63 protein-coding genes and 1 riboswitch (2 of these 64 only partly in view) are annotated in these 55614 nt (G+C 65.0%); of the genes, 37 read left to right on the plus strand and 26 right to left on the minus strand.

Going from position 1 to position 55614, the window contains the following annotated elements; genetic code table 11:
* A protein-coding gene (locus tag DFR67_RS06685; protein WP_110468608.1) for a hypothetical protein crosses the window boundary here: on the plus strand, positions 1 to 816 show its 3' portion. 216 nt of this gene lie to the left of the window's left edge; only the last 816 of its 1032 coding nucleotides appear in the window; its start codon lies off the left edge, out of view; its stop codon occupies positions 814 to 816.
* Here the strand turns inward: DFR67_RS06685 and DFR67_RS06690 are convergent.
* Complete coding sequence (locus DFR67_RS06690) at positions 807 to 1238, minus strand: CoA-binding protein (RefSeq protein WP_110468609.1); 432 nt, start codon at positions 1236 to 1238, stop codon at positions 807 to 809. The two genes, DFR67_RS06685 and DFR67_RS06690, sit on opposite strands and share 10 nt — an antisense overlap.
* A gap of 43 nt (positions 1239 to 1281) precedes the next feature.
* Here DFR67_RS06690 and DFR67_RS30425 point away from each other — a divergent pair, with 43 nt between their 5' ends.
* Genes DFR67_RS30425 through DFR67_RS06700 form a run of 3 tightly spaced genes read left to right on the plus strand, consistent with a single transcriptional unit; the run spans position 1282 to position 2267 of the window.
* Positions 1282 to 1419: a hypothetical protein gene (locus DFR67_RS30425; protein WP_158539913.1), complete on the plus strand. Its 138-nt coding sequence runs from the start codon at positions 1282 to 1284 to the stop codon at positions 1417 to 1419.
* Between the two features lie 55 nt (positions 1420 to 1474).
* Positions 1475 to 2002 (plus strand): DUF1697 domain-containing protein, encoded by a 528-nt coding sequence (locus tag DFR67_RS06695; RefSeq protein WP_110468610.1) that lies wholly within the window; start codon positions 1475 to 1477, stop codon positions 2000 to 2002.
* Positions 2003 to 2060: 58 nt separating this feature from the next.
* Complete coding sequence (locus DFR67_RS06700; protein ID WP_110468611.1) at positions 2061 to 2267, plus strand: DUF2510 domain-containing protein; 207 nt, start codon at positions 2061 to 2063, stop codon at positions 2265 to 2267.
* Positions 2268 to 2319: 52 nt separating this feature from the next.
* Here the strand turns inward: DFR67_RS06700 and DFR67_RS06705 are convergent, their stop codons facing one another.
* Positions 2320 to 3012 (minus strand): GntR family transcriptional regulator, encoded by a 693-nt coding sequence (locus DFR67_RS06705; RefSeq protein ID WP_211324956.1) that lies wholly within the window; start codon positions 3010 to 3012, stop codon positions 2320 to 2322.
* 138 nt (positions 3013 to 3150) lie between these two features.
* On the opposite strand from DFR67_RS06705, the gene DFR67_RS06710 reads away from it, so the two are divergent.
* The 10 genes from DFR67_RS06710 to DFR67_RS06755 all read left to right on the plus strand — a co-directional run bounded on the left by DFR67_RS06710 (position 3151) and on the right by DFR67_RS06755 (position 11309).
* Positions 3151 to 4359 carry an NRAMP family divalent metal transporter gene (locus DFR67_RS06710; protein ID WP_110468613.1) on the plus strand — a complete coding sequence of 403 codons (1209 nt, stop codon included), beginning with the start codon at positions 3151 to 3153 and terminating at the stop codon, positions 4357 to 4359.
* Complete coding sequence (locus tag DFR67_RS06715; protein WP_245937772.1) at positions 4356 to 5114, plus strand: LamB/YcsF family protein; 759 nt, start codon at positions 4356 to 4358, stop codon at positions 5112 to 5114. The genes DFR67_RS06710 and DFR67_RS06715 overlap by 4 nt, the downstream gene beginning before the upstream one ends.
* A complete protein-coding gene (locus DFR67_RS06720; RefSeq protein ID WP_110468614.1) occupies positions 5111 to 5725 on the plus strand; it encodes a 5-oxoprolinase subunit B family protein in 615 nt (204 codons plus the stop codon). The genes DFR67_RS06715 and DFR67_RS06720 overlap by 4 nt, the downstream gene beginning before the upstream one ends.
* Positions 5722 to 6600 (plus strand): 5-oxoprolinase subunit C family protein, encoded by an 879-nt coding sequence (locus DFR67_RS06725; protein ID WP_110468615.1) that lies wholly within the window; start codon positions 5722 to 5724, stop codon positions 6598 to 6600. Before DFR67_RS06720 ends, DFR67_RS06725 begins: the two co-directional genes overlap by 4 nt.
* On the plus strand, positions 6597 to 7385 hold the full coding sequence (locus DFR67_RS06730; RefSeq protein ID WP_110468616.1) for a putative hydro-lyase: 789 nt from the start codon (positions 6597 to 6599) through the stop codon (positions 7383 to 7385). Before DFR67_RS06725 ends, DFR67_RS06730 begins: the two co-directional genes overlap by 4 nt.
* 141 nt (positions 7386 to 7526) lie before the next feature.
* The gene (locus DFR67_RS06735) at positions 7527 to 8696 is read left to right on the plus strand and encodes an LLM class flavin-dependent oxidoreductase (RefSeq protein ID WP_110468617.1); all 1170 of its coding nucleotides are present in this window, start codon (positions 7527 to 7529) and stop codon (positions 8694 to 8696) included.
* Positions 8697 to 8700: 4 nt separating this feature from the next.
* Positions 8701 to 9114, plus strand: coding sequence for an SRPBCC family protein (locus tag DFR67_RS06740; RefSeq protein WP_110468618.1), 414 nt, complete (start codon positions 8701 to 8703; stop codon positions 9112 to 9114).
* Positions 9115 to 9189: 75 nt separating this feature from the next.
* On the plus strand, positions 9190 to 9726 hold the full coding sequence (locus DFR67_RS06745) for a flavin reductase family protein (RefSeq protein ID WP_245937773.1): 537 nt from the start codon (positions 9190 to 9192) through the stop codon (positions 9724 to 9726).
* Entirely contained in the window at positions 9723 to 10937 is a 1215-nt protein-coding gene (gene ribB / locus DFR67_RS06750; RefSeq protein ID WP_110468620.1) for a 3,4-dihydroxy-2-butanone-4-phosphate synthase, read from the plus strand. Before DFR67_RS06745 ends, ribB begins: the two co-directional genes overlap by 4 nt.
* Positions 10938 to 11309, plus strand: a complete 372-nt coding sequence (locus DFR67_RS06755; protein WP_245937774.1) for a hypothetical protein — start codon at positions 10938 to 10940, stop codon at positions 11307 to 11309. It abuts the gene before it with no gap.
* A gap of 22 nt (positions 11310 to 11331) precedes the next feature.
* Here DFR67_RS06755 and DFR67_RS06760 read toward each other — a convergent pair whose 3' ends face one another.
* Positions 11332 to 12159: a helix-turn-helix transcriptional regulator gene (locus tag DFR67_RS06760; protein WP_245937775.1), complete on the minus strand. Its 828-nt coding sequence runs from the start codon at positions 12157 to 12159 to the stop codon at positions 11332 to 11334.
* Positions 12160 to 12267: 108 nt separating this feature from the next.
* On the opposite strand from DFR67_RS06760, the gene DFR67_RS06765 reads away from it, so the two are divergent.
* Positions 12268 to 13881, plus strand: a complete 1614-nt coding sequence (locus DFR67_RS06765; protein WP_110468621.1) for a fatty acyl-CoA synthetase — start codon at positions 12268 to 12270, stop codon at positions 13879 to 13881.
* A gap of 43 nt (positions 13882 to 13924) precedes the next feature.
* On the opposite strand, the gene DFR67_RS06770 is transcribed toward DFR67_RS06765, so the two are convergent.
* Positions 13925 to 14719, minus strand: coding sequence for an SDR family NAD(P)-dependent oxidoreductase (locus DFR67_RS06770; protein WP_110468622.1), 795 nt, complete (start codon positions 14717 to 14719; stop codon positions 13925 to 13927).
* Between the two features lie 95 nt (positions 14720 to 14814).
* Between DFR67_RS06770 and DFR67_RS06775 the strand changes: the two genes are divergently transcribed.
* Complete coding sequence (locus DFR67_RS06775; RefSeq protein ID WP_110468623.1) at positions 14815 to 15393, plus strand: TerD family protein; 579 nt, start codon at positions 14815 to 14817, stop codon at positions 15391 to 15393.
* Here the strand turns inward: DFR67_RS06775 and DFR67_RS06780 are convergent, their stop codons facing one another.
* The 3 genes from DFR67_RS06780 to DFR67_RS06790 all read right to left on the minus strand — a co-directional run bounded on the left by DFR67_RS06780 (position 15394) and on the right by DFR67_RS06790 (position 17516).
* Positions 15394 to 16128, minus strand: coding sequence for a hypothetical protein (locus DFR67_RS06780; RefSeq protein WP_110468624.1), 735 nt, complete (start codon positions 16126 to 16128; stop codon positions 15394 to 15396).
* A gap of 16 nt (positions 16129 to 16144) precedes the next feature.
* A complete protein-coding gene (locus DFR67_RS06785) occupies positions 16145 to 16945 on the minus strand; it encodes an IclR family transcriptional regulator domain-containing protein (protein WP_110468625.1) in 801 nt (266 codons plus the stop codon).
* Positions 16946 to 17039: 94 nt separating this feature from the next.
* Entirely contained in the window at positions 17040 to 17516 is a 477-nt protein-coding gene (locus DFR67_RS06790; protein WP_110468778.1) for a MarR family winged helix-turn-helix transcriptional regulator, read from the minus strand.
* A gap of 103 nt (positions 17517 to 17619) precedes the next feature.
* Between DFR67_RS06790 and DFR67_RS06795 the strand changes: the two genes are divergently transcribed.
* The 3 genes from DFR67_RS06795 (at position 17620) to DFR67_RS06805 (ending at position 20076) form a co-directional block, all read left to right on the plus strand.
* A complete protein-coding gene (locus tag DFR67_RS06795) occupies positions 17620 to 18129 on the plus strand; it encodes a VOC family protein (RefSeq protein ID WP_110468626.1) in 510 nt (169 codons plus the stop codon).
* Positions 18130 to 18160: 31 nt separating this feature from the next.
* Positions 18161 to 18949, plus strand: a complete 789-nt coding sequence (locus tag DFR67_RS06800; RefSeq protein ID WP_110468627.1) for a pirin family protein — start codon at positions 18161 to 18163, stop codon at positions 18947 to 18949.
* Positions 18950 to 19017: 68 nt separating this feature from the next.
* On the plus strand, positions 19018 to 20076 hold the full coding sequence (locus tag DFR67_RS06805; RefSeq protein ID WP_110468628.1) for a maleylacetate reductase: 1059 nt from the start codon (positions 19018 to 19020) through the stop codon (positions 20074 to 20076).
* A 5-nt stretch (positions 20077 to 20081) separates the two neighbouring features.
* Here DFR67_RS06805 and DFR67_RS06810 read toward each other — a convergent pair whose 3' ends face one another.
* The 3 genes from DFR67_RS06810 to pcaD are packed head-to-tail and all read right to left on the minus strand — an operon-like array spanning position 20082 to position 22855.
* Complete coding sequence (locus DFR67_RS06810) at positions 20082 to 21293, minus strand: acetyl-CoA C-acetyltransferase (protein WP_110468629.1); 1212 nt, start codon at positions 21291 to 21293, stop codon at positions 20082 to 20084.
* A gap of 21 nt (positions 21294 to 21314) precedes the next feature.
* Positions 21315 to 22088: an IclR family transcriptional regulator domain-containing protein gene (locus tag DFR67_RS06815; protein ID WP_110468630.1), complete on the minus strand. Its 774-nt coding sequence runs from the start codon at positions 22086 to 22088 to the stop codon at positions 21315 to 21317.
* The gene (gene pcaD / locus DFR67_RS06820; protein ID WP_110468631.1) at positions 22085 to 22855 is read right to left on the minus strand and encodes a 3-oxoadipate enol-lactonase; all 771 of its coding nucleotides are present in this window, start codon (positions 22853 to 22855) and stop codon (positions 22085 to 22087) included. Before pcaD ends, DFR67_RS06815 begins: the two co-directional genes overlap by 4 nt.
* A 74-nt stretch (positions 22856 to 22929) precedes the next feature.
* On the opposite strand from pcaD, the gene DFR67_RS06825 reads away from it, so the two are divergent.
* From DFR67_RS06825 to DFR67_RS06835, 3 genes are all read left to right on the plus strand, one after another.
* Positions 22930 to 23679: a CoA transferase subunit A gene (locus tag DFR67_RS06825; RefSeq protein ID WP_110468632.1), complete on the plus strand. Its 750-nt coding sequence runs from the start codon at positions 22930 to 22932 to the stop codon at positions 23677 to 23679.
* On the plus strand, positions 23676 to 24317 hold the full coding sequence (locus tag DFR67_RS06830) for a CoA transferase subunit B (protein WP_110468633.1): 642 nt from the start codon (positions 23676 to 23678) through the stop codon (positions 24315 to 24317). Before DFR67_RS06825 ends, DFR67_RS06830 begins: the two co-directional genes overlap by 4 nt.
* Positions 24318 to 24498: 181 nt before the next feature.
* On the plus strand, positions 24499 to 25431 hold the full coding sequence (locus tag DFR67_RS06835) for a type IV toxin-antitoxin system AbiEi family antitoxin domain-containing protein (RefSeq protein ID WP_110468634.1): 933 nt from the start codon (positions 24499 to 24501) through the stop codon (positions 25429 to 25431).
* Between the two features lie 91 nt (positions 25432 to 25522).
* On the opposite strand, the gene catC is transcribed toward DFR67_RS06835, so the two are convergent.
* The 4 genes from catC to DFR67_RS06855 all read right to left on the minus strand — a co-directional run bounded on the left by catC (position 25523) and on the right by DFR67_RS06855 (position 28960).
* Entirely contained in the window at positions 25523 to 25804 is a 282-nt protein-coding gene (gene catC, locus DFR67_RS06840; RefSeq protein ID WP_110468635.1) for a muconolactone Delta-isomerase, read from the minus strand.
* 29 nt (positions 25805 to 25833) lie between these two features.
* A complete protein-coding gene (locus DFR67_RS06845; RefSeq protein WP_110468636.1) occupies positions 25834 to 26955 on the minus strand; it encodes a muconate/chloromuconate family cycloisomerase in 1122 nt (373 codons plus the stop codon).
* 6 nt (positions 26956 to 26961) lie between these two features.
* On the minus strand, positions 26962 to 27816 hold the full coding sequence (catA, locus tag DFR67_RS06850; protein WP_110468779.1) for a catechol 1,2-dioxygenase: 855 nt from the start codon (positions 27814 to 27816) through the stop codon (positions 26962 to 26964).
* Between the two features lie 202 nt (positions 27817 to 28018).
* Positions 28019 to 28960 (minus strand): AraC family transcriptional regulator, encoded by a 942-nt coding sequence (locus DFR67_RS06855; protein ID WP_110468637.1) that lies wholly within the window; start codon positions 28958 to 28960, stop codon positions 28019 to 28021.
* Positions 28961 to 29111: 151 nt separating this feature from the next.
* Here DFR67_RS06855 and DFR67_RS06860 point away from each other — a divergent pair, with 151 nt between their 5' ends.
* From DFR67_RS06860 to sigJ, 3 genes are all read left to right on the plus strand, one after another.
* Positions 29112 to 29690, plus strand: a complete 579-nt coding sequence (locus DFR67_RS06860; protein ID WP_110468638.1) for a flavin reductase family protein — start codon at positions 29112 to 29114, stop codon at positions 29688 to 29690.
* 10 nt (positions 29691 to 29700) lie between these two features.
* The gene (locus DFR67_RS06865; RefSeq protein ID WP_110468639.1) at positions 29701 to 31323 is read left to right on the plus strand and encodes a 4-hydroxyphenylacetate 3-hydroxylase family protein; all 1623 of its coding nucleotides are present in this window, start codon (positions 29701 to 29703) and stop codon (positions 31321 to 31323) included.
* Positions 31324 to 31394: 71 nt separating this feature from the next.
* Positions 31395 to 32348 carry an RNA polymerase sigma factor SigJ gene (gene sigJ, locus DFR67_RS06870; protein WP_110468640.1) on the plus strand — a complete coding sequence of 318 codons (954 nt, stop codon included), beginning with the start codon at positions 31395 to 31397 and terminating at the stop codon, positions 32346 to 32348.
* Here the strand turns inward: sigJ and DFR67_RS06875 are convergent.
* From DFR67_RS06875 to DFR67_RS06920, 10 genes are all read right to left on the minus strand, one after another.
* Positions 32294 to 32869, minus strand: coding sequence for a carboxymuconolactone decarboxylase family protein (locus DFR67_RS06875; protein ID WP_110468641.1), 576 nt, complete (start codon positions 32867 to 32869; stop codon positions 32294 to 32296). The genes sigJ and DFR67_RS06875 overlap by 55 nt on opposite strands.
* Before the next feature lie 84 nt (positions 32870 to 32953).
* On the minus strand, positions 32954 to 34450 hold the full coding sequence (locus tag DFR67_RS06880; protein WP_245937776.1) for a flavin-containing monooxygenase: 1497 nt from the start codon (positions 34448 to 34450) through the stop codon (positions 32954 to 32956).
* Positions 34447 to 35565 (minus strand): FO synthase, encoded by a 1119-nt coding sequence (locus DFR67_RS06885; RefSeq protein ID WP_110468642.1) that lies wholly within the window; start codon positions 35563 to 35565, stop codon positions 34447 to 34449. The genes DFR67_RS06880 and DFR67_RS06885 overlap by 4 nt, the downstream gene beginning before the upstream one ends.
* A gap of 67 nt (positions 35566 to 35632) precedes the next feature.
* Complete coding sequence (locus tag DFR67_RS06890; RefSeq protein ID WP_245937777.1) at positions 35633 to 36469, minus strand: NmrA/HSCARG family protein; 837 nt, start codon at positions 36467 to 36469, stop codon at positions 35633 to 35635.
* A gap of 54 nt (positions 36470 to 36523) precedes the next feature.
* Positions 36524 to 37216, minus strand: coding sequence for a (2Fe-2S) ferredoxin domain-containing protein (locus DFR67_RS06895; protein ID WP_110468644.1), 693 nt, complete (start codon positions 37214 to 37216; stop codon positions 36524 to 36526).
* Complete coding sequence (locus DFR67_RS06900) at positions 37213 to 38277, minus strand: ABC transporter substrate-binding protein (protein ID WP_245937778.1); 1065 nt, start codon at positions 38275 to 38277, stop codon at positions 37213 to 37215. Before DFR67_RS06900 ends, DFR67_RS06895 begins: the two co-directional genes overlap by 4 nt.
* A complete protein-coding gene (locus DFR67_RS06905) occupies positions 38274 to 39110 on the minus strand; it encodes an ABC transporter ATP-binding protein (protein ID WP_245937779.1) in 837 nt (278 codons plus the stop codon). The genes DFR67_RS06900 and DFR67_RS06905 overlap by 4 nt, the downstream gene beginning before the upstream one ends.
* A complete protein-coding gene (locus DFR67_RS06910) occupies positions 39107 to 40105 on the minus strand; it encodes a FecCD family ABC transporter permease (protein WP_425451252.1) in 999 nt (332 codons plus the stop codon). The genes DFR67_RS06905 and DFR67_RS06910 overlap by 4 nt, the downstream gene beginning before the upstream one ends.
* 124 nt (positions 40106 to 40229) lie before the next feature.
* Positions 40230 to 40353, minus strand: a riboswitch (cobalamin riboswitch).
* Positions 40354 to 40395: 42 nt separating this feature from the next.
* Positions 40396 to 40956, minus strand: a complete 561-nt coding sequence (locus DFR67_RS06915) for a GNAT family N-acetyltransferase (RefSeq protein ID WP_245937780.1) — start codon at positions 40954 to 40956, stop codon at positions 40396 to 40398.
* A gap of 109 nt (positions 40957 to 41065) precedes the next feature.
* Positions 41066 to 41737 carry a hypothetical protein gene (locus DFR67_RS06920; RefSeq protein ID WP_146240388.1) on the minus strand — a complete coding sequence of 224 codons (672 nt, stop codon included), beginning with the start codon at positions 41735 to 41737 and terminating at the stop codon, positions 41066 to 41068.
* A gap of 220 nt (positions 41738 to 41957) precedes the next feature.
* Here DFR67_RS06920 and DFR67_RS06925 point away from each other — a divergent pair, with 220 nt between their 5' ends.
* Positions 41958 to 43241: a ClC family H(+)/Cl(-) exchange transporter gene (locus DFR67_RS06925; RefSeq protein ID WP_110468783.1), complete on the plus strand. Its 1284-nt coding sequence runs from the start codon at positions 41958 to 41960 to the stop codon at positions 43239 to 43241.
* 94 nt (positions 43242 to 43335) lie between these two features.
* On the opposite strand, the gene DFR67_RS06930 is transcribed toward DFR67_RS06925, so the two are convergent.
* Positions 43336 to 43605 (minus strand): DUF3253 domain-containing protein, encoded by a 270-nt coding sequence (locus DFR67_RS06930; RefSeq protein WP_110468784.1) that lies wholly within the window; start codon positions 43603 to 43605, stop codon positions 43336 to 43338.
* Between the two features lie 134 nt (positions 43606 to 43739).
* Here DFR67_RS06930 and DFR67_RS06935 point away from each other — a divergent pair, with 134 nt between their 5' ends.
* The 5 genes from DFR67_RS06935 (at position 43740) to DFR67_RS06955 (ending at position 48924) form a co-directional block, all read left to right on the plus strand.
* A complete protein-coding gene (locus DFR67_RS06935) occupies positions 43740 to 44477 on the plus strand; it encodes an SDR family NAD(P)-dependent oxidoreductase (protein WP_110468785.1) in 738 nt (245 codons plus the stop codon).
* 60 nt (positions 44478 to 44537) lie between these two features.
* Positions 44538 to 45116: a DUF998 domain-containing protein gene (locus DFR67_RS06940; RefSeq protein ID WP_110468648.1), complete on the plus strand. Its 579-nt coding sequence runs from the start codon at positions 44538 to 44540 to the stop codon at positions 45114 to 45116.
* Between the two features lie 145 nt (positions 45117 to 45261).
* Positions 45262 to 46095, plus strand: coding sequence for a mycofactocin-coupled SDR family oxidoreductase (locus DFR67_RS06945; RefSeq protein WP_110468649.1), 834 nt, complete (start codon positions 45262 to 45264; stop codon positions 46093 to 46095).
* A gap of 14 nt (positions 46096 to 46109) precedes the next feature.
* A complete protein-coding gene (locus DFR67_RS06950) occupies positions 46110 to 46961 on the plus strand; it encodes an amidohydrolase family protein (RefSeq protein WP_158539914.1) in 852 nt (283 codons plus the stop codon).
* A 478-nt stretch (positions 46962 to 47439) separates the two neighbouring features.
* Positions 47440 to 48924: a glycosyltransferase family 39 protein gene (locus tag DFR67_RS06955; RefSeq protein WP_146240389.1), complete on the plus strand. Its 1485-nt coding sequence runs from the start codon at positions 47440 to 47442 to the stop codon at positions 48922 to 48924.
* Here DFR67_RS06955 and DFR67_RS06960 read toward each other — a convergent pair.
* On the minus strand, positions 48913 to 50211 hold the full coding sequence (locus DFR67_RS06960) for a uracil-xanthine permease family protein (protein WP_110468786.1): 1299 nt from the start codon (positions 50209 to 50211) through the stop codon (positions 48913 to 48915). The two genes, DFR67_RS06955 and DFR67_RS06960, sit on opposite strands and share 12 nt — an antisense overlap.
* A 140-nt stretch (positions 50212 to 50351) precedes the next feature.
* Between DFR67_RS06960 and DFR67_RS06965 the strand changes: the two genes are divergently transcribed.
* From DFR67_RS06965 to DFR67_RS06990, 6 genes are all read left to right on the plus strand, one after another.
* Positions 50352 to 50558, plus strand: coding sequence for a DUF2191 domain-containing protein (locus DFR67_RS06965; protein ID WP_110468652.1), 207 nt, complete (start codon positions 50352 to 50354; stop codon positions 50556 to 50558).
* Complete coding sequence (locus tag DFR67_RS06970) at positions 50549 to 50965, plus strand: PIN domain-containing protein (RefSeq protein WP_110468653.1); 417 nt, start codon at positions 50549 to 50551, stop codon at positions 50963 to 50965. The genes DFR67_RS06965 and DFR67_RS06970 overlap by 10 nt, the downstream gene beginning before the upstream one ends.
* A 49-nt stretch (positions 50966 to 51014) precedes the next feature.
* On the plus strand, positions 51015 to 52370 hold the full coding sequence (locus DFR67_RS06975; protein WP_110468654.1) for a DUF2786 domain-containing protein: 1356 nt from the start codon (positions 51015 to 51017) through the stop codon (positions 52368 to 52370).
* Positions 52371 to 52501: 131 nt separating this feature from the next.
* Positions 52502 to 53533, plus strand: a complete 1032-nt coding sequence (locus DFR67_RS06980) for an LLM class flavin-dependent oxidoreductase (protein ID WP_110468655.1) — start codon at positions 52502 to 52504, stop codon at positions 53531 to 53533.
* The gene (locus DFR67_RS06985) at positions 53530 to 55185 is read left to right on the plus strand and encodes a long-chain-fatty-acid--CoA ligase (protein WP_245937781.1); all 1656 of its coding nucleotides are present in this window, start codon (positions 53530 to 53532) and stop codon (positions 55183 to 55185) included. Before DFR67_RS06980 ends, DFR67_RS06985 begins: the two co-directional genes overlap by 4 nt.
* A gap of 60 nt (positions 55186 to 55245) precedes the next feature.
* Positions 55246 to 55614, plus strand: partial view of an LLM class flavin-dependent oxidoreductase gene (locus tag DFR67_RS06990; RefSeq protein WP_110468656.1) — the start only. Its footprint extends 834 nt past the window's final position; 369 of the gene's 1203 nt are visible here — the first part of the coding sequence; the start codon lies at positions 55246 to 55248; the stop codon falls past the right edge of the window.

Raw genomic sequence — 55614 nt, forward strand, 5'->3', positions numbered from 1 at the left:
GGACTGTCCGACCTGGCGAAGACGACCAACACCCCGTACTGGATCAACCTTCAAGGCGGACCGCGTCCAGCCGGTGCCATCGCGATCCGGTTCGCCTTCATCGCCGTCGACATCTGGCGCGGCGACGCACCGCGAATCCCTGTCGACGATCTCCTGGACCGAGAGTCGGGCAAGCCGGACGACTGGTTCATCCGGAGCGATGAGGACCACTACCCGCGGCTGCTCCGGCGCCAGCTGCGACAGTCGCACCTGTCCAAAGACGACCAGGCCACGATCGACGAGATGCGGTCGCATCCGATCGGCAAACTGGCCTACCTGGCGTGCTCGACTGCCACGGCCATCGAGCTGAGTACCTCGTGGCGGCACGACATCTTCGACGAGAAGATGATCCGCGTCGACCTCGACGCCGAAGTCGCCGAGATCAGCACCAGCTGCGCGCGACTGCGCACGGCGGTCGACAAACTGGGACCCCATCCCCCCGACGACCTCGGCGACGACCCCGACGTCCTCGCGATCCACGCCGGCCGCACCGAGATCTACGACGAACGCCTGGGGGTGCTCATCCAGCGACTGCGTGCGTTCACGCGGTACCGCGCCGGCATCGAACAAGTCGACAAACAACTCGCGAAACTCGAGTGGGTGATGAAGGTCGGTACGGAGGATGACACCGACGAGTTCATCGCAGCAGCCGCAGACGAACTCGGTTCGGAGCGACTCAACCGCGCGGCCGAAGAGTTCGACTCGGTCTCCGGAGCCATCATCGAGAGCATGCTCACCGACGCCAAGAAGCTGTCCAGGATCGTGCGCTACTCCTGACCGGTCGTCGGCGCGCGTAACCCCAACCGACGCTGTTCGATGATCAGGCAGCGGTCTTCGACATACAGCAGCCCGGCGCTCTCGGCGATCTCGCGGGCCTCCGCCGAGGCGATACCGAGCTGCAGCCACAACGCACCGGCCCCCGCGGCAACCGCTTGCCGCGCAATGTCGGGGGTCGCTGCGGAGGGCCGGAAGACGTCGACCAGACCCACCTGCTCGGGGATGTCGCCGACGGTGCGATAGACCTTCTCGCCGAACAACTCGTCGGCCTTCGGGTTGACCGGGATGATGCGCCAGCCGTGATCACGCATATAGCGGGGCACGTCGTGGGCGGCCTTGGCCGGATCCGCACTGGCTCCGACCACCGTGATGGTGTCGTAGGTGGTCAGAATCTGCTCGACGATCTCATCGGTCCGGGACATGGCTCGATCATTCCAGACGCCGCGGGAGGGGCACGCTGGACGCATGACCGACGAACCCATCACCGCCGGCTCTACCGAGACCGGGCGCCGCGGCGGCCAGACTGCCACCACATTCGGCCCCATGTCAGGTGTCCGAGGGCAGATGTCCCTCGATCACCGTGTACGGGACCGAATGTGGTGAGTAGGCAGTCGCGTTTGTTCAAGTCGTCCGCTCCCGTTGGTGCCAGAATCGGTCCATGGCAACGCGGATCGTCCTCATTCGAGCAGTGAACGTCGGCGGCGCCAAGCTGCCGATGGCCGAGTTGCGTGAGGTCGCCACCGGTCTCGGCGCCTCCGAGGTCTCCACCTACATCGCGTCGGGGAACCTGCTGTGCACCCCGCCCGGTGACCCCGCCGAGTTCGACCGAGCCCTCGAGAAAGCCATCCAAGAGCGTTACGGCTTCTTCCGTGAGGTCATCAGCAGATCGGACACCGATCTCGAAGCAGCCCTTGCGGCACACCCTTTCGACATCGTCGAGCCTAAGTACTCCTACGTGTACGCCCTCACCGGCACACCGGCCACCACCGCTGTCAACGAGTTCGCGACAAAGGATTTCGGCGCTGACGTCTTCGAGGTCATCGACGACAACCTGCACATCCGCTACGACGCCGGTGCCGGCACCTCGAAGTTGACGGCGCCGGTCATCGCGAAAGGGCTCGGCGTGCAGGGCACCGGCCGAAACCTTCGGACCGTCCAGAAACTCATCGAACTCGCCCGAGCCTGACACGCCGACTTCGTCATCCGCCACCGCCAGGCCTGGTCTGCGCGAGATACTGGTCGACATGGATACCTGGCAGATCGTCATAGCCATCGCGGCCATCGCGCTTGTCATCGGAGTGATAGCAGCCCTGGTCCAGGCGAAGCGGGCGAAACGTCCGCCTATTCCGGCCGACTGGTATCCGGACCAGCGTGACCCTTCACTCGAGCGGTATCACGACGGCAACGGTTGGACCGATCAGACAAGGCCCAACAAGGAAGACGACTACTGACTCGCTCCGGGTGGGGGCACAGTAGGTAGGGGCATAGTCGGTAGGGCCGCAGTCAGTCGAACTGCGTCAGCAGATGCTGTTCGGCGTCATGCAGATACGTGTCCATCGCGTCGGCCGCGGACTCGATCTCTCCCCCGGTCAGCAACTCCACGATCTCCCCGTTGCGCTCGACATATCGTGAGTGGAACTCACGCGCCGAACCGGTCCTGAAGAACACCAGCCGCATCTCGGCCAGCAGCAGGTCCATCTCGACATCGAGGCGGCTGCTGCGGGCCTGCGCGACGATCGCCCGATGAAAATGCTGATTGGCGCTGGCCACAGCGTCGCCGTCGGCATTCGCCAGACCGTCGCGGCCCTCGCTGACCGCCGCACGCATCGCCGCCAAGAACTCCTCGGCCCCCTGACCGACGCGGATCGCACCGGTTTCGATCACCCGCCGTGCGCGGTACACATCCCGCACATCATCGGCGGTGGGCGTCCGAATGAGAACACCCCGATTGGGTACCCGCACCACTATGCGTTCGGAAACGAGCTGGCTGAGCGCCTCGCGCAGCGTATTGCGGGAGATTCCGAGCGCTCGCGCGATGGCTTCCTCCGGTAGCCGAGCACCCGAACGGAGTCGTCCCTCATCGACCTGCGCGCGCAGGACCGCCGCTGCGCGTTCGGCCGAGGACGTGCGCACCACATCGGGCCGGGCGGCCTCGAGTGCCCCGAGGACTTCGACGAGGTCAGATCCGTTTTCCACCAAAACAGTGTACGAGTCCGGGGATTGTGGGATTGTTGAACAATCCTTATCGCCAAGGAAAAGTCCCGGAAACATCGGGGATCAACGCTAGGAGCACGAGAGAAACGCCGCCGGGCCGTCACCCCAAGGAGCAATCCCATGGCAGAAGCCATCCCCGTCGAAACCACCAACAAGGGCGGCAGAGCAGCCCTGCTCGGCGCCATGTTCCTCATGGCCACCAGCGCCATCGGTCCGGGCTTCATCACCCAGACCACCGAGTTCACCGTGCAGCTCGGCGCGGCCTTCGCCTTCGCCATCCTCGTCTCGATCCTGGTCGACATCGCGGTCCAGCTCAACGTCTGGCGCGTCATCGGCGTCGCCGGCCGCCGGGCACATGAACTCGCCAACGAAGTCCTGCCCGGCGCCGGTTTCGTCCTCGCCGGACTCGTCGTCCTCGGTGGGTTGGTGTTCAACATCGGCAACGTCGGTGGCACCGGGCTGGGCACCGACGCCATGTTCGGACTCGAACCCCGCCTCGGCGGCGCGATCTCCGCCGCCATCGCCATCACCATCTTCTTGAGCAAGCGAGCCGGGGTCGCCCTCGACCGTATCGTGGTGGTCCTCGGTGCCGGAATGATCCTGATGACCGGCTACGTGGCGATCGTGTCCGGACCTCCGGCCGGAGAAGCACTACGTAACACAGTGATTCCAGAGGAGATCGACTTCCTCGTCATCACCACCATCATCGGCGGAACCGTCGGCGGATACATCACCTACGCCGGCGCACACCGCCTGCTCGACACCGGCATGACCGGCCCCGAGCACATCACCCAGATCAGTCGCAGCTCGATCCTCGGCGTCATCGTCACAGGCGTGATGCGGGTGTTGCTGTTCCTGGCCATCCTCGGCGTCACCGCCGGTGGAGTGCAACTGGCAGAAGACAACCCCACCGCATCAGCGTTCGAGTCGGCACTCGGTGCCGCGGGGATGCACCTGTTCGGCATCATCTTGTGGGCGGCCAGTATCACCTCCGTGATCGGCGCGGCATACACGTCGGTGTCATTTCTGACCTCGACCGAGACGTCTGCGCGCCGCCGCAATCTGCTGACCGTCGGTTTCATCGCGATCACGACCATCATCTATCTCCTGATCGAGACGACGCCGGTCAAGCTCCTGATCTTCGCCGGTGCGTTCAACGGCATCATCCTGCCGCTCGGATTCACCATCGTGCTGTGGGTCGCCTGGCGCAGACGGGATCTGCTCGGCGGATACCGTTATCCCGCATGGTTGTTGAGTATCGGTGTGATCGCGTGGTTGGTCACGCTGTACCTCGGCTACGAGTCACTGACCACCCTGGGAGACCTGTGAGCACCATCGACCTCAACAGCGACATCGGCGAGTCGTTCGGCCGCTGGGAACTCGGCGACGACAAGGCGATGCTCGACCTGGTGACCAGTGCCAACATCGCGTGCGGATTCCACGCGGGCGATCCGAGCACCATCGCCCGGACGGCACGCTGGTCGGTCGAACGCCGAGTGCGGATCGGTGCCCAGGTGGCCTACCGCGACCTCGCCGGGTTCGGCCGCCGTTTCATCGACGCCTCGCGAACGGAGTTGACCGACGACATCGTCTATCAGATCGGTGGATTGCAAGCGTTGGCCGGAGCCACCGGTGGACGTGTCACCTACGTCAAACCCCACGGCGCCCTGTACAACACAGCGGTGCATCACGAGGAGCATGCGCAAGCCGTGGTCGACGCCATCGTCTCCGTGGACCCAGACCTGGCGTTGCTGGGTCTACCGGGGTCCCGGTTGCTGGCGCTCGGTGAACAACGCGGCCTGCGGGTGGTGCGGGAGGCGTTTGCCGACCGCGGGTACACCCCGGAGGCGACCCTGGTGTCGCGCAAGGAATCCGGTGCCGTACTCCATGATGCGGCCGCGGTCGCAAGGCGCGTTCTGCAGATGGTCACCGGCGGCACCGTCGAGGCGGTCGACGGGTCGGTTGTCACCGTCGATGTCGATTCGGTCTGCGTTCACGGCGATTCGCCCTCAGCTGTCGAGATGGCGCGAACGGTGCGCGATCTACTGACATCGGAGGGTGTCGATCTGGAGGCGTTCACGTGAACCTGTTGCCGTATGGCGACCGCGCCCTACTACTCGAGGTCGCGGACACCGATGAGGTGATCGGCTGGGTGACAGCCATCCGCGACGCCGACCTACCCGGGGTGCTCGACCTGATCCCGGGGGCCCGGACGGTGTTGGTGGTCGGCGACGACCCGCGGGCAATCCCCCGACTGCATAAAGAACTCAAGGCGATGTCGCCCAGTGGGACAACAACACTCGACGACGGACCGGTGATCGAGGTACCGGTCGTCTACGACGGCCCGGACCTCGAGGACATCGCCCGACTGACAGGCCTGGACGTCGACGAAGTGGTCGCCGCGCATACGGGCACTCCGTGGAAGGTTGCGTTCGGCGGCTTCGCTCCGGGCTTCGCCTACCTCGTCGGCGGAGACAATCGTTTGCAGGTGCCGCGCCGCGACACCTCGCGTACCAAGGTCCCAGCGGGGGCGGTGGGACTGGCAGGTGAGTTCAGCGGCATCTATCCCCGGTCGTCGCCTGGCGGCTGGCAGCTGTTGGGACATACGGACTTACCGATGTGGGACGTCGATCGCGATCCCCCGGCGCTGCTGCAGCCAGGAGTCCGAGTCCAGTTCAGAAGGGCCGAATCATGAGCTCCCTCACCGTTCTCGCGACCGGTCCGCTGACCACCGTGCAGGACGTCGGCCGACCGGGCCTGGCAGCACTGGGCGTCGGGCCATCGGGCGCCGCCGACCGCCGGTCGTACGGCCTGGCCAACCGGCTTCTCGCCAACCCGGATGCAGCGGCCGCGCTCGAGGTGACACTCGGCGGACTATCTCTGCGCGTCGATGCCGAGACCTGGTTCGCCGTGACCGGCGCCGACCTGGACGTGTTGGTGGACAGCGGATCCGGGGCCGCCGCCGTCGGCCGCAATGCCTCGTTCGTCGTACCGTCCGGAGGCACTCTCACGCTCGGGATGGCTCGGTCGGGACTGCGTGCTTACGTCGCCGTCCGCGGCGGTGTGGACATCGGGCACACCCTCGGCTCTCGGAGCACGGATACCCTGTCCGGGCTGGGTCCCGAGCCGCTCTCCGACGGCGACGTCCTCGCCGTCGGTCCGCGACCCGGCGACCTCCCGGACCTCGATGTCGCCGCCGTCGCAACACCGGAGGCCGGCGAGGTGGAGCTGGGTGTGTTGCGTGGGCCGCGGGACGACTGGGTCGTCGATGTCGACGACCTCGTACGCACCGTCTGGCAGACGTCGGACCACAGTGACCGCGTGGGAATGCGCTTGAGCGGCAAGGCACCGGGCCTGCGGCACCGCGACGAAAATGGCCAGTTGCCCAGCGAGGGGCTGGTGCGCGGTTCCATCCAGGTGCCGCCCGGTGGCGAGCCGGTGCTCTTCCTTGCCGACCATCCGATGACCGGCGGCTACCCCGTGGTCGCGGTCCTGGTCGCCAACGACACCGACACTGCGGCCCAGATACGTCCGGGCCAATCGATACGCCTGCATTGGAGTCGGCGATGACACCGACCACTCCAGCTGCCACCGATCCGGCAACCGCGCGAGCCCTCTTTCGCGACGGCCTGGTGACACCGACCGCGGGATGGTCACCCGGATGGACGCAGGCGAATCTTCTTGCCCTGCCCCGCGAGGATGCGTACGACTTTCTCCTGTTCGCACAACGCAATCCGAAGCCCTGCCCGGTCCTCGATGTGATCGACGCCGGGGACGTGTCGGGCCCGCTACTGCGCGGCGACATCCGCACCGACGTCCCGCTGTATCGGGTCTACGAGCACGGCACCATGGTCGCCGAGACACCCGATGTCACATCGTGGTGGCGACCCGATCTGGTGACGTTTCTCATCGGATGTAGTTTCACCTTCGAGGCTGCGCTTCTCGACGCCGGCGTACCCGTCAGGCACATCGAGCAGAACCGCAACGTACCGATGTTCCGGACCTCCACCCGATGTCGGCCGGCGGGCAGACTGACCGGCCCGCAGGTGGTGTCGATGCGTCCGATACCCGCTGAGCTGGTCGCCACCGCGGTCCGTGTCACCTCCCGATACCCGGCGGTCCACGGCGCTCCGGTCCACATCGGGGACCCCGGCGCGATCGGCATCAACGATCTCGACACCCCCGATTTCGGCGACGCCGTCGACACCCGGCCCGGAGAGATCCCCGTGTTCTGGGCCTGCGGTGTCACACCCCAGGCAGCCGTCATGGAATCGCGGCCTCCGCTGGCGATCGGTCACGCGCCCGGCCACATGGTGATCACCGATGCCCGCGACACCGACTACCTGGTGCCCTGACGCCCGTCCCCGACCGGCGGTCGGGTGGGCAGGGGTGACGGCGGGCACAGTGTCTACTTTTGCGGACTTCCGCCCGGTGTGACCGCGCCATAGCGTCGGTCGTGTTGTTGCCTACGTCACACAGTCACAAGGGAGTGCCACATGAGCAGGTTGAAGTTCGGAACCTTTCTCGCACCGATTCACACACCGGGACAGAACCCGACGCTACTGCTGCAACGTGACCTGGAGTTCGTTCAGTATCTCGAGACCCTCGGCTACGACGAGGCCTGGTTCGGTGAGCACCACTCGGCGGGCGCCGAGATCTACGCCTCGCCCGAGATCATGATCGCCGCCGCGGGTGAGCGCACCAGCCGCATCAAGTTGGGCACCGGTGTCACGTCCGTGTCGTACCACAACCCGCTGTGGGCGGCCGAGCGCATGGTGATGCTCGATCACCTCACGCAGGGTCGCGCACTGTTCGGTCTCGGACCGGGGTCGCTGCCCACTGACGCCGCGATGCTCGGCCTGTCACAGATCGACACCCGCGAGCTGTTGGCCGAGAACACCGACATCATCATGCGGCTGCTCCGGGGCGAGACCGTGTCGGCGAAAACCCGCACCCACGAGCTGTTCGACGCCAAGATCCAGATGGCGCCGTACTCCGATCCGTTGTTCGACGTCGTGGTCGCCGCCATCGCGTCCCCCACCGGTGCCCGCTTGGCAGGCAAGTACGGCATCGGGTTGCTGTCGATCGCCGCCACCCTCACCGCCGACGGTTTCAGTGCGCTGCAGCATCACTGGGGCATGCTCGAGGAGTTCGCCGCGCAGTCCGGGCGCAGCGGTGAGGTCGATCGCTCGACCTGGCGTCTCGTCGGTCCGTTCCACATCGCCGAGACCAAGGAGCAGGCTTACAAGGACGTCGCGCACGGCATCGAGTACTGGTTCAACTACCTCCAGCACGTCGCCGCCTTCCCGCAGATGGACGTCCGTGGCACCAACTGCGAGGAGATGATCGAGTTCATCAACACCTCCGGCATCGGCGTGATCGGCACCGCAGAAGAGGCCCGCGCCCAGGTGCAGCGACTTGTCGATCAGTCAGGCGGCTTCGGCACCCTGCTCATCCAGGGGCACGACTGGGCCAACCCGCAGGCGACCCGCCGCTCGTACGAGCTCTTCGCGCAGGACGTGATGCCGCACTTCCAGGGGCAGGCGCAGCCGATGCTCGACGCCGCCGAGCGGGCACAGGCGGTTCGCGAAGGCCAGGCCGCCGAGCACGTCAAGGCTGTCGAGCACATGACCAAGAAGTACGAAGCCGAGCTGGGACGGGCGTAGCACCATGGCCAATGTCACTGTTGAACAAGAGTTTCCAGTATCCGCCGACACCGTCTGGGGCTGGGTCGGCAACACCGGAGATGTCGCATCGTGGATCCCGGCCATCGGTTCGTCGCGGATGGAGGACGACGTCCGCCATGTCGTTTTCACCGACGGGGAACCGGCTCGCGAACGGATCATCGAGCACATCGATGCGGAGCGGACCTACACCTACCAATACCTCGACGGACCGCTCCCGTTGCAGCACTATCAGTCGACGATCCTGGTGCTCGAGGCCGCTGACGACACGTGTCTGGTGCGCTGGTCCGCAGAGTTCGGAGCCGAGTCTGCCGAGGTCGAGGCGGGGCTCGCCACCGCAATCGACGGCATCTATTCCGATGCGTTGCAAGAACTGAAGGCCAAAGTAGTCCCTGTGTGACCTGAGATGTCGGGCCGGCGCGGGTGCACACTCCCCGCGCCGGCCCACCACCAATCGCAGCCGAAGAGGTACACCTTGAACACGCACTGCAGCACCGACGACATCCACGCGATCAGCGCCACCGACCCCGCGGGTGTCGGCACCGCTTTCCGGGAAGCGCTGGCGCATTTCTGCTCCGGAGTCGTGATCGTCACGGCCACCGACGCCACCGGAGCGCCGGTCGGGATGACGGTCGGTTCGTTCACCTCGATCTCGATGGATCCGCCGCTCGTCGGATTCTTCGCGGGCCAAAACTCGACCACCCTGCCGCACGTCATCGCCGACGGCAGGTTCTGCGTCAACGTCTTGTCCGAGGACCAACATCTGCTGGCCCGCACGTTCGCGCGCAGCGGCGCCGACAAGTTCGCGGGCACCGACTGGACACCTGCCACCAACGGTTCACCGCGCCTGGCCGGAGCGCACGCCTGGATCGATTGCACCCTCGATCAGCAGCAGAGCATCGGCGACCACGACCTCGTCGTCGGTCGGGTGGACGCACTGGTCGTCCCACAACCGAACGAGCCGCTCGTGTTTCACCGCTCGGTGTTCCATGGTCTGCGAGCCCACGCATGAGCGACCTCACCACCGTGGCCGAGTGCCTCCAACAGCTACGACTGGGACGTCCGGTGATCGTCGTCGACGACGAATCACGCGAGAACGAGGCCGATCTGGTGATGGCCGCCGAGTTCGCAACAGTCGACAACATCGCGTTCTTCCTCGACCACACCTCCGGCTTCCTCTGCGTCGCCATGCCGCAATCGCGCACCATCGAACTCGGCTTGCCGCAGATGGTCACCGACCCGACCGATCCCCTCGGCACCGCCTTCACCGTCAGCGTCGACGCGGTGGCCGGCGTCACCACCGGGATCAGCGCGGGAGACCGGGCCCAGACGATCCGCGTGCTGGCAGCACCCGAAGCGGTCCCCGCCGACTTCACCCGCCCCGGTCACGTCATGCCGCTGCGCGCTCGCGACGGAGGGGTTCTCGAACGCCGCGGACACACCGAGGCCGCCGTCGACCTCTGCGCTGAAGCCGGGCTCGAACCGGTCGGCGTGATCTGCGAGATTATCAGCGCCGACCGTCGGGAGATGCTGTCCCGCGGCGACGTCGGCGCATTCGCGCAGCGCCACGGTCTCGCCATGATCACCATCGAGCAGCTCGTCGCGCACCGACGAGCCGGTGCGATCTCCCGCGGCGCTCAGTGCCGACTACCCACCGATCGCGGCCTCTTCGAGACGATCGCCTACCAATCTGCAACCGGCTCCGAACATCTCGCGCTCGTCAACGGTGACCTCCGTACCGGCACCCCGCTCGTCCGGGTGCACAGCGAATGCCTCACCGGCGACACACTGGGCTCCCGACGTTGCGACTGCGGTGACCAATTGCGCACCGCGATGTCCGAGATCGCCGCCGCGGATTCAGGTGTCCTCATATATCTCGGCGGACACGAAGGACGCGGCATCGGCCTGTCCGCCAAGATCGCGGCCTACCGGCTACAAGACCTCGACGGTCTCGACACCGTCGATGCGAACCTGCGCCTGGGCATGCCCGTCGACGGCCGCGACTACCGTGATGCCGCCGCCATCCTGCACGACCTCGGAGCCGGCCGAATCCGGTTGCTCACCAACAATCCGGCCAAGTCCGCAGCACTGCGCGAACTCGGTATCGACGTCGCCGAGGTCGTCGGACTGGAGATCGAGGCCACGGCCGACAATCTCGGCTACCTGGCCACCAAACGAGACCGGCTCGGCCATCACCTCCTCCCAGAGAAAGCAGTGATCTGAGTGACCGATACAACGGAATCCGAGCGGAGCGGAGCTCACCCCTCGAGCTTCGGCGACCTCTTCGACCGCGTGACCGTGATGCACTCGAGCGCGGCGTGGTCGGACACCTTCTCGGAGCTGTCCGCCGTCCTCGGCGCCCCCACGTTCTCCGACGGAAACAGCTGGTCTGCGTGGAAAGAACTCAGTCTCTCGGATGAGGCGAGCGGTCTGCCCTGGGCCCTGCTGGCGCGCGCATCCGACCTCGACGCCGTCGCCGCGCGGGCGACCGAACTCGGTTGGCGCGTGGGACAACCCGCCAAGGGCGGGCATGAGATCCGGCTGACCCTGACCTCACCGAGCGGGCTGACCGTGATCGCTTACACCCCGTCTTGAAGACGTGGCGCGCGTGATCGGGCTACGCCTGCGGCCTGCGACCGCGACGGAGCACCGCAGTGGCGAGTTCGGCGCGGTTGCGATGACCGGTCACGTCAAAGATTCGGCTGATGTACTTCTTGATCGACAGCTCCGACAGGATGAGCTCCCGCGCGATCTCGGAGTTGCTCAGGCCGTCGCTGACGAGTTCGGCAACCTCGAGCTGGCGCGGCGTGAGGTTTTCGAGCGGATCGACGGTGACGGTTTCGGCCGCCGCGGAAATCATCGCCGTGCGGGCTCGCAGCTGCCGGGCCAGCATGCGCACGGCCAGCAGATCGGACTCATCCCACGTCCGAATCTGATCGAACATCCCGATCAAGGCCTCACCATCGGCGAAGGGCAGGTGCATCGCGGACGCGGTCGCCATGTCGTTCGGATTCAGATAGTCGACGACATACGAGCGTTGCGGCACCGGCAGCCGGGACAGCTCGTCGAGCGTGGTGAAGCCGGCTGCGGTGAGGACCCGGCGCGCCTGCGGCATGGCAAAGACGTCTTTGTCCTGCCACCGATCCTGGTAGACCGTCAGCAACGGCTCCGCAGCTCCGGTGAGCAGCGGGGACGGATCGTCGAAGATCTCAGGAAACGTGGGACCGTGGAAGAACGTGACGTCGCGGACGCCGAAGTAGGTGGAGATGGCCTCGACCAGGGACTGCTTGAACTCAGGCCCGCCGCCCGCATCTTCGCAGATCTCCAGCACCGACAGGATGCCCATCATCTGTTTCTTCGACAGCGCGTCGTGCCATGTCGGACCGGGGGTCACAAAATCTCCGCCCAGGTCCGGACGGGCGCCGATTCGCACTGTCTGCCGCACATACCCACCGAGAGTACTCCCGGCGGTCCCCCAGTACTGATCCGTTGTTCAGATAGCCCTGCCCGCTCTCACTGACCGGTAGATCGCCCACAGGAAAGGTTCTTGACCATGACCGACCCATCCACAGATCCGATGGGCATCGCCGGTAGTCAGGCGATCGGCGACATCCCTCGCCGTTCTGCCGCGCGCTACCCGGACAAGGTCGCGCTGGTCCACCGCGACGTGCGTCTGACGTACGCCGAACTCGACGGCGCCATCGACCGGTTCGCTGCGGCGATGTACCGCGACGGCCTGCGCAAGGGCGACCGGTTGGCGCTGCTGTCGCACAATTGCTGGCAGTACCCGGTGGTGGTGTTCGCCGCGGCCCGGATCGGGGTCGTCGTCGTGCCCATCAACTTCATGTTGACGGCTCCCGAGGTCGCCTACATCCTCGCCGATTGCCGAGCCGACGCGCTGGTGGCCGAAGACGCCCTGGTTCCGACGGCGACACTGGCCGAGGCGACAGCCGACGTCACCGTCCGCCTGCACCTGTCGATTCCCTTGAGTGCCCCGACCCAGCCGGCCGAGGACTCGGCCTGGACGTCCATCAGCGAGTGGTCAGCGGCGCCGAGCGACCCCGCACCCGAGACCGTCGTCGCCGACGACGATCTGATCCGGATCATGTACACCTCCGGAACGGAGTCCCGCCCCAAGGGCGCGATGCACACGAGCCGATCCCTCATGTGGCAGTACATGAGCTGCATCATCACCGGCGGCATGACCGCTGACGACGTCGAGGTACACTCGCTGCCGCTCTACCACTGTGCCCAGCTCGACAACTTCCTCAGCACCGACATCTTCCTCGGCGCCACGAGCATCATCGTCGACCGGCCCGATCCGGCAATCCTGTTGCGCACCATCGCCGCCGAGCAGGCGACTAAACTATTCTGTCCCCCGACGGTGTGGATCTCGTTGCTGCGTTCGCCCGATTTCACCCCCAACGCCATGGCATCGCTGCGTAAGGGCTACTACGGCGCTTCCGCCTTGCCCGCCGAGGTGCTGCGGGAGATGACAACCGTGCTGCCGGGACTGCAGTTGTGGAACTTTTACGGACAGACCGAGATGGCCTCCTTGGCAACAGCTCTCGGCCCGGAAGACCAGACAACACGCGGCGGTTCGGCAGGACGTCCCGCCCTGAACGTGCAAACCCGGATCGTCGATGAGAACAACGAACCCGTGGCGGCCGGCACGGTCGGCGAGATCGTTCACCGCAGTCCGCAGGCGACCGTCGGCTACCTGAACCTGCCGGACAAGACCGCCGAGGCCTTCCGCTGCGGCTGGTTCCATTCCGGTGACCTCGGCTATCTCGACGACGACGGATATCTCTGGGTGGTGGACCGCCAGAAAGACATGATCAAGACCGGCGGGGAGAACGTCGCGAGCCGCGAGGTCGAAGAAGTGCTCTTCGGCATCACGGGGGTACGGGAGGCGGCCGTCTTCGCCGTGCCCCACCCTCGCTGGATCGAAGCCATCGCGGCCGTCATCGTGCCGACTCCGGAAGCCGGACTCGACGAGAACACGGTCGTAGCAGAATGCCGGAAGCTCCTGGCGGGGTATAAGGTTCCCAAGTTCGTGATCTTCGCTGACGACCTACCGAAGAACCCGAGCGGTAAGATCCTCAAACGTGACCTGCGTGATCGATACAGCGCGATTGCCAACGCCGGCCACCCCACTCGACCGTAATTTCGGCACGGTCAGCGGTTGGATCGGCACGGTGGACGGACCCTCAGGGCACGATGGAATCGATGTATCCACCGTCGACGCGCAATGCTGCACCGGTTGTCGCTGACGCGTGCGTCGACGCCAAGTAGACACACATGTTCGCGATCTCCTCCGGCTCGATCAAGCGCTGTAACAGCGACTGTGGGCGGTGCAGCCGCATGAACTCGCGCTGCGCCTCGTCCCATGACAGATTTCCGTCGACGAGTTGGTAGACGAAATCTTCGACGCCTCCGGTATGTGTTGGACCGGCGATCACCGAGTTCACCGTGACGCCCGTTCCGGCCGCTTCCTTCGCGAAACCCCGACTGACAGCGAGCAGAGCCGTCTTCGACATCCCGTAGTGGATCATCTCTTCGGGAATCACGATGGCGGAATCGCTGGCGATGTTTTGGACACGACCCCAACCACTTTCGGTCATACCCGGCAGGTAGGCGCGGATCAGACGCACGGCGGCGAGGACGTTGACCTCGAAGTAACGGCGCCACTCGTCATCGGAGATCTCCAGAGCCGGTTCGGCGCCGAAGACACCAAGGTTGTTGATCAGGATGTCGACGCCCGGGAGTTCACCGAGCAATCCGTCCACCCCGTCGGACGTCGTGACGTCGAAGGCCGCCGAGACGAGATCGGCGTCCGGCACGTGGGTCCGTATGTCGCGCACCGCAGCATCGACCTTCGCCGGATTCCTGCCGTTGATCGCGACTTTCGCTCCGGCCTCGGCGAGGCCTTTCGCGATGGCCCATCCGATGCCTTGGCTCGAGCCGGTCACCAATGCTGTTTTGCCGCTGAGGTCGATGCGCATGCTTTCGACTGTAATCCGTCGAGTCCACGCCATCGGTAGGCTTGAGTGACTGATCACCGAGCACAGTCCATATCGATCGACGGAGGACGATAAAGATGTCAGTCAGTTTGGCCAAAGGCGGAAACGTATCACTGAGCAAAGAGGCACCGAACCTGACGGCGGTGAGTGTCGGTCTCGGGTGGGATGTGCGCTCGACCACCGGCGCCGACTACGACCTCGATGCCAGCGCACTGGGCATCAACTCCGGCAAGCGGGTGGTCAACGACAATTTCTTCGTGTTCTACAACAACCTTCGCTCGCCCGATGGCGCTATCGAGCACACCGGCGACAACCGGACCGGTGAGGGCGAGGGAGACGACGAGTCGATCACAGTCGACCTCAAGGCACTCTCCCCGGAGGTCGAGTCGATCATATTCCCGGTGACCATCCACGAGGCGGACTCACTCGGACAGAGCTTCGGGCAGGTGCACGGCGCCTTCATCCGCGTCGTCGATCAGGCCGACGGTCGGGAACTGGCCCGCTACGACCTGAGCGAGGACGCGTCGACGGAGACCGCCATGGTGTTCGGCGAGATCTACCGCCGCGGCGGGGAGTGGAAGTTCCGGGCCATCGGCCAGGGCTACGCGTCCGGTCTGGCCGGTATCGCTCGCGACTACGGCGTCAACATCGGATAGTCACGTCGCCGACTTCTCCGCCGCCGTCGGTTTGCCCGCCACCAGGTCCTCGATGTCGAGCCCCCACTGCCCGAACCGCTCGTCGAAGCGGTCGGCGCGGTGGCGGGCGGACTCCTGTTTTGTTGCCGTATAACGCTTGCGAGCCCACCGAGAGCTGGGACGCGCAAGTCGAGCCGCCCCCACCCACGCGACCGGTGGGATGAACGCCCCGATCGCTGCCGTCGAGTACTTGCCCTTCTCCACGCACACGAGCAGGACGACGATATGGACCGGCAAGTACGCCAGGACTGCGGCATGTCCTCCCGTGAACCCCGTGGTCTCGGCGACCGGGTTCACGCCGAGCAGGACCAGGCCGAGAAGTGCGATGGTCAGCGACACCAATTGCACCGACAGCTGTCCCTGCGATGACCAGTAGACGTCGCTCAGATGCAGGATCAGCGCAAACTCGTCGAGCACCAGCGACGAGCCGATCCCGATCATCACCGCGCTCACCTCGGCCCACGGCGAATGCCCGTCCACACCGACCGATGTGAAGGCACCGACGATGGTCAGGATGATGCCTGGGATCGAGTGGTGGATGTGCACGCCGCCCGAGACGTTGTCTTTGAACGGGCCCTTGCCTGCGCGGATCATTCGGGTGATGGTCCGGGTCACGATGAAGGTCACCAGGAACGACAGGAACAGCAAGAACATTGGGAACTTCCCGCCGCTGGTGAGGCTGTCGATGACATGCATGCTTGAAAGCTACAGCTCAGTGACGCGCGCCGAGATCGGCGCTGAAGTCCGCAGCGACATCCACGAGAAAATGAGCCACCTCCGATTCGAAGGCATCCGGCGTCGCGCGGGCCGACGAGGTCGAACAGGCCAGCGCCCCGACCACCACACCGTTCGCGTCCCGGACAGGTGCGGCCACCGAGATCAGGCCTACCTCGAGTTCCTGTGCGGTGAGTGCGTAACCCTGGCGCCGAACCACATCCAACTCGCGTTCGAGTTCGGCGCCCGACGACACCGTGGTCGGGGTGAGGTGGCTGTCGAAATCGGACTGGGCCACCACCGACCGGACGACGTCCGGTCCCGCCCAGGCCAGCAGAACCCGCCCCATGGAGGTCGCGTAGGCCGGAATGCGGGTTCCCACAGACACGTTGATGCTCATGATCCGGCGGACCGGTACGCGCGCCGCGTAGACGACGTCGGCGCCGTCAAGAACGCCCAGTGACGCGGATTCGTGGACGGTCTCGACGATGTGCAGCAGGTGGGGCATAGCTGTGTCCGCAAGAGAATGCGACGCCGTGTAGTGCTGTCCGATACTGAGGACCCGTGGAGTCAGGGACCACCGGCCGCCGGCGCCGGTGACGTACCCGAGTCGTTGCAGCGTCAGCAGGATCCGCCGAACCGCAGGCCGAGACAGCTCCGTCACGGCGGCGAGTTCGGCGAGGGTGGGATTGGGACGGGACGCATCGAACGCCAGGAGCACGGCGAATCCACGCTCGATGCTCTGGATGTAGTCACGGTCGCGGTCGCCCCCCGCGGCCGACTCAGCGCTGTCGGTCACCGCCAGTCCCCTTACTCTCTGCGGTTACACCGTACGCACTGCGGACAGCTTCGTCGGGCATCCTCCGCCCTGGTGTCGCGACCTCGCCCCGACCTCAGCGGGTGGCTTGGCCGTCGCCGCCGATGAATTGCTTGCGCATGTCGCCGAAGGCCCGCCCGAGCACCGCCACATCGCCATCGGAGAGCAGATCGAACATGCTGCGACGCACCTGGTCCACATGTCCGGGACTGGCAGCAGCGAGCTTGTCGACACCCGCCTCGGTCAGCTCGGCCATCATGCCCCGCTTGTCGTCCTCGCACTCCACACGCTGGACCCACCCGGCGTCGACCAGACGTCCGATTGCACGGGTGGCACCGCCTCGCGTGGTGGTCATCGCATCGGCCAACTCGCGCATCCGAAGCCTGCGCTGGGGCGCTTCCGACAGGATCACCAGCAGCTCGAAGTCGGTGAACGAAATCGCTGAATCCCTGGTGAGCTGCTGATCGAGCGTCCGCAGCAACAGCCGGGTGGCATCAAGATAGGCGCGCCAGGCCTCGTGCTCGTCGTCGCTGAGCCAGCGGGTTTCATTCACGAGCACCAGCATATCGAAAGTAGTTGACAAAGCAACCAGATGGAGTAGTGTCGAGGTCGTTGACAAAGCAACTAGTTTTCGACCGGAGAGACAGAGGCGAGCCATGACCACCGCAGCCGAAGAACAGCGTGAGCAAGAGTTCGCCGCCCAGCGCGACCGGATCCGCGACCAGTACCTCAAAGACCCGTCGACGCGCCCGGCGTCATCGGCTCGCGGGCTGCACCACACCGCCCTGGTGAGCAGCGACGTCGAGCAGACCGTGCGGTTCTACCAAGACCTGCTGGAGTTCCCCCTCACAGAACTCATCGAGAACCGTGACTACCCGGGGTCGTCGCACTTCTTCTTCGACATCGGTAACAACAACCTGCTGGCCTTCTTCGACTTCCCCGGCCTCGACGTCGGCCCGTACCAGGAAGTCCTCGGCGGGCTGCATCACGTGGCCATAAGCGTCGAGCCCACCCGGTGGGAAGCGCTGCGCACCAAGCTGATCGACGCCGGAGTGGAACTGATCGAGCACAGCGAGGTCTCGCTGTACTTCCGCGACCCCGACGGCGCACGCCTCGAACTCATCGCCGACCCCCTCGGCGAAATGTACGGCAATCACGTCCTCTGACTCTTCGTTCCTGTACGAAAGGCCCTCTGACATGACCGCTCCGACCACCTCCGCACACTTCGACGTCCGCCGCGCCGACGACAGATTCAAGACGAACGCCGGCTGGCTCGATTCCAAGCACTCCTTCTCCTTCGGCCACCATTACGACCAGAAGAACACCCACCATGGCCTGCTGGTGGTGAACAACGACGACATCGTCGTCCCCGGGCAGGGATTCGACACCCACCCCCACCGCGACATGGAGATCGTCACCTGGGTTCTGCAGGGATCGCTGGTTCACCAGGACTCGATCGGACACACCGGGGTCATCTATCCCGGACTCGCTCAGCGGATGAGCGCGGGCACCGGGATCATGCACTCGGAGAAGAACGACTCCTGGCGCCTGGACACCATGTCGGGAACGGCTGCCGACAAGCATGACGAGCCGGTGCACTTCATCCAGATGTGGGTGATCCCGGATGAATCGGGAATCACGCCCGGCTATGAGCAACTCGAGATCGACGGAGAACTGTTGTCCGGCGGTCTGATCCCCGTCGCGACGGGCATGCCCGAATACGTCGACCATTCGGCGATCCGGATCAAGAACAAGTACGCGGCCATGCACGTCGCCCGAATGCAGGCCGGTCAGACCCCCGTGGCCCTGCCCGACGCGCCGCTGCTGCACGTGTTCGTCGCACGAGGAGAAGCATCGATGGAAGGCGTCGGACCGCTGGGCGAAGGCGATGCCGTGCGCGTCCGGGGCGGCGGCGGTCAGCTCGTGACGACCGACAGCGCCGCCGAGATCATCGTGTGGGAGATGCACGCGTCGATCGCGTCCTGACACCTCGTTCGTCTGCCCGCTACCTCTCTGCCTGCTACTTCTAATTGGGGCGTCTCGAAGGGAAACCGATGAAGGCCTTCACGCACAACTCTGCGCCGTCGCGGGTGGTGTTCGGCAGCGGGACCGTCGACACCATCGCAGACGAGGTGCGGCGCCTCGGACGCAGCCGGGTGCTGTTGCTCGCCGGACCGCGATGGAACGTGCTCGCTGCGACGATCGCAGATCAGTTGGGTCCCCTCGCTGTCGCGAGATTCGACGACGCCGTGATGCATACCCCGACCGAGGTCACCGAGCACGCCCTCGACATCGCTCGACTCCATGATGTCGACTGCGTGATCGCGATCGGCGGCGGATCAACGACCGGCCTGGCGAAGGCACTCGCGGTGCGAGCCGGATACGACCAGATCATCGTGCCGACAACGTACGCCGGTTCTGAGATGACACCGGTGCTCGGAGAGACCACGGACGGACTCAAGACCACGCGATCGTCCGTGGACATCCTTCCCGAAACCGTCGTCTACGACGTCGATCTGACGCTAGGTCTACCACCGGACATCACGCTGACAAGTGCGATCAATGCCATGGCTCATGCGGTCGAAGCGCTGTACTCGTACGACGCCAACCCCGTCGTGGACCTGATGGCGCTCGACGCGATCGGTTCCATCACCCGGGCTCTTCCCGTGGTGATGGCCGACGGCAACGACCTCGACGGCCGAGCCGCGCTCCTGCAGGCCGCCTGGCTCGCGGGCAGTTGTCTCGGTGCTGTCGGAATGGGGTTGCATCACAAGCTGTGTCATACGCTCGGCGGCAGCTTCGGCTTGCCCCACGCGCCGACGCACACTGTGATCCTTCCGCATGCACTCGCCTACAACGCCGCCGCGGTTCCCGCGGTGATGGACCGCATCGCCGGCGCGATGGGCGTCACCGAGGCACCTGACGCGATGTTCGACCTCGTCGCGTCACTGGATGGCCCGACCTCACTGGCGGAACTGGGTTTCCTGGACGACGACGTCGAGCGCGCCACCGAATTGGCCACCGCGAAGCCATATCCGAACCCCCGCCCGGTGACACCAGCAGGCATCACCGGGCTGCTGACCAACGCTGTGCACGGGCGAAAGCCTGTGTGATCAGGTCAGACGATACGTTCGAACACTGCGGCCAGACCTTGTCCGCCGCCGATGCACATCGTTTCCAGGCCCCAACGGCCCTCACGCCGCTCCAGTTCGCGCAGCATGGTCGCCAGGATGCGTGCGCCGGTCGCCCCGACGGGGTGCCCCAACGAGATTCCCGACCCATTGGGGTTGAGCCGCTGATCATCGGCCTCGATCTTCAGGCTCTGCAGTACTGCGAGGGCCTGCGCCGCGAACGCCTCGTTGAGTTCGATGACGTCCATGTCGTCGAGGGTGAGGCCGAGTCGGCCCAGGGTCTTGTGCACCGCGGGTACCGGACCGATGCCCATCCGGGAGGGTTCGACGCCGCTGACGGCCCAGGATGCCAGCCGTGCCAGCGGGCGGAGCCCCAGCTCGGCAGCCTTCTCAGGCGTGGTCACGATGCATGCGGCGGCGCCGTCGTTCTGTCCGCTTGCGTTGCCTGCGGTGACGGTGGAGTCGGGGTCGATCTTCAGCCTGATCGGCCGGAGCTGTGCCAGCGACTCCACGGTGGTGTCTGCCCGCGGATGCTCATCGACGGTCACCACCTGTGGATCACCTTTACGCTGCGGCACTTCGATTCCCACGATCTCGTCGGCGAACGTCCCGTTGTTCTGTGCCGCGACGGCCCGTTGGTGGGATTGCACCGCCAGCGCATCCTGATCGGCTCGACTGATCCCGAACTCCGCGCGTAGATTCTCGGCGGTCTCGATCATGCCGCCGGGCACCGGGTAGTTCTCACCGCCCGCGGTCACCCGCCCCCGCGCCAGGCGGTCGACCAGTTCGACCCCAGCTCCCTTGACGCCCCACCTGATCGAATCGGTATAGAACTCCGCTTGACTCATCGACTCGGCACCACCGGCGATGATGAGGTCACTGGCTCCGGTCGCGACCTGCATGCACGCCTGCAGGACTGCCTGCAGTCCGGATCCGCAGCGTCGATCAACCTGCAGGCCTGGCACCCCGATACCCAGTCCGGCGTCGAGTGCAGCGATCCGGCCGATGGCGGGCGCTTCGCCGTTCGGTGTCGCCTGACCGAGGATCACATCATCGATCTGGTCACTGGATACACCTGCGCGGCTCACGAGCTCGCGAATCACCGCAGCTGCCAACGTCTGCGGTGCAACATCTTTGAAAATCCCTCCGAAACGCCCCACCGGGGTACGTAGCGGTTCACAGATCACGGCTTCGGGCATGGGTGTTCTCCTGGTGATTTCTCAGTGGGTGGTGCGGGCGATATCAGCGGTGATGGCGGTGGCAGTCCGCAGGAGTTCGGGGACCAGGTCATCGCGTATGGCTTCCAGGCTGTAGCGGACGGATTGGGTCGAGATGTTCACGGCCGCAATCACTGACCCGTCCCTGCCGTGGATCGGGGCCGCGAGGGAGCGCAGACCGGCTTCCAATTCGCCGTCGACAATACAGAAGCCCTGTTCGCCGGCATCGCGGATGGACTCGCGCAGGTCCTCATGCGCGGTCTTGGTGTTGGCGGTGAGGGGTTCGGGGGTGACCCTGTCCAAGTGCGCGTCGAGACCGGAGTCGCTCAGTGCGGCAAGAAGAATGCGGCCCATCGAGGTGGCGTAGGCCGGGAATCGGGTACCGATCGTGATCGAGACCGTCATGATCCGGCTCACCGGGACCCGGGCCACGTAGACCACGTCGTCGCCGTCGAGGATGGACACCGAGGCGGACTCGTGGACGCGCGCCGCCAGCGCTTCGAGGTGAGGCCCGGCGACCTCGGGGAGTGAGAGCGACGAGAGATAGCTGTAGCCGAGATCCAGCACCCGCGGGGTGAGCCAGAAAGTGGCACCGTCGGTACCGACGTAGCCGAGATCGTGCAGGGTCAGCAGAAATCGCCGTGCGGCCGGCCGTGACAGCTCCGTTCGGCCTGCGACCTCGCTGACCGTCAACCGGGGGTGATCGACATCGAACGCGAGGATGACCGCGAGTCCCCGGGCCAGGGACTGGACGTGATCACCGGACGCAGCAGTCATCGACCGGCCACGTGCGCGCGGATCAGCGACGACACGGCGCTCGATTGCTCGAGGTTCACCAGATGTGCGCCGGGATCGAGGATTTCCAGGCGCGCGCCCGGCACCAGATCCGCGATGAGCTGCAGATGTTCCGGCGGCGTGGCCGGATCCTGGGCGCCGGCGATCGCCAATGTTGCAGTGGTGATCGACGGTAACTTTTCACGGGAGTCCCACTCGGCCAACGCCTCACAGCATGCGGCATAGCCTTCGTCGTCGGTGTTCTGGACCATCGAAAGAGCGCGATCGACCAGGTCCCTGTCCTCATCAGCCGCACCGAGCGTGAACCATCTCTCGACGACCGCGTCCGCGATGGAAGACGTACCGGACGCACGCACGGTTGCGGCACGGTCGAGCCAGGGCTGTGGCTCACCGAATCGGGCCGAGGTACACAGCAGGGTCATGGTGGATACCCGCTCCGGCGCAACGAGGGCTATCTGCTGGGCAATTGCTCCGCCCAACGACAATCCGACGAGGTGGACGGTGCCCGCACCGAGGCCGACGAGGGTCGTCAGCACGTCGTCTGCCAGATCCGGAACCGTGTAAGGGCCCACGGGAGCAGGCGACTCCCCGTGTCCGCGGATGTCGAGAGCAATGACTCGGTGGTCCGCTCCGAGATCGGCCATCTGGGGTTGCCACATTGTCCGGTCGCTGCCCAGGGATCCCAGGAACACGATGGTCTGCTGCGCGGTGTCGTCGCCGCCGACACTGCCGGCGAGTTCGTACGTCATCTCAACCTCCCCGTTCGGTTCGTACGCTTGCCGTACACTTGTACTATAAGCGTACAGGTGGGTAGTCTGTCCACATGCTCGACAAAGTGATCACCTCAGCAGCGGCAGCGGTCGCCGACATCCCCGATGGCGCGTCACTCGCCGTGGGCGGATTCGGCCTGGTCGGCGTGCCCGAGATCTTGATCCGCGCCGTCCTCGACCAGGGCGCGACCGACCTGGAGACCGTCAGCAACAACTGCGGCACCAACGGATTCGGGCTCGGATTGCTGCTGGCGGAGCACCGCATCCGGCGCACCATCTCTTCCTACGTCGGATCCAACGAAGAGTTCGCGAGGCAGTACCTGTCAGGCGAACTCGAGGTCGAACTCACCCCGCAGGGCACGCTCGCCGAGAGGATGCGGGCCGGTGGCGCCGGTATCCCGGCGTTCTTCACCCCCGCGGGCGTCGGCACTCCTGTCGCCGACGGAGGCCTACCCCTGCGCTACGACGGCTCGGGCGGCGTCCTCGTAGCGAGTCCCCCGAAGGAGACCCGCGAGTTCGATGGCACCGCATACGTTCTGGAACAGGGCATCGTCACCGACTTCGCACTCGTACACGCATGGAAGGGTGACCGCCACGGTAACCTCGTCTACCGGCGCAGCGCCCGCAACTTCAATCCGCCGGCCGCAACGGCAGGCCGGATCACCATCGCCCAGGTCGAAGAGCTGGTAGAGCCCGGTGAAATCGATCCAGATCAGGTCCATACCCCCGGCATCCACGTCCAGCGGGTGGTCCACGTGGGCAAGGTAGATGTGGGCATCGAGAAAAGGACTGTGCGCGCATGAGTTTGACACGTGAAGAGATGGCTGCCAGGGTCGCGCTCGAACTCGAGGACGGCCAGTACGTCAACCTCGGTATCGGCATGCCGACCCTGGTCCCCAACTACCTGCCCGACACCATCTCCGTCGAACTACATTCGGAGAACGGAGTCCTGGGCGTCGGACCCTATCCGACCGAAGAGGAACTCGACCCGGAGTTGATCAACGCGGGCAAAGAGACCATCACCGTCAATCCCGGTGCCTCCTACTTCGATTCGGCCGACTCCTTCGCGATGATTCGCGGCGGCCACGTCGACGTCGCCGTACTCGGTGCAATGCAGGTCAGCGCCACCGGCGACCTCGCCAACTGGATGGTCCCCGGCCAGATGGTCAAGGGCATGGGCGGTGCGATGGACCTGGTCCACGGCGCCCGCAAGGTCATCGTGATGATGGAACACGTCACCCGCAAGGGCGCTCCCAAGATTCTCGACGTCTGCACTCTCCCGCTCACCGGAAAGGCTTGTGTGCAAAGGATCATCACCGATCTCGCGGTCCTCGACGTGACGGCCGACGGCCTGAAGCTCGTCGAATTGGCACCTGGCGTCACCCTCGACGAGGTCCAGTCCGCCACCGCCGCCACCCTTCTGGTCGACGCCACTGTCTGATCCACCCCCGCGCCGCGCGCAAACCCACCTGTTCTGGTCAAAACCACGGGTCGCGAACCCGTGGGTTTGACCGGAACTGGTGGGTTTGTCTCTGTCCCCAGTTCTCAAACTCATCCACAAGTCGGGTAACTCTCCCAGCAACCGCCAGAACTCGCTCTCGTGAGTCGTCAATGATCCGATCATGGAACTCAGACCCGATCTCGACGGCTTGGTTCGCCGGAACACCCACCTCAACGCCGGCGGCGAAGACACCGAACTCCGCCGTGCCCGTCGACACAGAAAGCTGGTTCGAGTAACCCGCGGCGTCTACCGACCTGTCGAGCCTGACGAGAGCACCCGTGATCCGGATTTCGATGAGACCTACCGAGAACTCGTCGTCGCCGTCGCCGGCCGCACTACCCAACGTGTGGTCAGCCACTCGTCGGCCGCGGCGTTGCACGGCCTGAATCAGCACTCCCCGGACCAGCGCCGCGTCCACTTCTACGTCAAGAGCGGCGGCCGTCGGGGACGGGACGTCTTCCTGCACGAAGCGGCTTTGACCGCCTCCGATGTCACCGTCGTCGACGGGGTACTCCTGACCAAACTGGCGCTCACCGCCTGCGACATCGCGCGTCAAGGCAACTTTGCCCAGGCGGTCGTAGTACTGGACCATGCGCTGCGCCTCGGCGTCACCCGCGCCGAACTCAGGTCCATCGCCACACGCTTCGCGGGCACCAAAGGTGTCGGGAACTTGCGTCAAGCACTCGATGTCGCGGACGCCAACTCGGAGTCGGTGGGCGAATCGGTCAGTCGAGCGTTGATGATCGAGTGGTGTGAGATCCCTGCTCCGGTACTGCAGGCCGAATACCGCGACGAGCATGGCAAGCTCATCGCGCGTGTCGACTTCGATTGGGACGGAAAGGTCATCGGAGAGTTCGACGGCAAGGTCAAGTACCAGAGAAATCGACGGCCCGGGGAGAGTGCCTCTGACGTCGTCATCCGAGAGAAGGTTCGCGAAGACCGCTTGCGCGACGAAGGTTTGACGGTGGTGCGGTGGGTGTGGGACGACTTCACAAGACCGCAGGTCTTGCGGACCAGGATCCGGAAAGCCCTCGCCCGGGCCGGGGTCATCTAGCCGTCACAAACCCACCCTTTCCGGTCAAACCCAGGGGTTTGCGACCCGTGGGTTTGACCGGAATGAGTGGGTTTGCGAAAGCCACTTGGGCTTACTTGATCGACGACGCGTGTTTGTTCAGCGGTGTCACGTCGATGGTCATGAACGGGAACAGCGGCAGGTTCCAGAGGATCTCGTGGAGCTCATCCGGCGTCTCGACATCGAAGATGCTGATGTTGCTGAATTTTCCTGTGATCCGCCAAATGTGCACCCACTTGCCGGAATGCTGCAGGTCCTGAGAGTATTTCTTCTCCCGCGCAAGGGTCTCGGCCCGCTCCTCGGGATCGAGGTCACGCGGGATGTCGACGTCCATGCGTACGTGAAACAGTGCCACTACGGTGTTGTCCTTTCGAGGAGGATGGGTCAGTCTCGGGTCAGGGAGTCGACCACGTCCATGTCGAGCTCGACACCGAGTCCGGGCCCTTCGGGGAGATGGACCTTTCCGTCAGCGTAACGCAGCGGTTCTTGCAGCAGTTCGACGGAAAAGAGCAGCGGGCCAAACAGTTCGGTACCGAAGTTGATGGCCGGCTCACTGCACGCGAAGTGGATCGACGCCGCGGTGCCGATGGGTCCCTCGATCGAGGTGGCTCCGTGGCAGGCGATTCCGGCCGCTTTGGCAATGGCCGCGATCTCCCGGCTCTTCGCCAGCCCACCGCATTTGGTGGTCTTGATAGCGATCACGTCGGCTGCGCCCTGCCGGACGACCTCTAGCGCGTCATGCGGTGTCGACACACTCTCATCAGCCATCACCGGGACCGGGAGCAGATGGTTCAGCTCCGCGAGCACATCGATCTGCTCGCCCGGGGTCGGTTGCTCGATGAGTTCGACGCCGCCGTCAGCCAAACGCGGCAGGTACTTCAAGGCGGTGAAGCGGTCCCAGCGCGCATTGATGTCGACGCGGACGCCGGCGCGACCGTTCAATCCGTCGACGATGTCGAGGATCCGCTTCGTGTCGACCTCGGGCTCGAGCGCACCCATCTTCAGCTTGAAACTGAAATGCATACGTGCATCGAGCTTTTCCGCGGCCTCTTCGAGGATCTCCTCCACAGGAGCTGCACCCAGCGCCCAGGTGACATCGACACTGTTCCGGAACGCACCGCCGATGAGGGCGTGCACCGGCACATCGAGGCATCGCGCCCACGCATCGTGCAGTGCTATCTCGACGGCGGCCTTGGCGAACCGCGCCTGCGCCACCACCCGTTCGATGTCGAGCATGATGCCGGTGACGTCGTCGACCGTGCGCCCCAGCAGAACCGGGGCGATGTAGCGGTCGACGATCGACTTCATCGTCTCGACGGACTCTCCACCCCACCACGGTCCGCCGGGGACCACACCTTCACCGCGCCCGATCACTCCGCCATCGGTTTTAATGGACACCAACAGGATCGGTTGTGCATCCATCGATGTGGTCGCGAACTTGTGAGCGCGAACCAGGGGGACGTCGATGATTCGGGTCTCGACATCGACGATCTTGAGATCGGGCACGACCGTCTACTCTCCTGCCGGGTCGAGCGTGAAGTTGTAGGTGACGTGGTTCTTGCCGTCGTCACCTACGGTCGGCGACAGGATCAGCTCCGGCTTGGTGGCCGTCGCGACGTCACTGTCGAGCCATTCGCCACCCTCGAAGTACAACTGGGTGGTCACCGATTCTTTGCCGGCCGCCGACACGATCAGGTGCAGGTGGGCGGGCCGCCACGGGTGACCGTTCTGGGCCTCGATGAACGCACCGGTCGGTCCATCGGTCGGAATCTGATACGGCGCCGGCTGAATGGTGGTGATCTCGTAGCGACCCTCGGAGTCGGTGATGATCTTGCCGCGCAGATTCCATTTCGGAAGGTGATCGGCGAACTGTGAGTAGTAGCCGTCGGCGTCGGCGTGCCACAGTTCGACGATGGCACTGTCGAGGCCGTTGCCCTCGAGGTCGGTGACCTGACCGCTGAAGACCAGCGCGGTCTCCTTGCGGTCGACGTCGCGCATCGGGAGTTCGCACACGGACGGCAGTTCCGGTGCGTCGGCGACGTAGTACGGCCCTTCGATGCTGCCCTTGGTGCCCTTACGGCTGCGGGCGAGCACCTCTTCGACGGAGTGCTCGATGAAGACGTCGAGGAACAGCGGCCACTCGCCGCCCTCACCCACATCGATCAGCCACTGCTTGAGTACGCGGTACTCGGGGTACGTCACGTTGTGGTCGAGGATCACCTGGTTGAGCGCCGCAAGGGCATCCTTCGCGATGGCCGCCACCCGTTCCGGCGACGTGTCGGCGCTGACGCGCTCGTTCTTGAATTTGTCGGTGGCTGCGGAGCCGGAACCCGCTGCGGTGGGGTTCTGGATTTCGGTGGTGGTCATGTTCATCTCCTGGTGAGCGGGAGTGGCTGGGCTGCCAGTCAGGCTGTGTACGCCCTGCGTACTTGACTGCCGCATTGCGTACAGACACTGTGCGCCCAGTCACACGAGATGTCAAGTCATCACCCCGGACCTCCGATAATGGGTCGTTCTGGCGGCGCTGACCTGGGCTTTCGCTCGCCAAAACGACCCATTTCCGGGGAGGTCAGGTGCGGCGCAGGGTGTCCGACGGACTCTCGCCGTACTTGCGGCGATACGAGGCAGCGAACCGGCCGGTGTGGGTGAAGCCCCACTTCATCGCGACTTCGGTCACCGATATGACGGCGCCGGGATCGCTCAGCTCGCCATTGACCCGGACGAGCCGCACGTCGTTGAGGTATTCACGGGGACTCATACCCACGTACTCACGAAACCCCTCTTGCAGCCGGCGCACACTCACCCCGGCGGCATCGGCCATATCAGCCGCTGTCCACGCACGACTGGGATCGGCGTGCACGGCATCGACGACCCTCGTGACGATCCTTGGCCGAATCTGTTGATGATCGCCATCCGGTTCCCCGATGGCAGCGAGCACGAGCGCACTTGTCAAAGCACCGGACAATTGCTGCGCCACAATCGGGTTGCGCCACAGCCCCTCATCATCAGCTTCAGCGTGGACCGCACGCACCATCCGCAGCCACCCTGCACCGGCAGATGCACGCAAATCGATCTGTGCCGGTAACCGAACATCGGGGCGGGCCATCACTCGACCGAGCTCGCGGTGCAGATGGTCCCGGTCGATCCGAACCCCGACGATGGTGCATGCGCTACTCCAGCGGGTGATCAGCGTTGGGGTGTCCGGCGGATTGACGGTCGCGAGCCCCGGCGTGGATACGACGCTGTCGCGGGCCGTGCGCGACTCCAGACGGCCACCGAGAGGAATGTTGATGGCGTACGCGCCCGGATGATCGGTCTCGATGGAAACCTCCGCACCCCAGCCGATTCGAGCGATTCTGATCGGTCCGAGGTCGACGGTGTTCACAACCATGTGGTCGGCGTTGCTGCCCTTGCTCAGCGGCGTCAGCACGTGCGGGAAGTAGGCGTCCGAGACCACCTCGGACGCTTCATCCCAGTCGTGTGGCCGGTCCGCGTCGGCGTGAGTCTGCATCGCAGAACACCTCCTCGAACTCCGTGATCCGGCACCGCGAATCTCGCCGCGCTTGCCGGATGGCCTCCGCGTTTGGCGGATCGCGCTGTGGCCGCCGGGCCGCAATAGTGTTCTACACCACATTCTGGCGATCCGAAAGGAGGCGTTGACGATGAACAAGGGCGATCTGCGAAACATTTTCGGCCAGTTTGCCAGCGGGGTCACCGTCATCACCTGCACAAACGCCGACGGTGAGCCCCACGGCGCCACAGTCACGGCGTTCACGGCGATCTCGATGGAACCGCGACTGTGCCAGGTCACGATGACCCGGCAATCGAAAGCGTGCGGCTTTCTCGGTGGCGCCCCGTTTGCGGTGAACATCCTCGCGGCCGACCAGGTCGACATCGCAATGCACTTCGCGGGTCGGCCCAGCGCGCCCGGTCCGGTCTGGGCGGACGGGCCCACCGCCCCCGTGCTGTGCGGGGCCGCAGCCACGCTGTCCTGTGAGGCTTGGGCCGAGTACGACGGCGGTGACCATCTCATCTTCATCGGTGAGATCGTCGCCGCCGAGACCACCGACAAGAACCCGCTCCTCTACTACCGCAGCTCTTTCCACGAACTCGGACCGACGTCCGCCAGCTCGGCGTGGCTCGGGTCCATGGACGACCCACACCGGGGCTGGTTCGACGCCGACACCAGCTTCGTTCCCCTACATCTCAATTCAGATCATCTGAGTCCGACCCCTCGATAAAGGAGACACCATGACCACTGTCGAAGACCGCGAAAGCGCACCGCTCGATGTCGACCCCATGCAGGTGAACCCCGCCGCCGACCATCCGGCCAACAACACCAAGAACTTCGCGTCGCGCCCGATGACCGGCGACGAGTACATCGAGTCACTACGCGACGACCGCGAAATCTGGCTCCACGGCGAACGCGTCAAAGACGTCACCACCCATGCGGCATTCCGTAACCCCATCCGGATGACCGCGCGGCTGTACGACTCCATGCACACCGGCCCCGACGTCGACAAGGTGACGGTTCCCACCGACACCGGCAACGGCGGCGTCACCATGCCCTTCTTCAAGGCCTCGACCAGTTCTGCCGACCTCATCAAAGAGCGCGACGCAATTGCGACCTGGGCCCGAAAGACCTATGGCTGGATGGGACGCTCGCCCGACTACAAGGCCAGCTTCCTCGGCACTCTGCACGCGAACAAAGAGCTGTATTCACCCTTCCAGGCCAACGCCGAACGGTGGTATCGCGAATCGCAGGAGAAGGTCCTGTACTGGAACCACGCGATCATCAATCCCCCGGTCGACCGCCAGTTGCCGCCCGACGAGGTCGGTGACGTGTTCATGAAGGTGGAGAAGGAAACCGATGCCGGCCTCATCGTGTCCGGCGCCAAAGTCGTCGCCACCGGGTCCGCGATCACCAACTACAACTTCATCGCGCACTACGGGTTGCCCATCAAGAAGAAGCAGTTCGCGCTGATCTGCACGGTGCCGATGGATGCGCCTGGCGTGAAGCTGATCTGCCGGTCGTCCTACACCCAGAATGCGGCCGTGATGGGGACGCCCTTCGATTACCCGCTCTCGAGCCGGATGGACGAGAACGACACCATCTTCATCTTCGACAAGGTGCTGGTGCCGTGGGAGAACGTCTTCATGTACGGCGATGTCGAGAAGATCAACGCGTTCTTCCCGCAATCAGGGTTTTTGCCGCGCTTCACCTTCCAGGGCTGCACCCGCCTCGCCGTCAAGCTCGACTTCATCGCCGGCCTGCTCATGAAGGCTCTCGACGCCACCGGGTCCGGCGGCTTCCGCGGGGTGCAGACCAGGGTCGGTGAGGTGATCGGTTGGCGCAACCTCTTCTGGACCCTGACCGACGCGATGGCCCACAACCCGGAACCATGGATCGGCGACACCGTGATCCCCCGTCTCGAGTACGGCCTGACCTACCGGATGTTCATGATGCAGGGCTACCCGCGTATCAAGGAGATCATCGAACAGGACGTCGCCTCCGGCCTTATCTACCTTCCCTCCGGCGCAGCCGACTTCAAGAGCCCCGACGTCCGGCCATATCTCGACAAGTACGTTCGCGGCTCCGATGGCATCACCGCCGTCGACCGGGTCAAAGTCATGAAGGCGCTCTGGGATTCGATCGGCTCCGAGTTCGGAGGACGCCACGAGCTGTACGAACGGAACTACTCGGGCAACCACGAGAACGTCAAGGCCGAACTGCTGTTCGCAGCTCAGAATCGTGGTGGCGTAGACCAGATGAAAGGTCTCGCCGAGCAATGCCTCGCCGAATACGACCTGGACGGCTGGACCGTGCCCGATCTCATCGGCAACGACGACGTCAGCTACTTCGGCAACAAGTAGGCGACGGTCAGGTCGAGGGCGGGGCCACCAAGGCCTCGCCCTCGACGACGTGGCGAACTACCATCGACACCATGGCTGCGCTCGCGGATCAGTTCGAAGATCAGCGCAGACGACTGCTGGCGGTGGCGTACCGCATCACCGGCAGCATCAGCGACGCCGAGGATGCGGTTCAAGAGACCTGGCTTCGGCTGGCCGACAGCGACGTCGACGCCATCGATGACCTGGGCGCGTGGCTGTCCACCGTCGTCGGCCGAATCTGTCTCGATCGGTTGAAGTCCGCGGCCGTTCGACGCGAGCAGTACATCGGCCAGTGGCTACCGGAGCCGATCGTGACATCGTTCGCGCCGGAGTTCAGCGACCCCCTGCATGCGGTCGTCGCGGCCGAAGACAGCAGGTACGCAGCGATGGTCGTCCTCGAAACCCTCAGCCCGGCAATGCGAGTGGCCTTCGTGATGCACGACGGGTTCGCCGTCCCCTTCGCCGAGGTCGCCGAGATCTTGGGCATCGAGGTTCCTGCCGCCCGGCAACTCGCCTCCCGCGCCCGCCGGATCGTCTCGGCCGCACCGGCCCCGGTACCCGATTCCGAACAAGCCGAGGCCATCGGTCGCCTCGTCGCGGCATTGATGTCCGGCGACATGGGTGCCGTTGTGGCGGCGCTTGATCCGGAGGCGATGATCGTCGGAGACGCGAACCGTACCGCCCCGACCGCCGTCAAGCCGATCCACGGCGCCGTCGCTGTCGCCCGCTTTTTGTTCGGACTGGTGCGGCGTTACGACGGAGCTGCGACACTCACCGATCAGATCCCGGTCCGGATCAACGGCGAACTCGGTTCGTACAGCACCGGGTGGGAGGCCCTCGGTGACCGCCGGGCCTCACCTCCCCGTGCCATCAGCTACGTCGTCAAGGACGGACGGGTGGCAGCCATCTACGACATAGCCGATCCGGTCAAACTCGCTGCAGTCCAGCCGGATCAGCTGGTCGACTCCGCCCAGGGCACGCGACAGGAATCGGTCGAGAAACCCTGATCGGTGATGCCCAACGCCGCGTTCGTGCGGGCGCGTTGGTTCTCCACCCCTATTTGATAGGTGAGCTCGATGACGCCCTTGTTCCCGAACCGCCGCTGCAGATCAGCGACCTGGTCGTCCGTCACCGTCATCGGGGTCGTCGTCATCGCATCCGCGTAGGCGATCACAGCGCGTTCGTCGTCGCTGTACAGCGGTGAGGTCTCGTAGTCGGCGATGTGCTCGAGTCGCTCCACATCGAGGTCGTCGAGACGTTGGAGCATGGCCCCGAAGTCGACGCACCAGGAGCACCCGACCGTCCAGGCCACCCGGTAGACAGCGATCTCACGAATGTTCGCCGGCAACACCGTCGACGCCCTCTCGACCGCGGTCTCGCTGAGCCCGAAGGCCATCAGCAGACGGGGGTGATGTGCGAACACAGCCATCGGTTCGGGTACCGAACCGAATCTACGTGCGGCGTAGCGGTAGGTTGCTTTCACCATCAAGCCGGCCTGGTCCGGGGTTACTGCCGCAATCCGTGCCATCGTGGTTCACCTCCCTCTGGCGACGCCTGGTGCGCCGCTACCGAGGAGACGAGACAGCCCTCGAAAATGTGACATCGCCGGTGGTCAACTGACCGGCAGGTCCACCCAGTCCGGAGCCCAGACGCGCTCATAGTGGTAGGGATCGAAGGTCCCGTTGCGGTCACGGAAGGACTGTCCGGTCCCCGGCCACAACAGCGTGAGCCGCCGACTGAGTGGATCCAGATACCAGCTGCTGCAACCGCTGAGCCACACCGTCGACGCACTGCGCTCGTCGATCTCCCGCGTGTAGGCCTGTTCGGCAGCGGCCATCACCTCCAGCGCTATCGGCCCGCCGGCGCTCAGGTGATCCATCGCCCCGAGGACGTAGTCGATCTGTGTCTCGATCATGAAGATCGCCGAGTTGTGGCCGAGCGCGGCGTTGGGTCCGTCCAGGACGAACATGTTCGGGTATCCGCTGACTGCGGTGGACGCATACGAGACCATGCCCGCCTGCCAGTGCTCGGACAGTCGCTCACCGCCGACACCCACGATGCGGGTGGCGAACTCCGGGCGGGCGGCCTCGAACCCGGTGGCCAGCACCACCGTGTCGAGCTCGAATGACCTACCGCTGGCAGCGACGGCCCGCGATCCGTCGAACTCCGCCAACGCCGACGGCTCGAGCGTGACATGGGAACTGGTCATGGTCGGAAAGAACTCGTCGCTGAGCAATATTCGCTTGCAACCGATTTCGTAGTTCGGGGTCAGATCGGCGCGCAGACCCGGGTCGCTCACCTGTGCGTGGAGATGACCTAGCGCGCGGTCGCGGATCTCGTCGATCGCGGGGTGCAGACCGCGGCGCTGCGCGAAGGCTTTGTCGGCTTCGGAGAACAGTCGCGCCCGCAACTGGTCGGCATTGGCCTTGACCCGCAGGTGTTCTCGTTCGGCTTCGCTGTATTGCCGGTCCCCGCGAGGCACGACATACGGGGCCGATCGAGAGAACACAACCAACTCCCCCGCCCGCCGCGCGAGCTCGGGGACCAACTGAACCGCCGAGGCGCCGGTGCCCACCACACCCACCCGGGCACCGTCGATCGGTGCATCACCGTCCCACTGGGCGGTATGAAAGACCTTGCCCGGGAACGACTCGACCCCGGCGAAGTCCGGCACCATGGGATTCGCCAGCCGACCGACAGCGACGACCAGCACCCGCGCCCGCAACTCACCCGCGGTACTCGACACCGCCCAGCAGAGTTCGTCGGGTAGCCACCGGGTCTCGGTGACGTCGACGTTCAAGTGCAGGTGGGGACGGATCCCCTCGTCGGTGGCAGCTCGCTCGAGATAGTCGTGGATCGCCGCGCCGTCGGCGAACAGCGAATCCCAGTCGCCCGGAGGGCGGAACGAGTAGGAGTAGACGTGCGCGGGAACATCGCACGAGACGCCCGGATACCGGTTGTCACGCCAGGTGCCTCCCACCGAGTCACCGCGTTCGAGGACGACAAAACTCTCGCTGCCCCGCCTGGCAGTGCGAATGGCCATGCCCAGCCCGGCAAATCCGGCGCCGACGATCGCGACGTCGACGTACGCAGGCAAGCGGCCGTTCACGCGAACACCTTCTGGAGAACGGCTTGTCGATCGTCTGGGGCCGTCTCATAGAGCGTGGTGCGCTGACGTGTGGTGCGGCCCAGAGCCCCGGCTATCTCGGCTACCTGCGCTGGTACCAGCTGTCTGCCACTCTCGGGTCCGGCGTCCGGCCGCAGACGCCCGTCGATCAGCACGCCCCCGACGTCGTCGGCGCCCCCGCGGAGCACGGCGTCCAGCGCGACCTCATCGAGTTTGGTCCACGCGGCCTGCAGGTGATCGATGGCGCCCAGGGTCAGCAACCGCGCCACGGCATGCAGTGCCCGCGTCTCGTCGAGCGAGGGGCCGCGCACGGCCTGGGCCCGCAAGTGCGGTGGGGCATTCTCCGGGAGCATCGGCATCAGGATCAGTTCCGTGAAGCCACCGGTGCGCCGTTGGATGTCGACGAGCAGACGTAGATGCGCGATTTGCTGCGCCGGTGTCTCGACATGGCCGTAGAGCATCGTCGCGGTGGATCGCAGGCCGATGCCGTGGGCGGTGGTGATGGTCTCGACCCACTCCGCCACCGACAGACCGTCCGGGGTCAGGACGCCGCGTACTTCGTCGTCGAGCACCTGCGCGGCGGTTCCGGGCACCGTCCCGACGCCGGCGTCGCGGGCTGCCTCCAGGAACTCGCGCGGCGTGAGTGCCAGTCTGTTGGCAGCATCGCGGACCTCCGGTACCCGGTACGCGTGCAGGTGCATGTCGGGGGCGGTGGCCGAAATCCGGCGGACCAGCCCGAGATAGGCGTCTGCAGATTCGGACTGCGGCACCGGTCCTTGCAGACAGATTTCGGTCGCGCCCAGCTCCCACGCCTCGGCGACAAGATCCTCGACAGACGCCGATGATCCGGAGCCGATCACCGCACCGGTTTCCAGGTTGCGATTTGCGACGAATGTCAGTTCGTCGCCGACGACGTCGCGGCGCGCGGAGTCCGCGAGGGCGCAGAGTTCGTCCAGTTCAGCGCCCTGTGCGCCCAGCAGTACGGCCCATTGCCGATCGTCTATCGAGGACGGATCGGCCACCAGCGACCGCAGCATCGGCGCCACCTGATCCCCGGGTAGCCGAGTGTCTTCGGCCCAGGAACTTCGCAACGTCATCCCACGACTCTAGAACGAGCCACTCGCAGCCCTCGGTCAAGTGCCCTGATCCGCAGCTGCCCCGCGCTCACAGCGCTTGGTCGACCCAGTCGTCGAACGATTGCCAACCCACCTCGGGATATTGCTTTCGCAGCCCGGCGAGGTCGGCGGAGTACCCGGTCGACGAGAGGAAGGTGAACATCGCGCGCATGTCGTCCGACTCGATCTGAGCCGGATCACCGGTGTGCAGTCGCACCTCGCGACCGAGCCGGCGTGTCAGAGATGCGGCCATCTGGGTCGGCGTCGGGTTGTCGGAAGCGATATCGACACGGGCCCCGAGGAATCGTTGCGGATCGGCGAAGACAGTCGCGACGAACTCCCCCAGGTCGCGCCGCGACAACTGCTGCAGTGGGACATCGGCAGGCACCGGGAGGTCGAGTACGCCCTCCCGGATCTGCTCGAGACCGCCGAGAAGGTTGTCGTAGAAGTACGTGGGTCCGACGATCGTGTACGGGATCCCGGACGCGGCGAGCGCAGCCTCTACGACCACCTTGCTCTCGAAGTGCGGAACCCCGGTGTGCTGATCGGCACTGGCGACAGACGAGAACACCAGATGTCCGACACCCGCGCTCGAGGCGGCCTCGATGATCGACCGCCCCTGCGTCACCTCTTCCTCGGGGCCGCGTTCGAACGGCGTCGTCAGGGCGAACACGCCGGCGGCACCGGTGAACGCGACCGCCAGCGACTGCGGGTCGTCGAGGTCGGCCACTGCGAGCTCTGCGCCGCGGTCGGCGAGACGCACCGCTCCTGCCGAATCGGGCCGGCGCACCACCGCCCGCACCGGCAGTCCCCGGCTCAGCAGAGCTGCTGCGACAGCTCCTCCCTGAGCGCCGGTCGCGCCGATCACCACATACGTATCTGCCACGATCAATCCCTTCGCCGTCTGACCTCACCAGTATCTCGGTCCGGGAGGACACGGTCAGCGCGGCACCCGCTTGTGCGCGAGGCCGCCCGCGATCACCTGGTCTCGGACCAGCGCACTCGCGTCCTCGGGGTGGAGGTGGCCGTACCACTCGCCGGGCGGGTTCACGATCGCCAGCGGACCCAGATTGCAAGGGCTCAGGCAGCCGGTCCCGGTCACCTTGGTCTCCGTGTTCTTCGAGTTCGCCGTCAGCGCACGATGCAGCGGCCCGGCGCCGTACGCCATACACCGAGGACCCTTGCAGATCAGCACATGTCGATCGTGCGCTTCGATCGTCGACCACGCCGGACTCCGGTACGACGCCGGACTGTCCCGAATCGGTGTCCCCGGCTCGTCGAGGAGTCCGCCGAGATGCGACGCGACTGCATCGGCCAGCGAATCCGGCTCGTGCATCGTCACAGTCAGCTGCTTTGCGGGCCGCGTCTCCGACCAGTTCGCCACCGCGCGTCTGGTCCAGGTCGTCAGATACTTGTCGCGGGGCACGGCGACCGGGAGCAGTACGACGTCACTCACACCGTCCACCACAGCCTCGTCGAGCACCTCGTGGACACTCGGCGACCCGACGTCGAGGTAGGCCAACCGCACGTCCTGTTGCGCTGCCGACCGCACCTGATCGATCAGCCTTCGGGTGGCGACCTCGTCGATACCGCTGACCGTCGGGCGCACCACGACAACCGTTCGCCGACTCACTGGTTCGGCGCCGCAGACCAGTCGGCACCGCTCTCGGGCACCAGTGCGAATTCTTCGAGTTTGCCGCGCAGCTGTTCTGCACCATAGATGTTGGGAAACCCACTGGTGAACATCGCGAGAGGTAAGACGACAAATCGGTTCTGCTTGACCGCGTCCAGGTCGCGCAAGCCTTCACGGGCCTTGATCGCGTCGATCTTGCCCTGCACCTCATCAGAGCTCTTCTTGTAGTCCATGATCACGATGACGTCTGGTTCGGCACCGGCGACGGTCTCCCAGCTCGCCCGGAACCAGGTGTTGTCGACATCGGCGAAGACGTTCGTCCCGCCAGCAGCGTCGATGATGCCGTTGGGCGCGCCGTTTCCACCGCTGGTGTACAGATCTTCTTCGCCGCTGTCGTAGATCAGGACCTGCGGCGCAGTGTCGGGCTGCGGCGCTTGCTCGAGGCGATCGAGGCGGGTGTCGAGTTCGGTTGCGGCCTCCGTTGCCTCGTCCTGCGTCCCGAACAGGCTGCCGTAGTTGGCGACGTCCGCACGCAGGGCGTCCCACGGTCCCATCGTCCCCATCGGCGCATCCTGCGCAGTACCCTGCCGGCAACTGTCGGAGATGATGTACGCTCCGATGCCGTTCTGCCCGAGTGACTCCGGCGTCACCCCGGATGCACCCTTGAACAGACCGCTGTATGAACCGACGACCAGGTCGGCCTGCTTGCCCAAGACGGTTTCCATCGTGATCGTCCCGTCGAGGTGAGGTACGCCGGCGATGCCGGGACCGAACATCGACTCCATCACCGCATCATTGTTGGCGTTCAACGTCACTGCCGCGAGCTTGTCGAGTCCACCCACCCGCAGGATCGTGCCGATGTTCGCACTATTGCTGGTGGCGACCACCTTCTCGATCGGCAGATCGTAGGTGACCTCGGTCCCGCAGTTCTCGAGTGTCACCGAGGTGGCGGATTCGGTCTCCTCGATCGGGTCGGTGGCCGAGCACGCACCCAGTGCGAGTACAGCCACAGCCGGTAGCGCCACCGCCATGGAACGCCGCCGCATCACAGTTGGCTTCATTTCGTCTCTTCTCCTCTTGGTACACGTGCGAGAGTGTCTTCGAAAACAAGGTGGGTGCGACCGGTTGCGACGTTCTCCAACCGAAAAGCCTGCACGCCGAACACTTCCGCGAGGACTTCGACGCTCAGCGCCACCTCGGGTGCGCCGTGCGCGAGCACCTTTCCTTCATGCAGGACGTAGACGCGGTCGCAGACGGCTGCAGCGAGGTTCAGGTCGTGCATCGCCATCAGAATGGTCCGGCCCTGTCGACGCAGCAGACCGAGAAGCTCGAGTTGGTGCCTGATGTCGAGGTGGTTGGTCGGTTCGTCGAGAACGACGAGACCGCAATCCTGGGCAAGACCGCGAGCGAGAACAACTCTGCGCCGTTCGCCGCCTGACAGATTGTCGACCGGACTGTGCGCGAGTGCGGCCATGCCGACGGCGTCGAGCGCCTTGTCCACTGCGCGGTCATCTCGGGCCCGGCCCATGCTCCACGGCCGGGCGTGTGGAAGCCGTCCCAGCGCAACGTATTCGTGCACCAGGAGGTCGGACGGCATCTCCTCCTCCTGCGCCACGAACGCGACCAGGCGTGCGCGGCGCCGCGCGGACAGAGATTCCAACGCCAGATCACCGAGGTGCACCGAACCCTGGTGACGTGGGCCGAGGCCGACAAGCGCCCGCAGCAGGGTCGACTTGCCCGAGCCGTTGGGTCCGACGAGACCGACGACGCTGCCCGCGTCGACCTGCATGTCGACTCCGTCGATGATCGCGCGTCCGTCGATCCTCACCCGAACATCTGCGGCCGACAGTGAAACAGGGGCCACCGGGGCAACAGGAATCACCGCATCGCTCACGCGCTGCCCCCGAACATGTACCTACGTCGCCCGAGGATGAACAAGAACAACGGGGCCCCGATGACACCGGTGACAACGCTGAGGGGAATCTCCGTGGGCCGCAGCGCAGTGCGAGCCACCACGTCGACCCAGACGAGAAACGCAGCCCCGATCAAGGCAGCGGCCGGTAGAACCCATCGATGACGGGCACCTACCAGCATCCGGGTGATATGCGGGATGACCAGGCCGACAAAGGCGATGGCTCCCGACACCGCCACCATCGTGCCGACCATGGCGGCGAGCACAACGAACAGGAAGTTACGCAAGGCCCGGACCGGGACACCGCTGGAGGCAGCGACATCAGGGCCTGCGGCAAGCGCATCGAGCCACCCGTGAATGGCCGCAACCGCGCAGGTCAGCAACACGATGACCACCGCCGGTAGCCACAGTTTGTCCCAGGACGCACCCGCCAAACTGCCGAGTAACCAAAACAGGACCGACTGTGCGGCTTGAGAGTCGTTGTCACGCAGAACCAGGAAGCTCGCGATGGCCGAGAGTGCCGACGCCATGACAGTTCCGGTCAGCACCAGCCGCAAGGGGGTTATCCCGCCTTGCATCACAGCGATGGAGAACACCAGCGCGGCAGCGGCGAGCGCGCCGATCATCGCGCCCAAGCTCAGCGACCAGATGCCGAAGCTCGCGAGAAATCCGGTCGTGATGACGGCGGTGGCGCCCACACTGGCGCCGGAGGAGACTCCGAGCAGATGCGGGTCGGCCAGGGCGTTGCGCACCAGCGTCTGAACCACCGCGCCTGCCACGGCCAGCCCGGCGCCGACGATGAGACCCATCAGCACCCGCGGCGCACGGATGCCCCAGACGATCGCCAGTTCCGAACGGGTCACCGCGGGCCCACCGAACCGGGAATGGATGACGTCGACGACCGTGGAGACCGGCAACATCTCGGCCCCGAAGCCCAGCGCACAGATCGCCGACACCAGCGTGAACAAGGCCAACACGGGCAGCACCACGAGCGGGCGGAGCCGCTTGCGGCGTCGCTCCAACTGCTCAGGGGGTGCTGCGCGTAACGGAGACAGAGCTCCGCCATGAGTTCTCAAAGTGCCGCCATTCCATCCTCGTGGGGTGACCGTGCTGCGTCGAGGGTGGTATCTGGCTGGTTCACTCGCGTCGGCGAGCAAACATCACAGTGGCGGGACCGCGCCGGAGTTACACCGACTTCCCAGGGACCTCAACGACCAGAACACTACGACATTCCGAACATCGCGTTGTCGCCGCCACCGCACAAACGTCAGTTACGGACGGCGATGGAGATTCCCGTGAACCGACGTCTGATGGCGAAACCGAGGGACTCGTACAGCCCGATGGCTGGATTCGTGTCGACAGCATGCAGGAAGACCTGCTCACCGCGCTGATTGATCTGATGCACCAGAGAACGGATCAACCGCACCGACAGCCCTTTTCCGCGATGCTCTGGTGCGGTGCAGATGGCACTGATCTCCGTCCAGCCCGGAGCGCGCATCCTCTCTCCCGCCATGGCGACCAATTTGCCTTCGTCGCGAATCCCGAAATAGTTGCCGAGTTCGATAGTCCGGTCGAGGAACGGGCCGGGTTTGGTCAGCGCTGTCAGGGCAAGGATCTCGGGAACGTCCGCGTACGTCAATTGCTCCACCGCGGGATCGACGACCCCGGCGACGTCGCGGGCGACCATCTGTACCAACCCCAGACTCGACGTCACGGCGTCGAAAGTCGGTGCGAGCGGCGCCGACGCGAAGACGATCGCGTGCGACGTCCCGATCAGCGCCGCGGCGTCCGCCCAGTCCTGCGGTGCCGGCTCCTGCGGAATCGCCATGAAGGGCCCTACATCAAGCGGGTAGCGCCGCACCCGCCCCGCGGTCTCGGCGAGATGGGCGTGGAAGCCTGTGAGTGAGGCAGATACCGGATCATCCAGTACGTGTCGGTCAGAAGAAAAAATAGTCTTGCCTCGTCACACTGAAACCTTTCCCGCTGTCGTCCTGCCGACAACTCACGCCGGTCGATTCTGCGACGGCACAGGTGAATCCGAACGCGGTCACCTGATTTCCGTACGGAAACACATGCTTACCGATCTCGGGCCTGTCGATCAGCTTCTCCGACCCCGACGACAGCGTCGCCAGTTCGGTGTTTCCCGCCTCGTCGACGGAAATCGCATTGACGGTCTGACCGTTGATGAGCTTCTCACCCCGGGGCGCCGTGCACGTGGCGCGCGCGGCATCGATGTAACACATGAAGTTGCCCGTCGGGCTGGACAGCCGGCACAGCCCGTTCGACTCACACATTCCGGGCGAGAGCGGCGCGTTGCCGAACAGCCCCGCCGGGGACCGGGTGGGTTTCGTCGTCGTGGTGGCGCTACTGGCAGGAGACCGACTCGTGGTCGTCGCCGGGCTCTGTGCGGTCGACGGCGGGGTCTCGGTCACCGTGACCGTGGACTTTCCGCGGTTGGTGGTTCCGTCGTTGTCCAGGACGAGTCCGATGGCAAAGACCACCAGGCCGACGGTCACGAGCACAGCAAGCGTGATCAGCAGACCTATCACCAGACGCGACGGACCCCGCGACGGCGGTTCCGGTGGTTCCACCGGGTACGGCGACGTCATGGGTCCACCCTTCTGCTCGGCGATCACCGAAGTGCGTTACTTGATACAACTACAGGTACCGCGCATCGTGTGATGCGGGTATTCGTCGGCCGCTTGGGGAGAGAAGATGGCGGAACCTTCGGAAGGTTCGGATCAGGGCGGGGGCTCGGATAAGGGCACGGGCTCAGATCAGGGCGGGGGTTCAGATCAGGGTGAAGGTTCGGATCAGGCCGGTGCGTCGATGCGCGGTATGGCCACGCTGTGTGGGCTGGCCATCGTTGCCGGCGTCGCCATCGGGTTCATCGGCGGTGCATTCAGGTGGTGTCTACGCGAAGCGGACGAATGGCGGGTCGAGATGCTCCGGTGGGCCCACGAGCTGCCCGGACCCGGCTGGCTCGTCCCTGTTGCCATCACCGCGACCGGGGCTGCGCTGGCGGCACTGATCGTCCGGCAGATCCCCCTCGCCTCCGGCAGCGGCATCCAGCACGTGGAGGCCGTCTCCCGAGGTGAATCAGACCCGCCGCCGCTGCTGGTGCTGCCCGCGAAGTTCGTCGGTGGATTGCTCTCGATCGGCTCGGGAATGATCCTGGGCCGCGAAGGCCCGACGGTGCACATGGGTGCCACCATCGGTGCCGAAGCAGGCCGGCGCGCTCATCTCGATGACGACGACGTCCGGCTGATGCAGACCTCCGTGGCCGGCGCCGGCCTGGCGGTCGCGTTCAACGCGCCCATCGGTGGTGCGTTGTTCGTCTTCGAAGAGGTCACCAAGACTTTTCGGATGCGAACCGTCATCCCGACGCTCCTCGCGGTGGCGGTCGGCGTGGGGTGCTCGCGCATCATCATGGGCGATCGACCTGACTTCCTGGTGGGTGCGGTGCAGTCCCCGTCGGTCGCGTTGCTGCCCGTCTTCGTCGTCTTCGGTCTGCTGACAGGGCTACTAGGGATCTTCTACAACCGGGTGATCCTCGGATTACTCCAACTCGTGTCGCGAGTCGGTCGTGTTCCGGGCGTTTCGAAAGCCGCCATCATCGGGGCGATCATCGGTGCGTTGCTGGCGATCGATCCGCTCACCGCGGGTGGTGGCGACACCCTTGCTCAGAAGCTGATCGGCGGCGGGAGCGTGGCCCTACCCGTGATCGCCGGGTATCTCGCCGTGCGATTGATCGCCGGACCACTGTCGTACGCATCGGCGGCACCGGGCGGCCTGTTCGCTCCGCTGCTGGCGGTCGGCGCACTGTGGGGTGTGCTGTTCGTCGGTCTCGCCGATGCGGTTGTGCCGGGCGTCGATTCGTCGCTGACCGTCGCGATGGCCTTGGTGGGGATGGCGGCGTTCTTCGGGGCCGTCGTCCGGGCACCCATCACCGGCGTCGTCATCGTCATCGAGATGACTGCCACCACGTCGGTCACCGTACCGATGATTGCCGCAACGGCCGCTGCCGTCCTGGTCGCTCAGCTCGCGGGCTCACCGCCGATCTACGACAGCCTCCGCGAGCGGATGTTGGACGCCCAGAAGCCAAAGCCCTGACCCCGCAGCGCAAATGCTCCACTTCTCGCAAGATGCTCCACTTCCAGGGCCCTGGAACTGGAGCAGATCACTAGAAGTGGAGCAGATTTGTCGCTCAGCGCGCCCAGCGGATACGTATCGGTCCACGCACGGTAGCGAGGTCGACGACTTCACCTTTCTGGGTGATGTCGACTTCCCCGGCGTCGACCATCGCACCCGCGGCCTCGCGAACCGGGTCCATCAACGGCCGCCAGTCATCGGGACTCATTGCGCGAGCGACGTCGGACGGGCAGATACTCGAGTCTGACGACCTGGCGCTGAGGAGTTCACGGATCTTCTCCGTCAATTCAGCGCTGCTCGGTTTCTTCTCTGCTCCGGAAGCCATGCCGCCAGTGTCCCCGAGACCCACTCTCAACGCCACGTCCGATTTCCGCCAGCGACGTACTGCTCGGCCGACAGAGGATGTAAGGACGGTCAGTGAACGCGCCGAAGTGGTTGGCGGAGAACAAGGGAGAAGTCATGTCGAGAACAGCGTTGGTCACCGGGTCCACGGGCGGTCTTGGATTTGCGGTCGCTTCCGCTCTCGGGCGAGCCGGCCACACTGTCATCGTCAGTGGGCGGACGTCCGGCCGAGTTGCGGCGGCCGTTGCGGAACTGCAGGCGAGCGGGATCGATGCAGTAGGGCAGAGACTCGACGTCAGCTCGTTCGAGAGTGCCCGCTGCGCTGCGAGCGAACTGCGCACCCGGTACGGCCGTCTCGATGTGCTGGTGAACAACGCCGGAGTGCTGCCGGAAGCCACTGCCGCCGGCGACATCGAGTTCGTCCATCCTGGAGCCGCGGCACAGACGTTCTACACGAACACGGTCGGTCCCTTGTATGTGATCGAGGCGATGCTGCCCCTGCTCCGACGCAGTGACGCGGGACGAATTGTCAACGTCTCCAGTACGTTCGGTTCGCTGAGCGAACAACAAGACCCGATGTCGCAGTACTTCTCGATGATCGTGCCCGCGTATCAGGCATCCAAAGCCGCACTCAACAGCATCACGATCGGTCTGTCGAAGATGCTCGCGGACTCCCCGATCAAGGTGACCTCGGTGTGCCCGGGGTACGTCCAGACCGACCTCACACCGGGCAACAAGTCACAAGCGCCGCTGACCGCCGACGAGGCCGCCGAGGTGGTGGTGCGGGCCGCGTTGCTGCCGGCGAATGCGGTCTCCGGAACATTCGTCGACGCCGGTGGCCCCGTGCCTTGGTGAGAAGGTTCCGTACGTTGGTGGTCAGTGGCGAACAGCGGCACAACGACTACAGGAGCCTCCATGGCGGGAACCGCGTCAGTTCGGACGTCTGCGTTGTTGTCCGCCTTTGCCGCACCTGTTGTTCTGGTCGCGACCATCGTCATCGCCGGCATCATGGCGCCCGACAGCTACGACGCCGCGCGGCAGACCATCAGCGACCTCGCAACCATCGACCCCGGCGGCTGGGTGATGACGCTGGGCATCGGGTTGAGCGGTGCGTTGACGATCGTCACCGCCTTGGGGCTCAATGGGGTTCGCCGCGTCGCGCGGATGACGCTGATGGTTGCCGGCGTGTGTGGCGTCCTGGTCGCGCTCATCCCCGTCGATCTGAACGAAAGTGCCCACCTCGTCGTGGCCGGCGGCAACCTGGGGTTGTATGCGGTGTGGCCGGTGACCGCGCTGTCGAGGTCACCGGCAGCGCCCCGTGCAGTTGGCCCCGGAGTGTCGATCGCCGCCGCTGGTGTGTTGCTCGCCGTGCTCGGCTGGGTGCTGTACGAGACGCAGGGCGGTGACCTGCTGGGGCTTTCCGAGAGGATCTGCGTGACGGCAAACCTGATCTGGCCCTTGATCGTGGCGTTCAGCCTTCGACGAGACCCTTAGACCTTTCCCTCCCTTCGACCATGCCCGGGCTACCGAGTTCGTTCCTGGAGCCTGTGGCGCCAGATTGCAGTTTTCGGCAACCTGCCGTCGGCGTCTTGTTAGGTTGACGGGAACTGGGCTGATCAGCGCGTGGAGAGGACCGACAGTGGCACGTGAACTGGACGGACGGGTGGCCATCGTCACCGGTGGAGCCCGTGGGCAGGGACGCGCGCACGCTCGTGCGCTCGCCGCAGCGGGCGCCCATGTCATCGTCGCCGATATCGCCCGCCAGATCGAGACCGTCCCGTACGAGATGCCGACGGAGGACGACCTGGACGCCACGGTCGACATGATCCGCAGCGAGGGCGGGGTCGCCACCGCCACCGTGGTCGACGTCCGCGACAGCGAGGCCGTCGATGATCTCGTACAACGCGCAGTGGTCGATCTGGGCGGCGTCGAGATACTGATCGCCAACGCGGGCATCTGCGGGTTCTCTACGGTCTCCGAGATCAGCGACGAGGTCTGGCGCGACATGATCGACACCAACCTCACCGGCACCTTCAACTGCATCCGCTCCGTGCTCCCGACGATGGCGTCGGCGGGCTTCGGCCGAATCATCGCCATCTCGTCCGGTGCCGGGCGCAGCGGTATGGCCAATCTCGGCCACTACGGTGCCAGCAAGTGGGGCATCATCGGCCTCATCAAAACCGTCGCCATCGAAAACGGACCGTTCGGGATCACCGCCAATGTCGTCTGCCCCACCACGGTCAACACCCCGATGGTGATGAATCCCAGTACCTTCGGTGTTTTCTGCCCCGACATCGAATCCCCCACCATCGATGATGCGACACCGAGGTTCGCCGCGTTGAGTCCGCTTGGCATCCCCTGGCTCGAACCCGAAGACGTCACCCGCGCAGTGATGTATCTGGTCAACGATCCCGGATACACCAGCGGCACGGTCCTGGAAGTCAATCTCGCCACGTCAGCGAGCCGTCTGTAGTCGAGGAGGTAACTGTGTCCACACCCGTCGTCGACGCACATGTTCACCTGTGGGAAGTCAGCAGGCGTGACTGGTACCCCGGTTTGGAGGACTTCGCGACCAGCGTCGGCACAGACCTGTACCGCGACTTCCTCATCGACGATTACCGCTCAGCGGCAGGCGATTTCGACGTGAAGAAGTTCGTGCACGTATCCGCGGTCACCAAACCCGGTAGCTATCTCGACGAGACCGAGTGGATCGATGCCTACGCCGGCGAACGCGACCTCGACCTGGTGATCATCGGATCGGTGGATCCCACCCTGGCCGCAGGCAAACTCATGACCGACCTCGAGCGTCAGGCGGCCTCGACGCGCTTCCGCGGCGTCCGGGTGCTGTACGGCCTACAACCCGGGTCCGAGGCCGCCAAGACCGTGCTGTCGTGGCTGCAGGCCCACAACTTCATCTTCGAGGTGTCCTCACAGTCCGACACGGCGGCCGACTGGATCGAGATCCTGCGTCGTTATCCCGAGCTCGATGTGGTCGTCGAGCACACCGGCTGGCCGGTCGGCACCGACCCGTTCTCGCGGTCGACATGGGAAGCAGCGGTGAGTGCGTACGCGACAGAGACGAACGCTCTGTGCAAGATCTCCGGTCTGGGCATGACCACACGCGACTTGTCGGCCGCGGTGCTGCGCCCGTGGATCGAGAAGGCGATCGATGTGTTCGGCTGGGACCGCGTCGCTTTCGGAAGCAACATACCCATCGAGCACATGGCGGGTGACTACGCGCAGCTGCAGGAATCGCTCGAAACGATCATCGGCGGCGCCGCCGAGCACGAGCAGGTGCGGTTCTACTCGGCGAACGCCGAGCGCGTGTACAAGTTCTGATCGCGCATCCCGCCGAGATGTATTCGGCTCTTGTCAGACCGCTGTCCTAACGTCTGCCCCAGAGCGACACCACGTCGCCGGCTCAGGCATCCGGGGGGACACAGTGAGCCGCAACAGCCGACGCCGCCGAGCGTCACAACAACGCAACCGACTACCCTGCTACAACCCCGGTCACGCAGTCGGTCACCAACACCCGCGGATGGGTGGCCGGACGGGTGGCCGCCGACGCTGCCGACCTCACCGGCGGCCGCGAGAAGATCGATCGCTGGTAGCCCGATGACCGAGTACAGCTTCCAGATCGGGGACAGAGACGCAGCGGCCGGGCTACCGAGGCATCGAGCGCCCGACATCCTCATTCGCCCAGCGGCGGTCATGAGACGATGGCAAGCACTTGCATCGACCTTTCGGACGGAGTTACGACCTGACGACCGACACCGCGTCGCCGGCCGCGCGGGGCTCTCTGCTCCGACGCGCGCCAGTGATCGACGCGATCCTCATCGCCGTGTTGGCACTCGTCGTCAGCATCATCGGATCGGCGAATCCGTCGTTCTGGTACGACGAGGCCGCGACCATTTCGGCATCGACAAGGCCGTTGCCCGAACTGTTCGAGCTCGTGTCCTCGACAGACTCGGCGCACACTTTTTACTACCTGCTGATGCACGGGTGGTTCGAGATCTTCCCGCACACGGAGCTGTGGTCACGGATACCCAGCAGCCTCGCGGTTGGCGTTGCGGCCGCAGGTGTGGTGACGCTGGGGCGGCTCTTGTCGACGCGGTCGGTTGCGCTCAGCGCAGGGGTGATCTTCGCGGTTCTACCGCGCATCACGTCAGCCGGTATCGAAGCGCGACCCTACGCGCTGGCGACCCTGGCATCGGTTTGGTTGACCGTCATCCTGATCGTCGCCGCCCGTCGAACGTCTCGCTTGATGTGGCTGCTGTACGCGGTCGGGGTGGTGTTTGCTGTCTTGGTCAACATTCACCTGCTGATGCTGATCGGTGTGCATCTGTGCGCGTTGGTGATGCTCCGCCTCCCTTGGGTCGTCCTGCGGTCGTGGGCCCTGTCTGCCGCCGGCGCACTCGTCGTGCTCATTCCCTATCTCGTCTTCATGAGGGCGCAGTCGGGGCAACTCAGCTGGATCGACCCACTCGACCACAAGACTTTCGGCAACGTGCTGCTCACGCAATACTTCGACTTCTCGATGCTGTTCGGAGTCCTCGCGTACGTCGTCGTCGCGATCGCAGCATGGCTCTATGTGCGGCGACGGAAGGTGGTGGCGTTCGAAGGCCAGGCCGAGACCGCTGCGATCTCAGTGGTGTGGATGGTCGTGCCCACCGTCGGCCTGCTCGTGTATTCGATCGTCTCCCAGCCGATCTACGTCGACCGGTATCTCTCGTTCACCGCACCTGGCGCGGCTCTCTTGCTGGGGGTCAGCGTGGTGACAGTCGCCCGCAAGCCGCGACTGATCGCCGCACTACTGCTGGCGTTCGCGATCGCGGCCGTTCCGAACTGGATCACCCAACGCGGGGACTACGCGAAGTTCAAGATGGATTACAGCCAGGTCGCCGACACCATTGCTGCGCAGTCCTCGCCCGGCGACTGTCTGCTGCTCGACGACAACGTCACGTGGGAACCAGGACCGATCCGGCCGCTCCTGTCGGCCCGTCCGGATGCGTACGCCGACTTGGTCGACGTCGGCCTCGGCAGGACGGGTCGCGAAGAGGGGCGGCTGTGGGACGACAACATCGCGCCCCACCTGATCCGCGACAAGATCAACGCGTGCTCTGTCATCTGGACGATCGCCGAACGCGACCCCGCTCTCGGCTCACGCGACGTCGGGCCGAACCTCGCCCCGGGCGGTCCTTTTGGGACGACGTACGCCTACCGGGTTCCGGCCAGGTTGGGCTTCCACATCGTGGAGCGTTGGCAGTTCAACATCAGTCAGGTCACCAAGTCAGTGCGGTGAGTCCGCATCGGCTTTGTCCACCACCACAGTCCCGCGCCAGCCCCCGACAACGCGCATGACGTGATAGATCAGCAAAGCGGCGATGGCGCCCAGAGCGATCCCGCCAAAGCTCAGATCGCCGAGCGTCCAGGAGAAGTCGGCGATACCGATCACCAGCGCGATCGCGGCGGTGAACTGGTTGACCGGCTTGGAGAAATCGACCTTGTTGGTCACCCAGATGTGCACACCCAGGATGCCGACCAGACCGTACAGCGCAGTCGTCACTCCGCCGAGCACACCCGGCGGCACCGATGCGATCACCGCACCGACCTTGGGCGAAAGACCCAGGAGGACGGCCGCGACGCCCGCCACCCAGTAGGCAGCCGTCGAGTAGACCTTGGTGGCGGCCATGACGCCGATGTTCTCGGCGTAGGTGGTGGTGGCAGAACCGCCCCCGCTGCCGGCGAGCACGGTGGCCAGACCGTCGGCCGCGAGTGCGCGACCGATCTTTTTGTCGTAGTTCAGTCCGGTCATGGTGTTGATGGACTTCACGTGCCCGATGTTCTCGACCACCAGCACCAGGACCACCGGCAGGAACATCGGCAGCACCGACAGATGAAAGGTCGGCGATTGGAATTCCGGGAAGCCGATCCAGTCGGCAGCCCCGATGGGGTCGGTGTCGACCTTGTCGCGCACCAGCGCAAAGAAGTAACCCAGCACCACGCTGACGAAGATGGCCAGCCGGCCGATCAGTCCTTTGAACAGGATCAGCGATGCGATCAGCAGGACCAGCACCAGTGTCGCGGTGAGCGCGTCCTGCTCGTAGTTGGTCTTCGCGGTCGGCGCCAGGTTCAATCCAATCAGCGCCACGATCGTGCCGGTGACGATCGGAGGCATGAGCGCGTGAATCCAGCCGGTTCCGGCGAAGTGGACCACGACGCCGATGATCACCAGCAGCGCACCGACCAGGACGATGCCGCCGAGCGCCGAACCCTGGCCGTGGGATGCGGTCGCGGCCAGCACCGGCGCGATGATCGCGAAGCTGGAGCCGAGGTAGCTGGGCAGCTGATTGCGGGTGATGATCAGGAACAGGATGGTGCCGATACCGGAGAACAACAGCGTCGTTGCGGGCGGGAATCCGGCGAGTACGGGCACGAGGAAGGTGGCGCCGAACATGGCCACCACGTGCTGCAACCCGATGCCCACGGTTTTCGGCCAGCTCAGTCGCTCGTGCGGGGCCACCACGGCCGTGTCGCCGGCCAACTGCCAGCCGAAGAACGGCCTCTTATCCGAATCCTGCTCAGTCATGGCCATCAGTCTGAGGCATCGCGGTTCGAACGTCTTGAAACCGATCCGAAGTCGGATCCGTCTAAATCTATGAACGGTGGGCTCCAGCAGACTCAGTATATATACTCAGCTTGTCTGCAGCATATACACCTGGAGGATCTGTGACCAAGCGCCTGATCGACCTCGACGACGACCTGCTGGCGTCCGCCCAACTCGAGTTGGGGACGTCGGGCGTCTCCGACACGGTCCGTGCGGCATTGCGTCATGCGGCCGCGATGTCGGCTCGTGCCAGGGAGATCGAGTGGCTGTCACAGGGCGGGCTGGAATCGATGGCCGACAGAAATCTTCGGGACCAGGTATGGCGGTAGTCGCCCGGTACATCATCGACACCAGCGCGGCAGCGCGGATGCGGAGTCCACAAGTCGCGTCGCAAGTGATCCCGTTGATCGAGAGCGGCCAAGTGGCAACGTGGGCGGGCCTTGACGCCGAAGCGTTGTATTCAGCCAGGACACCCGATGAATACGAACGGGTTCGGGACAACCGTCGCCTGTCCTACGAGTACCTCGCCGCGGACGACGAGCAGTGGCAATCGGCCTTCGACGTCCAGAGGATTCTCGCCGAGCAGGGACGACACCGCGCGGTGGGCATGATCGATCTGCTGACCGCGGTCCTGGCTCGGCGACACGACCTGACCGTCGTTCATCACGACCACGACTTCGAAATACTGTCGACGGTGCTGGATTTCAGGCATCGCTGGGTGCCGGTGTCACCGTGACCAATCCACGGGGATTTCCCCGAAGAATGCAAAGTGCAGCGAGGGAACAATGAGCCGTCACAGCCAGCAACGCCGCACCGCCAAGAAAAAGAAGCAGCAGCGGGCTTCCGGTAAGCCCCAACGCGCCGAGGGTCAGGACACACACCAGACCCGCCGAAGTGCGCAGCACGAGAACCTCAACATCTCCGAGCTGATCAGGAAGGGCACGGTGTACGCGGTCGGTCCGAGCAAGGATCCGGCCGCGTTGCAAGACGTCATCGGCGAGGTGCTGGCCCTCGAACAGGACGGTCACGCAGTCCTCGTTCGTCGCGATGCGGCTCGCGTCCTCGACTGGGCGGTCGACGAAGTGTTCCTGAACGGATGGCAACCTAGCGAGTTCCTCCATGCCCTCGCGCGCGATCTGGACAAGCTCGAGATGTACCTGGCATTTGAAACGCTGCGGTCCCACTCGAGCCGAACATCGGCACGGGCGAAGGCTCCCGGCGACTGGATCCGTCAGCTCGACGAACTCGGCGTCGATGATGGCGACCCATCGATCTCGCCGGTGGTGGACACCTTGCGGACGCGACCGACCACCGACCCGACCGCCTTCTGGACCTTCCTTCTCACCGTGATCGGGAGCATCAGGTACCTCCAGTCGATGACCCCTCTGATGGCCGTCCCCTCCGAGTGGGACGGCTCGGTCGTTCGCACAACGGGGCCCAAGAAGGACTCCAAAGTCCTGAACACTGTCCGGAATTTATTGGCCAAAGCCGAGGCCACCACGTATGCCGCCGAAGCTGAAGCCCTGTCAGCCAAGGCTCAAGACCTGATGACGCGGTACGCAATCGACAGCGCTGTGCTCGAGGCCAAACGGCACATCTCGTTGTCCGACGAGGTCGAGACCCGCCGGTTCCTGATCGACAATCCTTACCCCGAGGCCAAGGTGTCACTCGTGCAGGCGGTGTCGGATGCCAACGCGGCCAAGGTGATTTGGTTCAAGCATTACGGCCTGGTCAGTGTGGTCGGGATGCCCGTGGACCTGGATCTGGTCGAACTGCTCTTCACGTCGCTGCTGGTGCAAAGCGCGCATGCGCTGGCCGAAGCGGGCCGCGATCGCGCCAGTCGCTCGCCGAGCTTTCGGCGATCGTTCCTGCTGGCGTACGCATCCCGGATCGGCGAGCGACTCAGCGAGGCCCGTGAACGCGCGACAGCAAGTGCGTCGATCAGCTACGGCTCCGCGCTGATCCCGATCATCACCGAACGAGACGAGGCCGTAAGCGCGGCTTTCGCGGAACAGTTCCCGAGCATGTCCTCGACATCGCAGTCGGTATCCAACGCGCATGGCTGGGCGGCGGGCCGGGAGGCCGCGGACACCGCCGACCTCACCGGCGGCCGCGAAGAGATCGACCGCTCACGTCGCTGAACGACCGAATCTGCAGGCGTAGGGACCGTTGTGGAACCCGACAACACCGCCGCCGACAACCCCTTTGTGATCGGAACCACAGCAGGTCTCCTGGAAGCAGACACATTCACCGCTGCTGAGGAGACGACGACGTGAGCGACTGCAGTTTCGGACTCTGGTACGACTTCCGCAATCCCGCCGGGGCGAATCGAGGATTCGCCAGTTTCTACCAGCAGACCATGGACCAGATCAGCTGGGCTGAATCCATGGGCATCGATTCGGTCTGGCTGACCGAACACCACTTCATGGACGACGGATACACACCGTCGCCGTTCGTCCTCGCCGGCGCGATCGGCGAACGCACCACCACCATGCGGATCGGCACCAACCTCGTCGTCTCCCCACTGCACAACCCGATACGGCTGGCCGAGGACGCAGCCACGCTCTCACTGCTGACGGGCGGCCGGTTCTCGCTCGGCATCGGCCAGGGCTACTGGGCCCCGGAGTTCGAGGCTTTCGACCGCAACCTCATCAATCGCCCGAGCCTGTTGGAAGAAGGCGCCGAGATCATCCGGCGGTCGTGGTCGGGGTCGTCCGAGGAGTTCACCGGCAAACGCTTCAGCAAGCCGGGCCTACCGGTGACGCCCGTCCCCGAGTCGAACCCCGAACTCCTCGTCGGAGCCATGGCGGATGTCGCCATCGAACGCGCCGCCCGCATCGCCGACGGCTTCCTCAGTACCCAGAACCATCACCACCCGATCTACCTCGACGCCCTCGACAAGGTCGGGAAATCGCGCGCGGACGGCAAGGTCTACGCCGGGCAGTGGGCCATCATCGCCGACGATCCCGAACGCGAGTGGGCGCGCATCGGCGAGTACGCGATGTACCAGATCAACATGTACATCGGCATGGGCGCGTTCGGTCCTGTCGGAACAATTCCCCAATTCACCGACCCCGCCCAGCTCCTGCAGGCCGGATCGTTCACCTTGTACGACCCCGACACCGCGATCGAGGCCTTCACGACGATGCTGCGCGCGACACCGCAAATCAAGGACGTGCACTTCTGGGCACAACTTCCGGGCGAATCGGTGGACAGCGGAAGTGCCCGCATCGAGCTGCTGGCATCGCGAGTCGTACCGGCCGTGCGTGCGCGCCTGGCCGAGAACGCGGAGGTGCCTGCGTGAACCAGCTCTCCCCCATCGGCGGCCAGTTACTGATCACCGATTTTCTGTTCCGTGCCCGAGACATGTTCGGCCGCAAAGAGATCATAGAGTACACCGAGGGCGTCGAGACCCATCGCTACGACTACGCGACGTACGCCGATCGGGTGATCCGGTTGGCGGGAGCACTTGTCGAACTGGGCGTCAGGCCAGGCGACCGCGTCGCGACGCTGGCGTGGAATCACCATCGCCATCTCGAGTTGTACATGGCCATACCCCTTGCGGGCGCCGTTCTCCACACGGTGAACTTGCGCCTGGAGCCCGACGAGATCGCCTACATCGTCGACCACGCCGATGACACGATGATCTTCGCCGATGCATCCTTACTGCCACTGCTGGACGTCACACGGTCGCGCCGACCGCAGATGAAGGTGGTGGTCACCGACGAGCCCGAATACGCCGACGCTGTTGCCGGATACGAACAACTGATCGCCGAGTCGACACTCCTCGCCGAAATCCCACCGCGCACGGAAAACGATCTCGCGGCACTCTGTTACACCTCCGGGACCACGGGTGCTCCCAAAGGCGTCGGGTACACCCACCGCGCGCTGTACCTGCACACGTTCGCTGCATGCCTTGCCGATGGTCATGCGATCAGCGAGCGGGATCGGGTGTGCCATGTGGTCCCGATGTTCCACGCCAACGCCTGGGGAATCCCGTTCGCCGCGTTGATGTCCGGCGCTGAACAGGTTCTGCCCGGGCCCCATCCGACTCCGCCTCAGATAGCCACCATCGTCGCCGCCGAGTCCGTGACGTATACAGGCATGGTTCCGACGGTCGCCGTCGACCTGCTCGACCACGCGGTCGCCTCAGGAACCGATTTCAGCAGCTTGCGGGCCCTGGTCCTCGGCGGGTCCACGCCGTCGGTCCGGTTGATCGCCGACCTCGAGGACAAGCTCGGGGTGCGGGTGTTTCAAGGCTGGGGCATGACCGAGATCTCGCCCATGGCAACCTTTTCCCGCCCTCCGGCCGCAGCAGACGATGACCCCGCACTGCGGCACGACCATGTCCGCAAACAGGGGCGGCTGCTGCCGGGGTTGCATTGGAAACTCGTCGATGCCGAAGGCTCCGAGGTGCCGCAGGACGGCAAGTCGCAAGGCGAGGTGCTGATGCGCGGACCCTGGGTGGCGACGACCTATTACAACGAATCACACCCCGACAAGTTCGTCGACGGTTGGCTGCGCACCGGCGACATCGGCATCATCGACGAGCAGGGCTACCTCGAGATCGTCGACCGCGCGAAGGATCTCATCAAGAGCGGCGGCGAGTGGATCAGCTCGGTCGCATTGGAGCAGGCTCTCCTGCAGAACTCGGCGGTCGCCGATGCCGCTGTGATCGCGGTCAAACATCCACGCTGGCAAGAACGACCCGTCGCCTTCGTGGTGTTCCACCAAGGCGAGCGCCTGTCCTCGCAGGCCGTACTCGACGAGCTCGCCGAGCGCGTCCCCAAGTGGTGGCTACCCGAGCAGATCGTCGCCACCGACGTGTTGCCACGCACCAGCGTCGGGAAGGTCGACAAGAAGACGTTGCGAACCTCGGCATCGGAGCAAGCTGATTTGTGGGATCCCACAAACGCCACCATCGCCGCTGTTCCGCACGGCGGTGTGAGTTCGTAACGTTCATCACACAGGACCTACGGCCGCTGCGCCACCCGTCCCGGTGAATGGAGATCAGACGTGAAGTTCGGCGTGTTCTACGTGCTGGAGTGTCCCGACCAGGACTTTCGGCGCGCCTACGACGAGATGCTCACGCAAGTTGCCATCGCCGAAGATCTCGGATTCGACGAGGTCTGGCTCGCCGAGCACCACGGCAGCGACTACGGATCGATGCCATCGCCGCAGGTCGCCGCAGCCGCAATCGCCGCCCGCACCGAGCGCATGCGGATCGGGATCGCCGTCAGCAACCTGACCTTCAACTGGCCGGTCCGCGTGGCCGAGGACTATGCGATGGTCGACGTGCTCTCCGGGGGCCGCCTCGACTTCGGCGTCGGCCGCGGCTACCAGCCGCACGAGTTCGCGTCGATGGGCGCAGCCGACAAACAGTCC

Origin of the sequence: Williamsia limnetica (assembly GCF_003217475.1) — a bacterium.
GTDB lineage: Bacteria > Actinomycetota > Actinomycetes > Mycobacteriales > Mycobacteriaceae > Williamsia > Williamsia limnetica.

Bases quoted from the DNA above. Each gene is read 5' to 3' on its own strand.
- DFR67_RS06940 (WP_110468648.1), top strand. From the start codon at position 44,538: ATGGCGGGAACCGCGTCAGTTCGGACGTCTGCGTTGTTGTCCGCCTTT.
- DFR67_RS06735 (WP_110468617.1), top strand. From the start codon at position 7,527: ATGAGCAGGTTGAAGTTCGGAACCTTTCTCGCACCGATTCACACACCG.
- DFR67_RS06740 (WP_110468618.1), top strand. From the start codon at position 8,701: ATGGCCAATGTCACTGTTGAACAAGAGTTTCCAGTATCCGCCGACACC.
- DFR67_RS06855 (WP_110468637.1), bottom strand. From the start codon at position 28,960: ATGCAGACTCACGCCGACGCGGACCGGCCACACGACTGGGATGAAGCG.
- DFR67_RS06815 (WP_110468630.1), bottom strand. From the start codon at position 22,088: ATGACTGCTGCGTCCGGTGATCACGTCCAGTCCCTGGCCCGGGGACTC.
- DFR67_RS06960 (WP_110468786.1), bottom strand. From the start codon at position 50,211: ATGACTGAGCAGGATTCGGATAAGAGGCCGTTCTTCGGCTGGCAGTTG.
- DFR67_RS06835 (WP_110468634.1), top strand. From the start codon at position 24,499: ATGGAACTCAGACCCGATCTCGACGGCTTGGTTCGCCGGAACACCCAC.
- DFR67_RS06830 (WP_110468633.1), top strand. From the start codon at position 23,676: ATGAGTTTGACACGTGAAGAGATGGCTGCCAGGGTCGCGCTCGAACTC.
- DFR67_RS06725 (WP_110468615.1), top strand. From the start codon at position 5,722: ATGAGCTCCCTCACCGTTCTCGCGACCGGTCCGCTGACCACCGTGCAG.
- DFR67_RS06970 (WP_110468653.1), top strand. From the start codon at position 50,549: ATGGCGGTAGTCGCCCGGTACATCATCGACACCAGCGCGGCAGCGCGG.
- catA (WP_110468779.1), bottom strand. From the start codon at position 27,816: ATGACCACCACCGAAATCCAGAACCCCACCGCAGCGGGTTCCGGCTCC.
- sigJ (WP_110468640.1), top strand. From the start codon at position 31,395: ATGGCTGCGCTCGCGGATCAGTTCGAAGATCAGCGCAGACGACTGCTG.
- DFR67_RS06825 (WP_110468632.1), top strand. From the start codon at position 22,930: ATGCTCGACAAAGTGATCACCTCAGCAGCGGCAGCGGTCGCCGACATC.
- DFR67_RS06805 (WP_110468628.1), top strand. From the start codon at position 19,018: ATGAAGGCCTTCACGCACAACTCTGCGCCGTCGCGGGTGGTGTTCGGC.
- DFR67_RS06935 (WP_110468785.1), top strand. From the start codon at position 43,740: ATGTCGAGAACAGCGTTGGTCACCGGGTCCACGGGCGGTCTTGGATTT.
- ribB (WP_110468620.1), top strand. From the start codon at position 9,723: ATGAGCGACCTCACCACCGTGGCCGAGTGCCTCCAACAGCTACGACTG.
- DFR67_RS06780 (WP_110468624.1), bottom strand. From the start codon at position 16,128: ATGCATGTCATCGACAGCCTCACCAGCGGCGGGAAGTTCCCAATGTTC.
- DFR67_RS06795 (WP_110468626.1), top strand. From the start codon at position 17,620: ATGACCACCGCAGCCGAAGAACAGCGTGAGCAAGAGTTCGCCGCCCAG.
- DFR67_RS06775 (WP_110468623.1), top strand. From the start codon at position 14,815: ATGTCAGTCAGTTTGGCCAAAGGCGGAAACGTATCACTGAGCAAAGAG.
- DFR67_RS06930 (WP_110468784.1), bottom strand. From the start codon at position 43,605: ATGGCTTCCGGAGCAGAGAAGAAACCGAGCAGCGCTGAATTGACGGAG.
- DFR67_RS06770 (WP_110468622.1), bottom strand. From the start codon at position 14,719: ATGCGCATCGACCTCAGCGGCAAAACAGCATTGGTGACCGGCTCGAGC.
- DFR67_RS06925 (WP_110468783.1), top strand. From the start codon at position 41,958: ATGCGCGGTATGGCCACGCTGTGTGGGCTGGCCATCGTTGCCGGCGTC.
- DFR67_RS06875 (WP_110468641.1), bottom strand. From the start codon at position 32,869: ATGGCACGGATTGCGGCAGTAACCCCGGACCAGGCCGGCTTGATGGTG.
- DFR67_RS06860 (WP_110468638.1), top strand. From the start codon at position 29,112: ATGAACAAGGGCGATCTGCGAAACATTTTCGGCCAGTTTGCCAGCGGG.
- DFR67_RS06810 (WP_110468629.1), bottom strand. From the start codon at position 21,293: ATGCCCGAAGCCGTGATCTGTGAACCGCTACGTACCCCGGTGGGGCGT.
- DFR67_RS06920 (WP_146240388.1), bottom strand. From the start codon at position 41,737: ATGACGTCGCCGTACCCGGTGGAACCACCGGAACCGCCGTCGCGGGGT.
- DFR67_RS30425 (WP_158539913.1), top strand. From the start codon at position 1,282: ATGACCGACGAACCCATCACCGCCGGCTCTACCGAGACCGGGCGCCGC.
- DFR67_RS06765 (WP_110468621.1), top strand. From the start codon at position 12,268: ATGACCGACCCATCCACAGATCCGATGGGCATCGCCGGTAGTCAGGCG.
- DFR67_RS06710 (WP_110468613.1), top strand. From the start codon at position 3,151: ATGGCAGAAGCCATCCCCGTCGAAACCACCAACAAGGGCGGCAGAGCA.
- DFR67_RS06900 (WP_245937778.1), bottom strand. From the start codon at position 38,277: ATGAAGCCAACTGTGATGCGGCGGCGTTCCATGGCGGTGGCGCTACCG.
- DFR67_RS06730 (WP_110468616.1), top strand. From the start codon at position 6,597: ATGACACCGACCACTCCAGCTGCCACCGATCCGGCAACCGCGCGAGCC.
- DFR67_RS06915 (WP_245937780.1), bottom strand. From the start codon at position 40,956: ATGGCGATTCCGCAGGAGCCGGCACCGCAGGACTGGGCGGACGCCGCG.
- DFR67_RS06975 (WP_110468654.1), top strand. From the start codon at position 51,015: ATGAGCCGTCACAGCCAGCAACGCCGCACCGCCAAGAAAAAGAAGCAG.
- DFR67_RS06690 (WP_110468609.1), bottom strand. From the start codon at position 1,238: ATGTCCCGGACCGATGAGATCGTCGAGCAGATTCTGACCACCTACGAC.
- DFR67_RS06700 (WP_110468611.1), top strand. From the start codon at position 2,061: ATGGATACCTGGCAGATCGTCATAGCCATCGCGGCCATCGCGCTTGTC.
- DFR67_RS06885 (WP_110468642.1), bottom strand. From the start codon at position 35,565: ATGACGTTGCGAAGTTCCTGGGCCGAAGACACTCGGCTACCCGGGGAT.
- DFR67_RS06695 (WP_110468610.1), top strand. From the start codon at position 1,475: ATGGCAACGCGGATCGTCCTCATTCGAGCAGTGAACGTCGGCGGCGCC.
- DFR67_RS06800 (WP_110468627.1), top strand. From the start codon at position 18,161: ATGACCGCTCCGACCACCTCCGCACACTTCGACGTCCGCCGCGCCGAC.
- DFR67_RS06865 (WP_110468639.1), top strand. From the start codon at position 29,701: ATGACCACTGTCGAAGACCGCGAAAGCGCACCGCTCGATGTCGACCCC.
- pcaD (WP_110468631.1), bottom strand. From the start codon at position 22,855: ATGACGTACGAACTCGCCGGCAGTGTCGGCGGCGACGACACCGCGCAG.